65 protein-coding genes, 5 pseudogenes and 1 riboswitch (1 of these 71 only partly in view) are annotated in these 55,098 nt (G+C 44.1%); of the genes and pseudogenes, 18 read left to right on the top strand and 52 right to left on the bottom strand.

The annotated features are described in order from the left end of the window. Positions 1-379 precede the first annotated feature (379 nt). The 6 genes from ACKA06_RS17565 to gpmA all read right to left on the bottom strand — a co-directional run bounded on the left by ACKA06_RS17565 (position 380) and on the right by gpmA (position 5,218). Positions 380-1,657, bottom strand: coding sequence for a histidine--tRNA ligase (locus ACKA06_RS17565; RefSeq protein WP_411160296.1), 1,278 nt, complete (start codon positions 1,655-1,657; stop codon positions 380-382). A gap of 272 nt (positions 1,658-1,929) precedes the next feature. Further along, positions 1,930-2,457 carry an AAA family ATPase gene (locus ACKA06_RS17570; protein ID WP_411160297.1) on the bottom strand — a complete coding sequence of 176 codons (528 nt, stop codon included), beginning with the start codon at positions 2,455-2,457 and terminating at the stop codon, positions 1,930-1,932. 142 nt (positions 2,458-2,599) lie between these two features. Further along, positions 2,600-2,968, bottom strand: a complete 369-nt coding sequence (crcB, locus tag ACKA06_RS17575; RefSeq protein ID WP_411160298.1) for a fluoride efflux transporter CrcB — start codon at positions 2,966-2,968, stop codon at positions 2,600-2,602. After that, on the bottom strand, positions 2,965-3,342 hold the full coding sequence (gene crcB, locus ACKA06_RS17580; protein WP_411160337.1) for a fluoride efflux transporter CrcB: 378 nt from the start codon (positions 3,340-3,342) through the stop codon (positions 2,965-2,967). The genes crcB (ACKA06_RS17575) and crcB (ACKA06_RS17580) overlap by 4 nt, the downstream gene beginning before the upstream one ends. Positions 3,343-3,418: 76 nt before the next feature. Further along, a riboswitch (Fluoride riboswitch) is annotated at positions 3,419-3,479 on the bottom strand. 134 nt (positions 3,480-3,613) lie between these two features. Further along, positions 3,614-4,318 carry a DUF421 domain-containing protein gene (locus ACKA06_RS17585; RefSeq protein ID WP_411160299.1) on the bottom strand — a complete coding sequence of 235 codons (705 nt, stop codon included), beginning with the start codon at positions 4,316-4,318 and terminating at the stop codon, positions 3,614-3,616. Between the two features lie 129 nt (positions 4,319-4,447). Beyond that, positions 4,448-5,218 carry a 2,3-diphosphoglycerate-dependent phosphoglycerate mutase gene (gpmA, locus tag ACKA06_RS17590; protein WP_411160300.1) on the bottom strand — a complete coding sequence of 257 codons (771 nt, stop codon included), beginning with the start codon at positions 5,216-5,218 and terminating at the stop codon, positions 4,448-4,450. A gap of 108 nt (positions 5,219-5,326) precedes the next feature. On the opposite strand from gpmA, the gene ACKA06_RS17595 reads away from it, so the two are divergent. Then, a complete protein-coding gene (locus tag ACKA06_RS17595; RefSeq protein ID WP_411160301.1) occupies positions 5,327-7,027 on the top strand; it encodes a pyruvate oxidase in 1,701 nt (566 codons plus the stop codon). 48 nt (positions 7,028-7,075) lie between these two features. Here the strand turns inward: ACKA06_RS17595 and ACKA06_RS17600 are convergent, their stop codons facing one another. The 3 genes from ACKA06_RS17600 to ACKA06_RS17610 all read right to left on the bottom strand — a co-directional run bounded on the left by ACKA06_RS17600 (position 7,076) and on the right by ACKA06_RS17610 (position 9,960). Next, positions 7,076-8,110 carry a nitronate monooxygenase gene (locus ACKA06_RS17600; RefSeq protein WP_411160302.1) on the bottom strand — a complete coding sequence of 345 codons (1,035 nt, stop codon included), beginning with the start codon at positions 8,108-8,110 and terminating at the stop codon, positions 7,076-7,078. A gap of 447 nt (positions 8,111-8,557) precedes the next feature. Next, a complete protein-coding gene (locus ACKA06_RS17605; protein WP_032088425.1) occupies positions 8,558-8,932 on the bottom strand; it encodes a VOC family protein in 375 nt (124 codons plus the stop codon). Positions 8,933-9,006: 74 nt separating this feature from the next. Continuing rightward, a complete protein-coding gene (locus ACKA06_RS17610) occupies positions 9,007-9,960 on the bottom strand; it encodes an RNA polymerase sigma factor (protein WP_411160303.1) in 954 nt (317 codons plus the stop codon). A gap of 130 nt (positions 9,961-10,090) precedes the next feature. Between ACKA06_RS17610 and ACKA06_RS17615 the strand changes: the two genes are divergently transcribed. Beyond that, positions 10,091-10,555, top strand: a complete 465-nt coding sequence (locus ACKA06_RS17615) for a DinB family protein (protein ID WP_214871647.1) — start codon at positions 10,091-10,093, stop codon at positions 10,553-10,555. A 199-nt stretch (positions 10,556-10,754) separates the two neighbouring features. Here ACKA06_RS17615 and ACKA06_RS17620 read toward each other — a convergent pair whose 3' ends face one another. Then, positions 10,755-10,844, bottom strand: coding sequence for a putative holin-like toxin (locus tag ACKA06_RS17620; RefSeq protein WP_411160304.1), 90 nt, complete (start codon positions 10,842-10,844; stop codon positions 10,755-10,757). A 414-nt stretch (positions 10,845-11,258) separates the two neighbouring features. Between ACKA06_RS17620 and ACKA06_RS17625 the strand changes: the two genes are divergently transcribed. From ACKA06_RS17625 to ACKA06_RS17640, 4 genes are all read left to right on the top strand, one after another. Continuing rightward, positions 11,259-11,504 (top strand): hypothetical protein, encoded by a 246-nt coding sequence (locus ACKA06_RS17625; RefSeq protein WP_411160305.1) that lies wholly within the window; start codon positions 11,259-11,261, stop codon positions 11,502-11,504. Between the two features lie 155 nt (positions 11,505-11,659). Further along, a complete protein-coding gene (locus ACKA06_RS17630; protein ID WP_411160306.1) occupies positions 11,660-11,977 on the top strand; it encodes a GNAT family N-acetyltransferase in 318 nt (105 codons plus the stop codon). 138 nt (positions 11,978-12,115) lie between these two features. Then, entirely contained in the window at positions 12,116-12,607 is a 492-nt protein-coding gene (locus ACKA06_RS17635; RefSeq protein WP_214871649.1) for an NUDIX hydrolase, read from the top strand. Between the two features lie 73 nt (positions 12,608-12,680). After that, positions 12,681-13,064, top strand: a complete 384-nt coding sequence (locus tag ACKA06_RS17640) for a hypothetical protein (protein ID WP_411160307.1) — start codon at positions 12,681-12,683, stop codon at positions 13,062-13,064. Between the two features lie 39 nt (positions 13,065-13,103). Here ACKA06_RS17640 and ACKA06_RS17645 read toward each other — a convergent pair whose 3' ends face one another. Beyond that, positions 13,104-14,147 (bottom strand): aldo/keto reductase, encoded by a 1,044-nt coding sequence (locus tag ACKA06_RS17645; RefSeq protein ID WP_411160308.1) that lies wholly within the window; start codon positions 14,145-14,147, stop codon positions 13,104-13,106. A gap of 183 nt (positions 14,148-14,330) precedes the next feature. On the opposite strand from ACKA06_RS17645, the gene ACKA06_RS17650 reads away from it, so the two are divergent. Continuing rightward, positions 14,331-14,768: a hypothetical protein gene (locus ACKA06_RS17650; RefSeq protein WP_214871652.1), complete on the top strand. Its 438-nt coding sequence runs from the start codon at positions 14,331-14,333 to the stop codon at positions 14,766-14,768. Between the two features lie 28 nt (positions 14,769-14,796). On the opposite strand, the gene ACKA06_RS17655 is transcribed toward ACKA06_RS17650, so the two are convergent. The 11 genes from ACKA06_RS17655 to ACKA06_RS17705 all read right to left on the bottom strand — a co-directional run bounded on the left by ACKA06_RS17655 (position 14,797) and on the right by ACKA06_RS17705 (position 23,962). After that, positions 14,797-15,192: a DUF3888 domain-containing protein gene (locus tag ACKA06_RS17655; protein ID WP_411160309.1), complete on the bottom strand. Its 396-nt coding sequence runs from the start codon at positions 15,190-15,192 to the stop codon at positions 14,797-14,799. A gap of 355 nt (positions 15,193-15,547) precedes the next feature. Then, positions 15,548-16,102, bottom strand: a complete 555-nt coding sequence (locus ACKA06_RS17660; RefSeq protein WP_064563188.1) for a nitroreductase family protein — start codon at positions 16,100-16,102, stop codon at positions 15,548-15,550. A gap of 136 nt (positions 16,103-16,238) precedes the next feature. Further along, positions 16,239-17,165: a GNAT family N-acetyltransferase gene (locus ACKA06_RS17665; RefSeq protein WP_411160310.1), complete on the bottom strand. Its 927-nt coding sequence runs from the start codon at positions 17,163-17,165 to the stop codon at positions 16,239-16,241. 148 nt (positions 17,166-17,313) lie between these two features. After that, positions 17,314-18,660 carry a 3-phosphoshikimate 1-carboxyvinyltransferase gene (gene aroA, locus ACKA06_RS17670; RefSeq protein ID WP_064563186.1) on the bottom strand — a complete coding sequence of 449 codons (1,347 nt, stop codon included), beginning with the start codon at positions 18,658-18,660 and terminating at the stop codon, positions 17,314-17,316. 50 nt (positions 18,661-18,710) lie between these two features. Next, complete coding sequence (locus tag ACKA06_RS17675) at positions 18,711-19,484, bottom strand: Cof-type HAD-IIB family hydrolase (RefSeq protein ID WP_058297380.1); 774 nt, start codon at positions 19,482-19,484, stop codon at positions 18,711-18,713. A gap of 42 nt (positions 19,485-19,526) precedes the next feature. After that, complete coding sequence (locus tag ACKA06_RS17680; protein WP_064563184.1) at positions 19,527-19,760, bottom strand: hypothetical protein; 234 nt, start codon at positions 19,758-19,760, stop codon at positions 19,527-19,529. A gap of 86 nt (positions 19,761-19,846) precedes the next feature. Next, entirely contained in the window at positions 19,847-20,776 is a 930-nt protein-coding gene (locus ACKA06_RS17685; protein WP_411160311.1) for a phosphotransferase family protein, read from the bottom strand. A 53-nt stretch (positions 20,777-20,829) separates the two neighbouring features. Next, complete coding sequence (locus ACKA06_RS17690) at positions 20,830-21,588, bottom strand: serine hydrolase (protein WP_411160312.1); 759 nt, start codon at positions 21,586-21,588, stop codon at positions 20,830-20,832. Positions 21,589-21,608: 20 nt separating this feature from the next. Further along, positions 21,609-22,289: an alpha/beta fold hydrolase gene (locus tag ACKA06_RS17695; protein WP_411160313.1), complete on the bottom strand. Its 681-nt coding sequence runs from the start codon at positions 22,287-22,289 to the stop codon at positions 21,609-21,611. Positions 22,290-22,711: 422 nt separating this feature from the next. Further along, complete coding sequence (locus ACKA06_RS17700; protein WP_032088215.1) at positions 22,712-23,170, bottom strand: hypothetical protein; 459 nt, start codon at positions 23,168-23,170, stop codon at positions 22,712-22,714. 3 nt (positions 23,171-23,173) lie between these two features. Further along, positions 23,174-23,962 carry a hypothetical protein gene (locus ACKA06_RS17705; RefSeq protein WP_411160314.1) on the bottom strand — a complete coding sequence of 263 codons (789 nt, stop codon included), beginning with the start codon at positions 23,960-23,962 and terminating at the stop codon, positions 23,174-23,176. Between the two features lie 536 nt (positions 23,963-24,498). Between ACKA06_RS17705 and ACKA06_RS17710 the strand changes: the two genes are divergently transcribed. Then, on the top strand, positions 24,499-24,624 hold the full coding sequence (locus ACKA06_RS17710; protein WP_411160315.1) for a hypothetical protein: 126 nt from the start codon (positions 24,499-24,501) through the stop codon (positions 24,622-24,624). A 219-nt stretch (positions 24,625-24,843) separates the two neighbouring features. Here the strand turns inward: ACKA06_RS17710 and dnaN are convergent, their stop codons facing one another. After that, a complete protein-coding gene (dnaN, locus tag ACKA06_RS17715; protein WP_411160316.1) occupies positions 24,844-25,974 on the bottom strand; it encodes a DNA polymerase III subunit beta in 1,131 nt (376 codons plus the stop codon). Between the two features lie 196 nt (positions 25,975-26,170). Here dnaN and ACKA06_RS17720 point away from each other — a divergent pair, with 196 nt between their 5' ends. Further along, entirely contained in the window at positions 26,171-27,319 is a 1,149-nt protein-coding gene (locus tag ACKA06_RS17720; protein ID WP_411160317.1) for a hypothetical protein, read from the top strand. A gap of 61 nt (positions 27,320-27,380) precedes the next feature. On the opposite strand, the gene catA is transcribed toward ACKA06_RS17720, so the two are convergent. From catA to ACKA06_RS17760, 8 genes are all read right to left on the bottom strand, one after another. Continuing rightward, positions 27,381-28,028, bottom strand: a complete 648-nt coding sequence (gene catA, locus ACKA06_RS17725) for a type A chloramphenicol O-acetyltransferase (protein ID WP_411160318.1) — start codon at positions 28,026-28,028, stop codon at positions 27,381-27,383. Positions 28,029-28,096: 68 nt separating this feature from the next. Beyond that, complete coding sequence (locus ACKA06_RS17730; RefSeq protein ID WP_064563173.1) at positions 28,097-28,348, bottom strand: hypothetical protein; 252 nt, start codon at positions 28,346-28,348, stop codon at positions 28,097-28,099. A gap of 30 nt (positions 28,349-28,378) precedes the next feature. Beyond that, positions 28,379-28,729, bottom strand: coding sequence for a cupin domain-containing protein (locus ACKA06_RS17735; protein ID WP_411160319.1), 351 nt, complete (start codon positions 28,727-28,729; stop codon positions 28,379-28,381). Beyond that, on the bottom strand, positions 28,729-29,136 hold the full coding sequence (locus ACKA06_RS17740) for a GNAT family N-acetyltransferase (protein ID WP_411160338.1): 408 nt from the start codon (positions 29,134-29,136) through the stop codon (positions 28,729-28,731). The genes ACKA06_RS17735 and ACKA06_RS17740 overlap by 1 nt, the downstream gene beginning before the upstream one ends. A 9-nt stretch (positions 29,137-29,145) precedes the next feature. Then, positions 29,146-29,310, bottom strand: a complete 165-nt coding sequence (locus ACKA06_RS17745) for a hypothetical protein (protein WP_411160320.1) — start codon at positions 29,308-29,310, stop codon at positions 29,146-29,148. 23 nt (positions 29,311-29,333) lie between these two features. Next, a complete protein-coding gene (locus ACKA06_RS17750; protein ID WP_411160321.1) occupies positions 29,334-29,918 on the bottom strand; it encodes a histidine phosphatase family protein in 585 nt (194 codons plus the stop codon). Between the two features lie 55 nt (positions 29,919-29,973). Then, positions 29,974-30,516, bottom strand: a complete 543-nt coding sequence (locus ACKA06_RS17755; protein WP_082921306.1) for a GNAT family N-acetyltransferase — start codon at positions 30,514-30,516, stop codon at positions 29,974-29,976. Between the two features lie 51 nt (positions 30,517-30,567). Then, positions 30,568-30,897 carry an HIT domain-containing protein gene (locus ACKA06_RS17760; protein ID WP_064563166.1) on the bottom strand — a complete coding sequence of 110 codons (330 nt, stop codon included), beginning with the start codon at positions 30,895-30,897 and terminating at the stop codon, positions 30,568-30,570. Positions 30,898-31,572: 675 nt separating this feature from the next. Between ACKA06_RS17760 and ACKA06_RS17765 the strand changes: the two genes are divergently transcribed. Genes ACKA06_RS17765 through ACKA06_RS17775 form a run of 3 tightly spaced genes read left to right on the top strand, consistent with a single transcriptional unit; the run spans position 31,573 to position 35,368 of the window. After that, complete coding sequence (locus ACKA06_RS17765) at positions 31,573-33,684, top strand: BglG family transcription antiterminator (protein WP_064563162.1); 2,112 nt, start codon at positions 31,573-31,575, stop codon at positions 33,682-33,684. A 19-nt stretch (positions 33,685-33,703) separates the two neighbouring features. Continuing rightward, the gene (locus tag ACKA06_RS17770; protein ID WP_032088202.1) at positions 33,704-33,970 is read left to right on the top strand and encodes a PTS sugar transporter subunit IIB; all 267 of its coding nucleotides are present in this window, start codon (positions 33,704-33,706) and stop codon (positions 33,968-33,970) included. 30 nt (positions 33,971-34,000) lie between these two features. Further along, positions 34,001-35,368: a PTS ascorbate transporter subunit IIC gene (locus ACKA06_RS17775; RefSeq protein WP_064563160.1), complete on the top strand. Its 1,368-nt coding sequence runs from the start codon at positions 34,001-34,003 to the stop codon at positions 35,366-35,368. 487 nt (positions 35,369-35,855) lie between these two features. On the opposite strand, the gene ACKA06_RS17780 is transcribed toward ACKA06_RS17775, so the two are convergent. The 18 genes and pseudogenes from ACKA06_RS17780 to ACKA06_RS17865 form a co-directional block, all read right to left on the bottom strand. Further along, complete coding sequence (locus ACKA06_RS17780) at positions 35,856-36,149, bottom strand: hypothetical protein (RefSeq protein ID WP_411160322.1); 294 nt, start codon at positions 36,147-36,149, stop codon at positions 35,856-35,858. Positions 36,150-36,219: 70 nt separating this feature from the next. Continuing rightward, on the bottom strand, positions 36,220-36,726 hold the full coding sequence (locus ACKA06_RS17785; RefSeq protein ID WP_064564743.1) for a GNAT family N-acetyltransferase: 507 nt from the start codon (positions 36,724-36,726) through the stop codon (positions 36,220-36,222). Positions 36,727-36,803: 77 nt separating this feature from the next. After that, positions 36,804-37,769, bottom strand: coding sequence for a quinone oxidoreductase family protein (locus ACKA06_RS17790; RefSeq protein ID WP_064564745.1), 966 nt, complete (start codon positions 37,767-37,769; stop codon positions 36,804-36,806). A 160-nt stretch (positions 37,770-37,929) separates the two neighbouring features. Further along, positions 37,930-38,754, bottom strand: a complete 825-nt coding sequence (locus tag ACKA06_RS17795; protein WP_411160323.1) for an MBL fold metallo-hydrolase — start codon at positions 38,752-38,754, stop codon at positions 37,930-37,932. 213 nt (positions 38,755-38,967) lie between these two features. Next, complete coding sequence (locus ACKA06_RS17800; protein WP_411160324.1) at positions 38,968-39,255, bottom strand: hypothetical protein; 288 nt, start codon at positions 39,253-39,255, stop codon at positions 38,968-38,970. 59 nt (positions 39,256-39,314) lie between these two features. After that, a complete protein-coding gene (locus tag ACKA06_RS17805; RefSeq protein ID WP_411160325.1) occupies positions 39,315-40,205 on the bottom strand; it encodes a GNAT family N-acetyltransferase in 891 nt (296 codons plus the stop codon). A gap of 76 nt (positions 40,206-40,281) precedes the next feature. Then, positions 40,282-40,485 (bottom strand): hypothetical protein, encoded by a 204-nt coding sequence (locus tag ACKA06_RS17810; RefSeq protein WP_411160326.1) that lies wholly within the window; start codon positions 40,483-40,485, stop codon positions 40,282-40,284. 25 nt (positions 40,486-40,510) lie between these two features. After that, complete coding sequence (locus tag ACKA06_RS17815; RefSeq protein WP_411160327.1) at positions 40,511-41,440, bottom strand: zinc-dependent alcohol dehydrogenase; 930 nt, start codon at positions 41,438-41,440, stop codon at positions 40,511-40,513. Positions 41,441-41,451: 11 nt separating this feature from the next. Continuing rightward, complete coding sequence (locus ACKA06_RS17820; protein WP_198257407.1) at positions 41,452-41,796, bottom strand: ASCH domain-containing protein; 345 nt, start codon at positions 41,794-41,796, stop codon at positions 41,452-41,454. 29 nt (positions 41,797-41,825) lie between these two features. Next, complete coding sequence (locus ACKA06_RS17825; protein ID WP_411160328.1) at positions 41,826-42,407, bottom strand: histidine phosphatase family protein; 582 nt, start codon at positions 42,405-42,407, stop codon at positions 41,826-41,828. A gap of 22 nt (positions 42,408-42,429) precedes the next feature. Continuing rightward, on the bottom strand, positions 42,430-43,029 hold the full coding sequence (locus ACKA06_RS17830; RefSeq protein ID WP_411160329.1) for a GNAT family N-acetyltransferase: 600 nt from the start codon (positions 43,027-43,029) through the stop codon (positions 42,430-42,432). Positions 43,030-43,037: 8 nt separating this feature from the next. Then, a complete protein-coding gene (locus tag ACKA06_RS17835; protein ID WP_411160339.1) occupies positions 43,038-43,766 on the bottom strand; it encodes an alpha/beta fold hydrolase in 729 nt (242 codons plus the stop codon). 80 nt (positions 43,767-43,846) lie between these two features. Then, the gene (locus ACKA06_RS17840; RefSeq protein ID WP_214871679.1) at positions 43,847-44,248 is read right to left on the bottom strand and encodes an NUDIX hydrolase; all 402 of its coding nucleotides are present in this window, start codon (positions 44,246-44,248) and stop codon (positions 43,847-43,849) included. A gap of 55 nt (positions 44,249-44,303) precedes the next feature. Next, complete coding sequence (locus ACKA06_RS17845; protein WP_411160330.1) at positions 44,304-44,813, bottom strand: GNAT family N-acetyltransferase; 510 nt, start codon at positions 44,811-44,813, stop codon at positions 44,304-44,306. 142 nt (positions 44,814-44,955) lie between these two features. Then, positions 44,956-45,204 (bottom strand): annotated as a pseudogene (locus ACKA06_RS17850) (CD3324 family protein); the annotation flags it as partial. Between the two features lie 165 nt (positions 45,205-45,369). Further along, positions 45,370-46,005 carry a DUF3108 domain-containing protein gene (locus tag ACKA06_RS17855; protein WP_411160331.1) on the bottom strand — a complete coding sequence of 212 codons (636 nt, stop codon included), beginning with the start codon at positions 46,003-46,005 and terminating at the stop codon, positions 45,370-45,372. Between the two features lie 195 nt (positions 46,006-46,200). Beyond that, positions 46,201-46,623, bottom strand: coding sequence for an NUDIX hydrolase (locus ACKA06_RS17860; protein WP_411160332.1), 423 nt, complete (start codon positions 46,621-46,623; stop codon positions 46,201-46,203). 28 nt (positions 46,624-46,651) lie between these two features. Further along, positions 46,652-46,873 (bottom strand): annotated as a pseudogene (locus ACKA06_RS17865) (Nif3-like dinuclear metal center hexameric protein); the annotation flags it as partial. Positions 46,874-46,976: 103 nt separating this feature from the next. On the opposite strand from ACKA06_RS17865, the pseudogene ACKA06_RS17870 reads away from it, so the two are divergent. From ACKA06_RS17870 to ACKA06_RS17885, 4 genes and pseudogenes are all read left to right on the top strand, one after another. Beyond that, positions 46,977-47,390 (top strand): annotated as a pseudogene (locus ACKA06_RS17870) (S8 family serine peptidase); the annotation flags it as partial. 746 nt (positions 47,391-48,136) lie between these two features. Continuing rightward, entirely contained in the window at positions 48,137-48,733 is a 597-nt protein-coding gene (locus ACKA06_RS17875; protein ID WP_198257395.1) for a TetR/AcrR family transcriptional regulator, read from the top strand. Positions 48,734-48,773: 40 nt separating this feature from the next. After that, positions 48,774-50,130 (top strand): annotated as a pseudogene (locus ACKA06_RS17880) (cytochrome P450); the annotation flags it as partial. 113 nt (positions 50,131-50,243) lie between these two features. Continuing rightward, positions 50,244-51,959 (top strand): annotated as a pseudogene (locus ACKA06_RS17885) (diflavin oxidoreductase); the annotation flags it as partial. Positions 51,960-52,490: 531 nt separating this feature from the next. Here the strand turns inward: ACKA06_RS17885 and ACKA06_RS17890 are convergent. Then, the gene (locus tag ACKA06_RS17890; RefSeq protein ID WP_052011566.1) at positions 52,491-52,820 is read right to left on the bottom strand and encodes a DUF4181 domain-containing protein; all 330 of its coding nucleotides are present in this window, start codon (positions 52,818-52,820) and stop codon (positions 52,491-52,493) included. Between the two features lie 139 nt (positions 52,821-52,959). Between ACKA06_RS17890 and ACKA06_RS17895 the strand changes: the two genes are divergently transcribed. Further along, positions 52,960-53,511, top strand: a complete 552-nt coding sequence (locus ACKA06_RS17895; RefSeq protein WP_411160333.1) for a 2'-5' RNA ligase family protein — start codon at positions 52,960-52,962, stop codon at positions 53,509-53,511. 44 nt (positions 53,512-53,555) lie between these two features. On the opposite strand, the gene ACKA06_RS17900 is transcribed toward ACKA06_RS17895, so the two are convergent. Beyond that, positions 53,556-53,780: a hypothetical protein gene (locus tag ACKA06_RS17900; RefSeq protein ID WP_032088180.1), complete on the bottom strand. Its 225-nt coding sequence runs from the start codon at positions 53,778-53,780 to the stop codon at positions 53,556-53,558. A gap of 208 nt (positions 53,781-53,988) precedes the next feature. Beyond that, positions 53,989-54,675: a hypothetical protein gene (locus ACKA06_RS17905; RefSeq protein ID WP_411160334.1), complete on the bottom strand. Its 687-nt coding sequence runs from the start codon at positions 54,673-54,675 to the stop codon at positions 53,989-53,991. 116 nt (positions 54,676-54,791) lie between these two features. On the opposite strand from ACKA06_RS17905, the gene ACKA06_RS17910 reads away from it, so the two are divergent. Beyond that, positions 54,792-55,098, top strand: partial view of an ABC transporter permease subunit gene (locus ACKA06_RS17910; RefSeq protein WP_052011565.1) — the 5' portion only. Its footprint extends 578 nt past the window's final position; 307 of the gene's 885 nt are visible here — the first part of the coding sequence; its start codon is at positions 54,792-54,794; the stop codon falls past the right edge of the window.

Below are 55,098 nucleotides of genomic sequence, written 5' to 3' on the forward strand. Positions count from 1 at the left end.
CCAAATTAGGAAGGTTTTCTTTTTTTATTTGTATTTTACATTATTTAGGAGTCGTTTTTCAGTGGTCCCGGACAGGTCCCTTGACCCATTTTAGGTAGGGTTTTCGTGAACGTGTCTGGCTAGGGGCATCATCGAGGTGCAAAGAAAATTCGACAAGTGGCGCAATTACCATGAAAGCGGCGCAATAAAAATAAATATATTAATAATCTTGCTATTAAAACCTTAGTCGTCCGCTCTTTTGGAAGTTTGCCTTATTGCGGTTTAAAAATCTCTTAGATTTACAATAAAAACTCATATTTAGTAAAAAATATCCAATGTGACAGGTAACGCAGCTCTATATTAAAGCCTTGCCATAATTTCTCCTTGCCCCCACCACCGCTCACCTAAACCGATAAGAATAAACCTTCTCCTCCCCCGTCACCATATCCTTCACCTTATACCGGCCCTCCTTCACCTCGTTCTCTCCTATAATAATGACTTTCCTGACTCCGTCTTTGTTTGCTTTATCGAGGAGTTTCCCGAGTTTTTTGCCGCTCATGTCGCATTCGACTTTGTAACCATCTGCCCTCAGTTCATTCGCCAGTCGCAGTGCTTCCTTCCCCGTTCCCAACGGGATTACAAAATAGTCCAGCCCGGATTCAGATGCTGACTCTTTCCCATCAATCGCCGCATAAATGACGTCCAGTCCGAACGAGATGCCGACCGTCGAGAAGGTTTCATCGGTCCCGAGCATTCCCCCGATGGCATTGTCATATCTTCCTCCGCTGCCGATGCTTGATTTAATGGATCCGTCGGTTAAAAATAGCTCGTAAATGGTCCCCGTATAGATATCCAGACCTCTTGCAAGGAACGGATTGAAAATGCACTGCCCATCAATCCCCAAATAATCGATGACAGACATCAGCTCCAGCAATTCCTCCAGCCCCTTTTTCACCAGTTTATTCCTGCGGGAATATGGTACAAAATAATCGAGGGACCGATTGTCTTTGTCCGTCAGGAATCGCTCAATTAATCGCTGTGCCGCCTCCGAAACCTGCAGTTCACTCAATTCAGAGATAACCGCCCCGATCCCGACTTTTTCAAGCTTATCGAGGATCAATACCGCTTTATTGATCTTGTCAGCCGGGACGCCGAACACTTCCAGGATTCCCGTCAGAAGCTTCCGATTGTTGTACTGGATCACAACATTCAACCCCAGCCTGCGGAACGCCTCCAATCCCATCGCCATCAGTTCCGCTTCGGCCAGCTGCGAATCCACTCCGACAATATCGACATCACACTGAGTGAATTCACGGAACCGACCTGCCTTGATCGGACCGTCCCTGAACACCTTGCCGATTTCATAGCGTTTGAAAGGCATCTTGAGGCCAGGATTCATTGCCGCTACTTTTGCAAACGGAATCGTCAGGTCGTAACGAAGTGCCAGATCCCTTCCGCCCCTGTCAGATAAGGTGTACATCTCCTCAAGGATTTCAGCCCCTCCGGCGTACTTCGAAGCGAGCAGCTCCGTATAATTCAGGATCGGCGTCTCAAGCGGCTTGCAGCCATATTGGATGAAAACATCCTCGAGCGTCCGCCTGACCTTCCGCCTCACCGTTTCCGCCTCCGGTAAATAATCCTGCGTCCCTTTTACATTCTGATAATCTATCTTCTTCATGTTTTTCTCTCCTTTTTTGTAAAATAAAAAACCGCACCTGATGTAAGTGAAAACTTAATCAAATGCGGTTCATGAGAAATAACCTTCCTATTTGCGATTTATTGAAAATCGGATAGCAAGGTTACTCGATATGATGATGCCGTTGTAAAAATGATTTCGATATAGCGTTAACCATGTTTACTCACCTCTGAATTTAGATAAAGGTAACATATGGGGAAATGAGAAATCAATAGAATTCTCTAATTCTGGCAACAACAACGGTTCCAGCCACCCTAATTCTCCACCACCAGTTCCCCTTCTCCTTCAGGAATTTCAAAACCTTCAAGATATGAAGATAATAATTCTTCCGAAATGGGAAACGAGTTGGCATCAAACCGTTGATTACGCAATTGGAGCCGTTCGCGCAAATCATCGGGGTGAACCTTTAAATAAACGAGTTTCCACTTGCCGCCGGAATCTTCAATGAGTTCTTTATATCGGTCCCTCCTGGCACGGTCCCAGAAGCTGAAATCAATCACCACTTTCTGCTTCTGGCGGATCAGCCCGATCAACCGGCTGCGCAAGGTCTCTTCGGCTTCTTTTTTATATTCCTCGATTTTTTCAATGGGAAAGTCAACCCCGTACCGTCCCTTGGTCGCCCAAATTTCTTCATCAATGGAAAGACGCACAAAGCCTTCATTCTCCAACCCTTTAGAAAACGTAGTCTTCCCTGAACCGGCAACACCGCACATCATAACCACCAAAGCCCTTTCTTTGCTGCGATCACTTAAAATCCGGTTAAAATCAACGTTTTTAAACATCCCGCAACCCCCATACTACTAGTCTTCATGGATTCATTTGTTCAGCTGTATTTAGTGTAAACATTCTACGCTTGCAGTGAAAGAATATACCGAAAAACCACTTCTAAAAAATGAGCCGCGGTACCTGTCCCCCTAATTCATACTAAGCAAACAACCGTCCAATCTCATACCCGACGAACGCAAGCAGGATCCCGCCGCCGTAACAAATCACGTTATACAGGATAAAGTCCTTTCTTCTCTTGTCGACATGAAGCTGGATCCCTTCAAGCTTGAATGTGGAGAAGGTTGTGAATGACCCGAGGAATCCGGTGCCCAGCAGGAGGCTCCACATTTCGCTGGTCCCTTTTCCGATCAGCAGCCCCAACAGGAAAGAACCAAGAATGTTCACGAAAAGCGTGGCAGAAGGCAGACGGAAAGTATGGTTTTCATTGAAGTATTGACTGGCTGAATAGCGGGCGACCGCCCCCAAAAAACCGCCGACCCCCACTAGTAAAAACGTGAAAAAGCTCATCTCGCCGCCTCCCCTTTCTGCACGCGGAATCCAATCCGGCTCATAGCCAATCCTCCTAGAATACTGACATTAACATAAACTGCACCCAATAAGATGTGCCCATTCTCAAAAAGGGTCACCGTCTCTACGCTCAAAGTCGAAAACGTCGTAAACGAGCCGACGAATCCGGTCCCGATTGCCGTTTTCACATGTCCCGGCAGCGAGAACTTCTTGACAAGCCCTGTTGTAAAAAAGGCAAGAACAAAGCTTCCGGTCAAATTGACCGTAAGCGTCGCATACGGGAACAGGCCGCTGTCATCAAAGAACGCATAGCCGACCCAATAGCGGAGCATCGCCCCAAGTGAGCCTGCAAGTCCGACCAATAGATATGGTATCATCCCAATTCCTCCAAACACGAACAAATAAATACATATTTTACCATTAATAAAAAAGACTCCTGCCAGCAGTAGAACACTGACAGGAGTCATTAGCCTTCCGGCGGTTAAAGGTGAACTCCATCACCTGTAGGGTTTCCATAATTATCATACTATATTAATATCCCAGACGGCAAATCTGCCTGGTGAGTCCGATTCACTTTATGCTGACTTTTCAAGATTAATACTGAATTCTGACTAAAGCATTCGTTTAATACCGAAAGTCCACTCACTACTCAACATCCGCAGGCTTCTTCAGATCATCATCATACAAGTCAAAAAACAACTTCCCCTTGCTGTTGACCACTGCATAATAAATATCCTCAAGTTGGACATTACTTATCTGGCATTGATTCCTGACCCACTCTTGACTGTACTCTCCAGTCAAATTTTTAGAGACGAGCTCCCCTTCCATAATTACTTCAACAGGGAGGGACATCTGGCTTGAAGGCAACGAAAGATCACTCCTCGTCGTGGGCTGGAATGCTTCTTTTTTCAACACGGACAATTCACCGCTCACCTCGAGGAGTGCATATTCTACCTGAGTGATATCAAACACATCTTTCTCTCTTAAAAGCTGGTTCAAATCATCGATAGTATACTTAAGCTTTTTCATATTATGGTCCAGAACCTTGCCTTTCTCGATTAAAACAGTTGGCCCGCCCGAAATCCATTTCCTCATCTTCCGGTTTCCGTTGGATAGTACCATGGCAATGTAAAATAAAGCGATCAATGTAATGTAGGAAATGAACATATAAGAAAACTTGACTTTGAGGTTGAAAGCCATATTCGCTATCAAGGAACCAATCGTTACTGATAAAGCAAAACTGTAGTGATTCTTGTGCGAATTGATATGCTTTCCGACAGTGAAGGTGACCAGCAATAACACGATAAAACTGATAAAAGTCCTTGCTGCAGTGATTAAAATTTCGTTCATACTTTTAGAACTCCTGTATTCGGCATTTGTATTCGTTCATACACTTTTTAGCTCCGTAATCGCATGCCATAGACTATTTCCTGACCAAAAAGGGCCGCGGTACCTGTCCCCCTCACCCGGATTCAGCCTCTATCCCATCCAATGAAAATCAAATTCAGGGTCGTCGAGGTCTATATGTTTCGGCACCTCTCCCTCGGGCATTTCCCCGTCCTCGTTGAGGTAGTAGTGCCTGATGGGCTTAAGTTCGTCATCCAATTCGTAGACGAGCGGAATGCCGTTCGGGATATTGAGTGTGACGATGCCGTCATTCGGGATATGATCAAGATGCTTGACCAGTGCCCGTAGCGTGTTGCCATGGGCGGATACAAGTACACGCTGGTTACGTTTGATGCTCGGCGCAATGGTTTCGTTCCAGTATACAATCGCCCTCCGCTCTGTATCGAGCAGTGTTTCCGAAAGAGGGACATTCCCCTCTCCAATCGATGCGTATTTTGGGTCTTCGAGATCCTTTTGATGTGCTTCGGCCGAGCTGTCCGGAGGCCTGACATCGGCGGACCTCCTCCATTCATAAACCTGTTCCTCGCCAAACTGCTCCCGCACCTCTTCTTTGTCGAGTCCCTGCAGCCCGCCGTAATGCCGTTCATTCAACCTCCATGATTTATAGACCGGGATCCATACAAGATCCATTTCATGAAGCATGATCCACAGCGTCCTAATCGCCCGCTTCAGGACGGATGTGTGCGCCACATCAAAGAGATAGCCGTGTTTTTTCAAGATTGCCCCTGCAACCCTTGCCTCTTTATATCCGTCATCTGTCAGATCGACGTCCGTCCATCCCGTGAAACGGTGCTCAAGATTAAAACGGCTCTCGCCATGCCGGATAAACACAATTTTCTTCATACTCATCACCCTGCGTCGTTTTTTTCAGTATGTGCATCGGGGGAAAGAATTATTTTTACCGTAATGTACCACACTAGGGTTATCTATATATGAAGAGGTGAACGAGTGATGTTCAAACAAACAGCAGGTGAAAAATTAATCGAGCAGCTGATCGAATGGGGCGTTGACCATATTTACGGGATGCCGGGCGACTCGATCAATTCCATAATCGAGCCTTTACGAAAAGCGAAGGATAAGATCAAATTCATTCAAGTCCGCCATGAGGAGGCTGGGGCGCTGGCCGCTGCAGCCTATGCAAAATTGACAGGAAAACTTGGCGTGTGCACTGCGATTGCCGGCCCTGGTGCCATCCATCTATTGAACGGATTATATGATGCGAAACTCGACAAGGCCCCAGTCCTCGCGATCACCGGCCAGGTCGAAACGGATTTAATGGGAACCGACTACTTTCAAGAAGTGAATCTCGACAGACTGTTCGATGACGTCGCTGTCTACAATCAGCGCATCATGTCGGCCGAGCAGCTGCCGGCCGTTGTCAACCAGGCGATCCGTACCGCCTATGCGAAAAAAGGAGTGGCTGTCCTGACCATTCCGGATGACATCCCGCGCTTTGAAGTCGGAAAAGAAGCGCGGATCACGACCAATTTTACCGTCAAACAGGAGCTTGCGCCGCAAAAGGATGATCTGAATAAGGCGAAGGTACTTATTGAACAGGCTGAACGGCCGGTCATCCTCGCAGGGAATGGTGTGCACGGTGAAAGGGAAACCCTGCTGGCATTTGCAGAAAAAATAGGCGCTCCTGTCGTTCTCACCCTGCCTGGAAAAGGGGTCATACCCGATAAGCATCCGTACTGTCTTGGCGGTCTTGGCCTGATCGGAACGAAACCGTCATATGAAGCGATGCAGGAAGCCGATTTTCTTCTGATGATCGGGACCTCCTTCCCGTTCACGGGATTCCTGCCTGAACATGCAAAGACGATCCAAATCGACATAGACCCTACCCAGATCGGAAAGCGCGTCCCGGTGGATGTCGGACTTGCCGGTGATGCAGGTGCAACTCTCAGATGGCTCACCGAACAGATTTCAAGGAAGGAAGACCGGGAGTTTTTAGAAAAGAATCAAGAACGAATGAACAAGTGGTGGGAAAAACTCGAGAAGCAGGAAGCGGACGAATCCGAACCGATCAAGCCGCAGCACCTCGTCCGTGCCCTGCAGCAAGTAGCGCCGGATGATGCGGTCATGTCGGTGGATGTTGGGAACGTCACGGTATGGATGGCAAGGCATTTCCACATGACAAATCAGTCATTCGTCATCTCCAGCTGGCTCGCCACGCTCGGCTGCGGCCTCCCGGGTGCGATTGCAGGGAAAATCGCCTTCCCGGACAGACAGGTATTCGCGGTCTGCGGAGACGGCGGCTTCGGGATGATGATGGCAGACTTTGTGACGGCCGTCAAATACGACCTGCCGATGGTAGTCGTCGTCATGAACAACCACAAAATCGCCATGATCAAATTCGAACAGGAAGTCATGGGGAATGCTGAGTTCGGAACTGACCTCCACAATCCGGACTTCTCCAAATATGCAGATGCCTGCGGCGGAGTAGGATATCGTGTCGAGCGCTCAGAGGACCTCCTCCCTTCCCTGCAAAAAGCCGTCCTGCAAAACAAACCGTGCATCGTCGATGTTGTCATTGATGTCGAAGAAGCCCCAATGCCTGGGAAAATCCAGTTCTCACAGGCCGTCGGATATACGAAGCATATGGTGAAAGAGCTGTTTCAAGAAGGGAAGCTGGATTTGCCTCCGTTATAAAAAAAGCCCGTCCCAGCGAGAGTTTGCATACGCCGGGACGGGCTTTCATTATGTTTGCTTGCTATTCCACAATTTCTCCATCAATTCTTTAACATTCATTTCCTTACTCAGTCTTCCAGCACCCTGCCCCGCCCATAACGACATATGGGACGGATCATTACGCGTCGCAGCTTCCTGCCGCATCGGTTTTGTCAATGTATTGAGGTACGGATAAGGCAGCACGTCCTGTTCACGATGCTTATTTTCTTCCATCCATGCATTCACGATTCCCCGTGCTTCTTTACCTGAGAATACCTTCGTCAGTCTTGTATCAGAAGCTGAAGCGGTGAAGATTTTCTGTTTGTGCACATGATGGGCCGCACTTTCTTTACAGACGAGAAATGCGGTTCCGACTTGAACGCATTGCGCTCCGAGAGCAAGGGCTTTTCTTACGTCCTTTTCATCCGTGATCCCGCCTGCCGCGATAACCGGGATACCAATACGGTCAGCCGTTTCCGTGATCAGGGAGATCAATTCAACCGGTTTTGATGCTGGCAAAAATGCTCCCTGGTGACCACCGGCTTCTTTCCCCTGCAAGACAACCGCATCCATGCCCCGCTCTTCCATCAGCAAAGCTTCTTCCGGCGAACAGGCCGTTCCAAGCAAGATACACCCCGCATCTTTCAGCTTCTTCACCGCATTTTCAGGAGGGAGGTCAAAGGTGAACGAACATATTTTCACACGATGTTCCACGAGCAAATCTACTTTCTGATAAAAATCCTGCCATTCCTCCTGGATGGAGGTAAACGACCGGGCATGATTGGCATGGGGAATGAGTGCCTTCCAACGTTGAACCTGTTCGCCAGAAGGTGCCTCTTCCTCTTTTGGCACAAAAAGATTCACCTGAAACGGACGGTCAGTTTGCTGCTTCATCTCAAGGAGCTGAGTTTCCACTGCATCGGGATGCAAATAGCCGGAAGCGAGACTGCCGAGTCCGCCGGCGCTTGAAACGGCAGAGGCGAGTGATGGCGTCACCGCTCCACCTGCCATCGGTGCCTGGATGATGGGTTTTTTTATCGAAAGAAGCTTTATCAAGTCGTTCATGTTTATACCTCCTATGAAAAGGGATTGTTTTGGGCTGTATACTGGCTTGTCTCCAGCGGAAATGGTTCTTTTCAGCCTTTATACCGGCTTATCTCCAGTGAAAATGGTTCTTTTTAGCCTTTATACCGCCCTGTCTCCAGTGAAAATGGTTCTTTTTAGTCTGCTTACCGGCCTGTCTTCAGTGAATCTTTTAATTTCACCCGAAAATCTTCGAAAAACCACTATTAATCTTTGAATTCAGACCATTAATCTTCGAATATTGTTAGAAAATCTTTCGAAATCGGCCAATAATCTTTCAAGTTTGACCAATGACCTCCTGAGTCTGACCAATGACTGCTCGTTTACCACTCGGTCTGACAATGACCTCCCGTTTTCCACCAATCAGCTTCCGGGTCTGAACCATGACCTTCCCTTCATTACCAACCGGCACCAAAGTTTGACCATTAATCACCCTGTGCAGATCATCACCACATTCCCGTCCGGATCCCTAACCGTAAAAAACGAAAAGTCATCAAACCGTACGATGCCTTCAGCAACCTCAATCCCCAACTCATTCACAAACGTGAAAGCCTCATCAATGTCGTCCGTGTGGAAATTAAACAGCGGTTCATCCAATGGATTCAGCTGTTTCCTCTTCCCCGCCGGCCCCGCATCCAGGGTCAGTCCCGTAAAGTGATTCATTTCCAAGTTATAAACGGGATCAGCCACTTCGTCCATATCGTACTCCTGTCCCAATAATTCCGAATACCACCGTACGGATTCTCTCAAGTTGCTGACATGGACAAACACCGTATTGATCTGGTTACCAACTGGACTTTTCAACAAAAACCACTCCCCTGAATTTTTTCGCCATCACCATTAGAACGTATGGAACACGAAAAACCTTACAGAGGAAATTAATAAATATGATAAAAATAGGCGGCATTGAGCCCGACGCCGAGTTCATCGGCTGCGAGCTTCATGAGATCCCACGAAAAACAGTAAAACTTCCAGTAGGTGATTTCATCCTCATATGCCTCAACATAATGGATGTTGCTCAAATACAGTTTGCCGTCCGCCTTCTTTTCAAATTCGGCCACAACCGGCAAGCCCCACAATTCTCTATATTCAGCCACGATTTCATGCTGCTCGTCCACGATCTGCTTCCAGTCTTTCAGTGAATTCTTCTTCGATTCATCCAGTCCCATTTCCACTCCAGCATGGGTGATGTCAACGATCACATCTTTACTCAGGATCGAGGCAATGCACTCGGGGTCCTTCGACCTGAATCCCTCGAGCAAAACCGCCAGCGGCCCGTCCGGAGAAAGATCTGCAGTACGAACCTCTCCTGATGCTGGAATCTCCGCAATTTTCTTAAGGACAGCCCTCGCCCTGCTGAGATTGGCATATACTGCGTTCTCCGATGTCCCGATAATGCCGGCAGCTTCTTTTGCCTTGAACTGAAAAGCTTCTGTTAAAATTAATGTTACATATTGAACCGGCGTCAAATGGTCGATCAAATAATCCAGATTGTCGATCAATTGAAAATCGAAGGCTGCGCCGTTGTCGTGGTGAAGTTCCTCGCTCAGCGGCTGCTCCTGATTACGGTCCCTTCTTTTTTTATCTATCCAAAGATTCGTGGCGATCCTGAATATGTACGCTTTCGTATGAACCGGCTGGTGCATTTTTGCAAGCATTCCGAGGGATTTCAGCAGTGTATCCTGAACCAGGTCCTCTGCATCCCATGGGGACCTCGTCAATTTGTAACAGTACCCCCAAAGTTCGGACCGGAAAGGCTCGATCTCCTGTTTGAACCTGTGCTCGATTTCCCTGATTTCATTCCCAAGTGAGTGTAAATTATCCGTTGTCATATCGCTCACCTTCCCCTCATTCTTATCCCAATTATTTCAAACCGGGATCATTAACTCAATAAAAAAGAAAAGGGATTCTCCCATCAATCTTGAATTAGTTTAAGAGAATTTAATCAAGGAGGAGATAAGTTTGAAGCAACGTGACTTACTTTTATATGTACTGGATTCCGCCTACGATAAAGAGAGTTGGTACGCACCGTTCAAAGATGCAGTCGCAGGGCTGACAGCAGAGCAGGCTATGTGGAAACCGTCAGGGGAAGCAGCGAAAAGCATTTGGGAGAATGTAAATCATCTCATGTATTACAAGGAAAGAATGGCTGCAACTCTTGAAGGACGCGAATGGAACCTTCATCTGGACGGCGAAGAAACGTTTGTTCTCACGGATCAAAAGGAGTCAGATGAGGAATGGGCAAAGGTCGTGGAACGTGCCGGAAATGCACAGCAACAATTAAGGCAGGCCATAAGTACGCTGTCTGAAAGCGACATTGAATCCCTTGAAAGAAAATTACTTGACATCTTTATGCACGAAGCCTATCATACCGGGCAAATCATCCAGCTGAGAAAAATGCAGGGATCATGGCCGTCCCAGCGCTAAATTCAACCTTTATCTCCATTCTTTACTCACTCCACAGATTATGTATATAATAATATTAACAAAGTAAACGTAAATAGGAGCCCTGACTGCCATCAGGACTCCTCCACAACATACACTGCACCCGGCGTGCAGCGGCTCACAATGAGTCAACAGAATCGAAGTAATCATCAATTTACCTCATGAGCATGGGGGACGATGGTTACTTCTTTTTTTGCGTAACCGCGATAATTGCTACGATCATTGTTCCGAACCCTATCATGATTTGCAGCACCTCTCCGACAGCAATCATTCAGCGAATCACCTCCCTTCTTCTGGGAGAGTGAGCCGCTGCCCCGCAGCTCTTTATGTTGTGTACTTTCATTATAGCACATACGTTCGGTTTTAATATCCGGTCAAAGGAACCATTATGAAATTTATAAAGGGTGTCAAACCAAAACATTGGAATCTTATGGTAAAATAAAGTTATGAAAGGAGATGATCTTCTGACTGTTTTGTTAGAGAACATATTCCAACTTTCCGCTGCCATACTTCTCCTCTGCTCGCTCTTTTACTTCCGTCATTTCAAAAAAACGAAAAAACAACGAAAACTGACTCCATTTGAACTCTCCGTTTATATCATCACTCAAGTGGCAATCTTTCTGTGTGCAGGAAGTTATCTGCTTCTGCTGCTAGATAAATAATTTGGAAGGAAGGGTGTATCGGCGTGAATTTCTTGCTTTTAATGATATTGGGTTTCTTTTTCATCGGTGTGGCAGGTCTTGTTTATATTAAAAAAAGACTAGAAACCGTTCACTCCATCCTGTGGTGGATTGCGGCCTCCACTGCCTGGGGGATTGTAAACATTTTTCTTGTTGTCTGGTCGTTTCATACAGTTTATGAGTTTTGTAATTTCTTACAAGGTGGGAACAAGATGATATATGTGAAGGGCATGTATGCCGTGATGGCATAGATGATCATTGTGAATTTGATCAGTGAATATATTTGGAAAAGCAACTATTCAGCTATTGCAAGCTGGATCACAGTGGCGTTGTTTTTCTTAGGCACCTTGTTTTTTATTAATGCGAGATACGTATTTTCAAAGCAAAAGAACGAGAGGTGAATTTCTTGGAGATCGATTATTCGGTGATTCAATCAATGCCGGATGGAGATACGCTCCATGGCATCTTGCAGCTGCATAAGGGAATTTTCGGCAGTGGCGATGATCTAATTAATAAAATGAAGGAAAAACCCCGACTGTTGGTCATGATAGCTAAGCTGAATGAGAATGTAATCGGATATAAAGTCGGGTATGAACTTGACTCCCGCACGTTTTACAGCTGGCTTGGCGGCGTGAGCGCGGATTACCGAAAACACGGGATCGCTTCCCGGTTATTTGCAGCATCAGTTTTTAAAAGAAAATGGATATCATATTGTCCAAACTAAGACCATGAACAAGTGGCGGGATATGCTGATACTAAATATCAAACATGGATTTGATGTCATGGAGACATATACCGATAAAAAGGGCCGGCAAAAAATCGTTCTTGAAAAAAAATTAATCGATTTAAAGGAGACAACTTTATGACGAGTACATACGTCAAATGGGGAGAAGCCAGGGTGAAATTGACCTGGAACCCCGTCGCGCAGCTTCCATCAAGAGAGTGTATCACGAGCGTTCACGGATTTTGTTTCAAGGAAGACAGGTTGATGCTGGTCAATTTAAATCATCGGGGATGGGATTTTCCCGGAGGTCACATCGAGGAAGGGGAAACCCCTGAGGTATGCATGAAGCGTGAAGCTTATGAAGAAGGATATGTGTCGGGTAGCCTCACCCTTCTGGGGTATATCACTGTTGATCACAATGAAAACCCCGTGTGGGTTGAAAATGGGCTGTATCCAAAAGTAGGGTATCAGGTTTTTTTTCGAATGGATATTGACCAGTTCCATGAATTTAAAGGACAGTATGAGTCGGGTGAGAGAAAGTTGATCAGACCAAGTGAAGTTACTGATTATTATCAGGACTGGAATGGGATTTATCAACAAATTCTGGAGGCAGCTGTAAAGCAGAGGTGATCCTTCTTTTAAGGATAATGCTGACATAGTGTACAGTAAGCCTTTATTTTATGAAGAATGGAGTGGGATGCGTTTGAGGATAAAAATGTTGACGGTGTTTCTGTTGGCAGCTTTATTGTTGTTAACGGCTTGCGGTACCAAGGATTTCAGTTTTTCCGGAAAATCCGATCACTGGCAGGCTGAGCTGAAGGTGAATCAGTCGAGTGATTTTGAGAAGCAGGATTTCGTTTTGAAATATACTGGGGATGATGCTGATTCAGTAGGAAATGTCGAGTATGCCGTAGAAAGTATCGATGGGTTTGGCAGAACAGGCGCTACGTTAGATAAAAACGGTATAATCAAGGATGGAAACGAAACGGATCCCTCCGGTCGGAATATTAGTGAGGATACAGAAGTCACGGTGACTGTAATGTGGGATGGGCAGTCCGAAACGTTTGATTTGAAGCTTCAAGAATAAGCAAAAAGCTCAGTGTTGAAGCTGAGCTTTTTTTAATGTTTACCGCTTATTGACTGCGGTGTGATTCTGGAAGATGGCTAAGTTTTCTTTGATATGAGGAACCTTCTTCATTCCGACCATGGTTGAGAAAACGCCATTCGTTCGAGTGACAGCCTTTAATACGTTTTGAGGGTCGTTACCTCCGTCAAAAATCTTTCCCAGATTGAACGGGGCACTGGTAGTCGAATAGATCCCAAGCTCTTGTGCGGCTTCGATGATCGTCAGCCACTTACCGTTTACACGCTGGTTCTGATTTTTGACTGCATGATTCATCTGTTTATTCAGGGGGAATTGGATGAATTTAAAGTGATGCCCCTCCCCTGCGACTCTTTTTGCGGTGTTCACGGTTTCTTCGATTGAAATATAGCCGTCTTCTTTCGGGGAGTTTAAGAGCCCGCTCCAAGTAGCAAATCCATAGTAGTTGAGATTGACGCTTTGAACCTGCTCTTCAAAAAACGTGAAAAGCTTTTCCACTTGTTGATAAAATAAATCAGGGCCGAGTATCATCATGGAGATTTCTGGGTTGTGGATGTAATAAAGATCAATCGTTTCAAGATGGAGATGCTTCTTGCTTTTTTCAATGGCAAACCGGTAATATTCAGGGGCCAGTACGTGTCGGTGTGTGTCGACGATGTTCAGCTCCGATTCTTTGATGATGCCGCCATCCAGGAGGATTTTTTGCAGATAATCCGCCGGGACCAGGTTTGCCTCTATATCCCCGGGTATGATGCCCGCTTTTGTGGAGACGATCACCTCTTCCCTCTTGATTGCGCCACTCTTTATCAAAGAATTTAACACATGGCCGACATCCCGTTCCGATCGCATCCCGCGGTAATTAATCGCCGTATCGATGAAGTTCAGTCCATTCAGCAGCCCATACTTCATCCCTTCACGGTAAAGTGCCGAATCCATCTCATTCATCTCTCCCAGGTGGGTCCCCATGGCTATAGGCGGAGCACAGAACACAGGCGACTTACGATAAGGCATCCCGGATTTGCTTAGGTATTCACTTGTTCCATTCACTGTCGCGTAACCAGAAATCATCCTTACACCCTCCTTTTTAGTTCTTTTTCAATATAATGGATAAAAAATCCAATTAATAGACTGAACATTTTTTATGGTGTTTGGTATAATTGGGGTATAGGGAAGAACCAAGTCGAATTGACTTGGTTCTTTTTTGTGTTTAAGGAGATATTAAAATGGACTAAATGATTAGGAGTGAAGATATTGCAATCGAAGTTAGTGGTTATTATCCTTCTATGCTCCGTCCTTGTTTCGATAAATGCCGCTCAGGTTATATGTGCCTCTCCCGACTATTTTTATCCTGATAACTGTGACAAAGAGCTGAACGCCTCAAGTGCTTCTGATTACTACTCTTCTCACCCGGCTTTAGAATATAAGGAACTTGATCATGCAGATATTACGATTCGTGAAAAAACCCTCTACCGAGACACATTTACTATTGTTGATCAAGAACTTAAAGGGCATAAACATCTTTTGTGGGAATATAAAAAAAACAAACTTGAAAATGTAAGTCCAAAACGTCAGGTCTATTTTTACTACAGTGTAACGATTAACAAAAAGAATAAGTACCATACACGGAAGGCAATAGTCGATATAGAAACTGGTAATGTAATAGTAGTCGGGGAATCGATTGATTACTGAGCCCCGCTTATAACAGCAGTCATTCTTTTTAAAAATCGACCTTTGGATAAGTCTTTATATGTTTATACCCCACCAACTTCCCGTCTGACCTCACAATGATTATATCCTCCCCGTACGTGATATGACCACGATAATAAGGCTTGACCAGCAGCGTTATGTCGTAGTCCCCTCCAGCTCCGAATATCTGCTTTATCTTCAAAATTTCTGTTTGATAAGCTGCCCAGGTGAGCCCATCCGGTGCACGCTTATCATCTTTATAAATGATTTCAACAGCCTGATCAATGGGCTCTCTAAGGCTGCTGATCAGAGCATATTTCAGAGTATCGCATAATTCAGTATCAGCTTCAGTTAATGTGGTGGCATCTGCTCGCTGATAATAGCTAAAGAATATTGTCAGACTGAACAGGATTTTAATTTTTTTCAAAGTGGTTCACCTCTTGTTCAGTATTTGTAACTTAAGAAGGGCTATTCCACAATTTATGTGCATAAATACTTGGATTTATAAGAGTTCATTGTAAAAATCCGGCTTTTCTAGCCCCCAATCTGGTGGGGTGGGGCATATACGATCCTATTTCAAGATTTACGATCCTAATCTGAGAAATACGATCCTAATTCAAAATTTACGATCCTAATCTGAGAAATACGATCCTAATCCAGGATTTATGATCTTACGAGAATGATTCTAAATAAAAAAGCAACCACCCCTCCAAGGCACTACTTACCGGTTAATCAAAGATAGGCACATAACCAAACCAAAAAAGCACTTTTCAAACCAAACCTCACTTCTTATAAACCGTAAACTTCTCCTCAGCTGAAGTCCGCCCGCGTCCCGGCGGCACTTTATCAAAATAGCCCATGTGCAGGAAGCCGGCAATCTTTTCGCCAGGCTCCACACCGAGCAGGTCGCGCACCTTAGGATCATAGATGTGCGGGTTCGTCTTCCAAACTACGCCTAGCTTACGTTCCCAGGCGAGCAGCTGAAAATTTTGAATCAGCGCGCCAACCGCACCGAAATTTTCTTCCCACTGCTTTTGTCTTGGATCTTCTTTCATGACCACGATAAGGAATGCAGCAGGCTGACTGAAATAGTTCCGTCTGTTTTCCTGCATATCAGGAGAAAATGTTTTTACTAAATCTTCAACAAAGCCTTCCTTTTCTTTTGCAGAAACGAAAATAAATCGCCAAGGTTCGCGAAGCCCATGGTTCGGAGCCCAAACGGCGTCATCTAAAATCTCAAGTACGGTTTCTTCTGTCACTTCTTTATCAAGATAGCCGCTTTTAATCGAGCGGCGCTCACGTATCGTTTTAGCCAAGCTTGAATTTGTTTTATCCATCATTCATTCCTCCGTCGTATAGGATTCTCTCTTTATCTTAGATGATAACAATTATCATTATCACTTTCAAAATGTTTCTGCCTTCCCTCATGAAAAAAGTCGGCCCAACTTGGAGCCGACCATACCTTCATCATGTCTATAAATCCAACCCAAACTCCAAAACCGTATCCATCATCCTATAACCCATCGCCAGATATAAGGAGACAGCTCCTCCGTTATCACCGAAGACACCTAGTGTCGCTTCCTTTTTACCACTGTCCTTCAGGTGCTTCAAGGCCTGGGTTACAACTGCTTTTGCTACTCCTTTCCTCCTCCATTCAGGAAGGACAAAAATATTCTCAGTTGCGCCGCGTTCTTCCCCAAGGCTCCAGGTCATGACACTGCCGGCCACTTCATTTTCGTAAAACGCGGTAAACGCAGCCCAATCCCCGCCGCCTTTGTTCCATTTCAAATGGTTGAGACTCCACGGAGCCCCGTTCAAATCTCCCTTCGCTTCCGCTTCAAGATACTGTTCTTCTTCCTGCTGCGAATCCATCTTCCAGTTTTTGATCACCATACCCTCCGGAAAAGGATGATGGGGTATCTGTTCAGTCAAATCCCGCTTCATCACTAAATGCGTCCTTTTCGTATCAAAACCTTTCGACAGATAAAAATCCATTTCCTCAAGATCGTCGGTGGAGATAGTATGGCTGACCCTGACCCTTTTTTCAGGATAACGGCCCCTGTACTCAATGGCCCGATTTAAAATACATGCCCATAATTCGTCCTGCACATGTTCTGGTGGATTCAGGTCTTCATTTAAAGTTATATCTACATTTAATTTGTACAAGAAATCTGTCGGCCTGCTGCCATCTTCAATCAAAAACCAGGTGGAGTCAGGTACAATATGAGCGAATCCAAGGATTCCCCCTTCCGCATTTACCGCACAGAAAATATTTTCTGAAATATAATCATCGTTATATCGATAGGCAAGCATCGCCATAAAATCAACGCCTGCAATTTGGTCTGCATCTTTATCCTGATAATTCCTAATTGTATATGAGTGCACACGGAATTCTTTCATAGTGACTTCCTCTCTGATTTGTTTGATAGTTTTATATTCTAGGTGCCACTCCTTTTTTCCTTTTTCAGGTAAAAAAAGCCTGTCCCGGTATGTATTACATACGCCGGGATGGCCTTCCTATAACAAGTCAGGATTCTCCCCCAAACAATCACTTCAAATACTCAACTCCGACACCCAACCCCGATAATATCCCAAAATAACCTGGGCAGGTCTTCGACACACAGCCAGGGTCCTGGATGACCACGCCGGGAACCTTTGTCCCGATCAACGCCAGCGACATAGCAACGCGGTGATCGTCGTAGGATTCAAGTGGGGCAGCTTGCGGAATGCCCGGATATACGGTCAATCCATCGGAAAACTCTTCGACCCTGATTCCAAGCTTCTCTAACTCCGTACAGATTGCACTGATACGGTCAGATTCGTGGTGGCGGATATGTTCCACATCCCTGATGGAAATCGGGCCTGATGCAAATGGCGCGATCGCAGCAAGGGTCAGGGCCTGATCGGACATTTCTTTCATGCTGATGTTAAATCCGCCTACTAATGACGGGGTCCCTGTCAGTTCGATATAATCTTCGCCCTTGACAACGGTGCAGCCCATCCGCTCATACACATCCACCATTCCGATGTCAGGCTGTTTCGTTTTGAAAGAAAGATTATTGATTTTGATCCGTCCATTGGTAATGGCTGCGAGCGCCATGAAGTAGCTTGCCGTAGAGGCGTCGGCTTCGAGCTCAAGTTCCCTGCCGACATAGTGAGACACCGGGACCTTCATTTCAGTGAGGTCCTCGTTACATGTTGCTTTCACACCGAATTGCTCCATCAAGTTCAACGTGATTCTTACATACTCCTTCTGCACGATGGAATCAGGAATCGTCACGGTTACTTCTTTTTTAGCATATGGAGATGCCATGAGGACCCCACTTGTGAATTGGCTGGAGACTTTGCCGGAGATGCTCACCCGGCCTCCCTTGATGCCGCATGCTTTTATGCGGATTGGCAGGAACCCTTTTTTATCCAGGTATTCAATCTCGGCACCGAGATGCTCGAGGGCATTCAGCAACGGTTCAATCGGCCGTTCACTCATCCGGCTGCTAGCCTCGATGGTCCAATCGCCTTCTGTACCGGCTGCGAGCGCACCAGGCAGGAAGCGGGCAATCGTTCCAGCAGCCCCGATGTAGACTCCTCCTGCTTTTACCGGCCACTTCCCGCCGCATCCATGGACCGTCACATTTTCCTGTTCGACTTCGACGTGAACGCCCAGCTTCCGGAGAGCTTCGATGCACCAATAGGAATCATCGCTTTTCAGAATCCCCGTCAAGGTGGTAGTTCCTTCAGCTAAAGCAGCCATAATCAATGCCCGGTTTGTAAAACTTTTGCTCCCGGGTATCGTGATGTCATGGTCAACCCTATTATCTTGTGGTGACAGTTTAACAGCCTGAACATCATTTAATTTGGACCAAGGTGATCTCGCTTTTAAATCTGGACCATTCATGGTAGAACCCCTCTCTATTTATAAAATTGGTCGCTTCCACCGGTTAAAAGTTAAATAACACCAAACTTCCTCAACGCAAACTCTATCCCGTCTTCCCCCGACGGTTTCGTTACGAAATCGGCAGCAGCCTTCAATTTTTCACTCCCGTTGCCCATCGCGATGCCAAGACCGGCCAATTCGAGCATATCAATATCATTTTCGCCGTCGCCAAAGGCAATCGCCTCCGATTGATGGAATCCGAAGTACTCCAGCGTTTTCAAGATCGCCCGTGATTTTGAGACATCCTCCTGCAGAACATTCAAAACATAGGGATGCCATCTCCTGAAAGTGAGATGCGGGAATCTTTTTATGTATTTTTCAACTTTTTCATCATCTGCAAACAGGCACAATAAAAACACATCTTCTTCATGGATGGCGGAATTTGTCTCGGGGTACTCATAAAGAGACAGGGTTTCCTGAAGAGCCGTTGAGATTTTCTCTTCCGCTACCCCATTCATAGTAAACCCTTCGGTATAAAACGACAAACCGTTCTTTTCCAGTTTGGCAAACTCCATTACTTCTTTCACGATTTCCTTCGCCATTGGCACGCTGTGAATTACTTCATGTTGATGCTTGGCGTAGCCCCCATTTGCCGTGATAAAGGTATCGATTCCCAATTCCTCCAGTTCACTGCACATGGATAACGGCCTTCCAGTCGCAGCCACCACTTTCAACCCTTTGTTTTTCAACTCTTTTACTGCCTCGATTGTGGACTCCGGAATGGTCCCGTCTTCGTGGTGAGTAATCGTTCCGTCTACGTCGAGGAATACGATTTTATAGGTCATGAATAGCCTCCTTGGAATTCTGTCAATTAACTTAGTAATGATTTACTTGCCTTTAGTTAACTCTTTATCTAATTCCTTTTCTATTTCTTTATCAGATAATCGTCCTCCTGAGCTTTCCCCTTTGCTATTAGTTAACAATATCATGCCGATAAGGGCAGCCAAACCTATACAAATCAAGGAAAAACCGAATCCTTCTTCAGATAAGATAACCGATATCAAAGCTGAAGTTAGAAGAACCATTGACATAATTAATGCTCCGAATAACCTTTCCATCAATTGCATCGCCCCCTTATAATCTTGTAATTGTCAAAAGTTTATCTTGTTCTAATAAATGAAGATTGGATGCCCCATTTCACTCAATATTATGTGGACCATTTGATTTCTTCATTGGTCACTCTTATAATCTCGTCTATTTTAAACTCTACTATTTCTTGAATCTGACCTTCTGAAGTGTAGCCAAGGAAAAATTTCTCGATTTCCCATGCGAGCATCATGGTGGTGTGGTCTATATAAAAGTAATTGAAATCCTGCAGATAATCTTCGAAAGGAATGGCAAGATTTTTTAACTTTTTGTAGTAAGATGTGCTGATGAATTGAATTAAGTTTGAATCATAGATATCCTGGCACAAAATCGTGATATCCCTTAAAGGAGAAGACTTCGCAGCCCACTCCCAATCGATGAACCAAACTTGGCTGTCTTGATAAAAGATATTTTCTAAATGGGGATCTCCGTGAGTGATGACTTGGGGACATTTCTGCTTGTAATTAGCCACGTTCAATTTTGTATATGTTTGCTCGACCGTCTTACTCCAGCTTGATTCAGCCCAGCTACACTCGTTACATAAACGTTTCAGTTGATTTCTAGCCCATTCCAGCCATTCTGAATTCATTGTGTGAACTTTTAACCCTTCTCTTGCGTTTACATTTGAATTATGCAGTGCGGCAAACCTCTTCATAACTTTTTCTAAAAGAGATATTTTATGTTGGGCGGATAAGAGACTGAACTCATTTTTCAAAGGTGAACCCAAGTCCTCCATCAAAATAGCCTGGGGGTGTGATGCCCACAGTGTTATTACTTTACTGAAGGGTTCAATAAAGGAAGAAAGCATTGAAAAGATTTCAACTTCATTGTTTCGATCTGATGCGAATTCTTTATATATCAAACTCGTGTTTTCACCATTTTCCGTCAGAACTTCGAGTCTATATATTTCCCCAGCGTGAGCTCCTTGTATAACTTCCATTTTCAGTAACTTCATGTTTTTCTCTGTCAGTCTTTGTTCTATATGGGTCAACGTCTATTTCTCCTTTGTGCAAACGCAGGATATAAGTATTCATACTTCTAAACTCACTGATCCAGGTATTCCTCATATGCGAGATTCATAGCCTGCACTATTTTATTGTCAGCCTCCCCGTGTTCATTTCTATCCGGTACATCCACCACCCCTACAGCAAAGATATAAGGATTATTATTGAAATCACCCATTATACCAAGGTCTACAGCAGCATGTTTCAGACCCCCTGTCATGTGGTTGAGGTGATGTCCTGGAATCGAGACTATGTCTCCCCTTTGTCTTACCAATCCGTTTATGATCGGAGTCCATAGCATGGGGTGCTCATTGTATCCTTGATAAATCCTCTTCATTAACTCAGACAAATCAGAAAGCATTCCTTTGTTATCAGGATGTCTCGGATCTTCTGTCACCAGGATAGAAGGAAAGTCTGCTTGAATTTCCTCATTTACCTTTTCCCATCCACCGAATGCACCCACCATACTCTTTGCCGCAAAGCTGTCGTGGCAGGCAATCATGACTTCCACCACTTCCCTTAGAAGCAGCGATCTCCTATTTTGCAAATGAGGATAAAGCTCATTACTGTCTTCGTTGGGGTTAAAAGAAATACCCTCTACCATGTCGTCCCAATTCAGACTTCCTTCTTCTGCCCATTTAGCCATGCAATAACCTATGGCCACTTTTGCCGCAGAGGCCATAGGGACTGTGAGTCCGGCATTCCAGGATGCTATCATCTTTTGTTCTTTGATGGAGTAAATCATCATTCCGGCTTGGCCGGTTTCTATTTCATTCAATTTATCTATGATTCTATTCAATTGTTTTCACCTGCTTATTTTTACGTCAGTAGATGGGCTGATTCCTGACTTTCTTCTAAAAACCTTCTTACGATTCCATTGTAAACTCCCGGCTCCTCTATATTCGCTGTATGCCCGGTAAAAGGAACTAAGCCCGCATTAATTTTATGGTTTGCTTGCTTCAAGAAGGTGACCGCTTCCACTTCATGCCATTCGCTGCTTCCATTCAGTACTAGCACCGGCACCTTAATCTGTTCAATATCTGCTTGAGTTACTGCAGGATAATGGAAAGTCATAATATGTAGAACCTTTTTGAGCGTAGCTTTCCACTTTTCTCCGTGCAGGGACATGAAGTGAGCTGCTATATCTCTATCATTCTCCTCAATGTTTAGAAAGTACTCGTATTGCTTCTCCATAACTCCCTTTAACTCTTCTGGGATAAACGGTGCGTATCCGGTCAGGACAACCCCTTTGACTAGATCCGGCTCCCTGAGGGCGATATGCATAGCTAAAGAAGCACCCAATGACAAGCCGATGATGAAGCCTTCTCCCTTATTCTTGATTTGAGTGACCACATATTTTAAAGCATCTTCGAAATAATCGTGCGATGCATCAACTGCTGCATTACCGTGCCCCGGTAAATCAATGAGGATGCAATCGTAACCATAAACCCGTGTAAAAAATAGACTATTTCTATTGTCATCTCCCCCTCTTATGTACACAATTTATATTAACATATTATTCCATTGTATGGTTAGAACCAGGGGGACAGGTCATGTGACCCATTTTTAAGAGAGTACATAGTAAAGGACAGGTCCGATTAACGGTTCCTGCCCTTTTCAGATATATTTATCTCTGTTACTGAGAAAAATTTGTCTGATTTAGTTCATTTCTTATCTTAAGCCCTATTTTTCATCGGAGCTGCCAATCTTTTATGGACTGAAAATGATGAGCGGAACCATTTATGATCCATTCGACAAAAAATACGCGCCTGTTTCAGGATTTATGATCCGTTTCAGAAAAATATGAGCCTTTTTCTAATTATATAACCCTTTGATAATCATTCTAATCTGCTATGGCACAGCGCCACAATAACTTAAGTGGGATCTATCCCACCGCCCCGCCGCAAAAGGGGCTGGCCGATTTAAATGACTTTCGCCACTCCCAAGGCATAGTGTTTGAAAAGTATGTTTTCTACCAGTTCGCCTTCAGATTCTTCGCAGTCTATGATCATGATGATTTCGGATTGGAAGCCTTTCAGGACTCTTCTTCTCTTTTTCATTATTTTTTCAGTGAATAATCGAATGGCAAAGCCGAGGATGAAACCTGCTGCCGCCCCGATCAACCCCCAATAGATAGGACCCCATTTCAATTCAAAACCAATACTGGCTCCGATTACTGCAAATGCGGTAGCTAGTGCGGCTCCAATATCAATTAAGGAAGTCCCATCAGAACGGTGCATCGTATCGAATACTTTCCGCTCCTCTGTCATGTTATCAAGGGGGACGATGAAGATATTCTCTTTAGCGATCCCTTTTTTCTCCAATGTCGCCACCGCCAATTCTATATGGATGGTATGTTCAAATGTCGAAAAGAGCTGCATTGACTATTTCACCTTCCGCCCCTTTAATATCTTAAAGGATGGAGATTGATAATGCTCCAAAAAAAATTTACGCTGTTCTTTATCATACAGTTTATTGTTTTCAACGGTATTGATATATGAGTCATATATAGAAAACCCATACAAAGAAGGGAAAAACAGCAGCCACTCAGGTTCCACAATGTCGGTTGCTTTTTCGATTTCACCTAAAAATAACAATGAGATTGCTTCTAGTCCGTGTGAGTAGTAAAAAAAGACAACCAACCAAACGATGACAAAAAATGCCGTTACGATCCGATGAATGTACAGCTGGCCCAACCCCGGTATGAATAATGACCATAATACTGACATAACAGGATTTCGTTTATCCAAGTAATTGATTTCAAGCGCACCTATACTGAATGAATTGATTTTATGTTCTTCACGGTCTGCAAGCACATACACATTATTTAAGTCAACCGTGGTGCGGTAACTGTCCCAAATGGCAAATATATATACCGGGATATATATCAGCAGCCATCGTGTATCGAGTACTTCTTTTGCCAAATCAATTTCCCCTTGAAATGAATACACCATTGCTAAGTTTAGGTTTGACTGTATATTAACTACGACTTCCCAGATGAACAAAACGAACCCCCTGAGATATTTTGATAACAAAAGGTGCCCAAATCCGGGAAATGCAGCACTCCACCATGCAATAATATAAGGATTCTTAAGGTGTATTTGTGTGGTGCCAAGGAGACTTACATAGGCTCTATATCTTCTGGCTGTGTTGTCATTTGTATAATTATCCATTTTCAGTCCTCTTGGTCTTTTTTTAACAGTACTTACCAAATGAAAGTTTTTTATACTAAAGGTTATGAGTTGGCAGGTGAGACATGGATGTCAGGTCCCGTGACCGAATTTGAAAGAGTGCATAGTTAAGGACAGGTCCCATTGCGGGAACCTGCCCTTTTCAGAATTATTCATCTCGATTATTGGCAAAAATTTTTCCGTTTTCGTTCATTGCTTATCCTAAGTCCAATTTTTCAATGGAGATGACTGGTTTTATTGATTGAAGTGATGGCCGAAACCATTTATGATCCATTTCAGGGATTTATGATCCATTCGACAAAAAATACGCGCCGTTTTCAGGATTTATGATCCATTCCAGAAAAATATGATCCATTTTCGAATTATATGATCCTTTTATAATCATTCTAATCTCGGTGCACTTCAGAAGCACAAGCCGCTACCTCTTCTCATTGTGCAACGCCAGATAATCGGGTCAAGGTACCTTTCCCCTCGACCCGGTTAGGAAGCTTAATATAAATGATGAGCAGAGTCCTGAAATGGATAAGATAAGTGCGTTCAGGGCCAGGGAAGTTAAGCTGATTCCTGTCCACCCTCCTACAGCGAGGCTGATCATCCATGTCAGAACCGATAGAATCGCAAGAATCAAAAAGAATGTAACATGAAAGAACGAGTTTGATTTTGTATATTTCTGTAAAACCTGAAATCCGGTCGCTATCACGATTCCAGCAAGAATAAGATAAAAGTAACTCATAGCGCATCTCCCCTTTATCGTCTTTTTTGCATAAGTATGACGGCTGCGGAGTGGTTTTGGTTGTAAATGGCTAAAAAAAATGAAAACGATTGATTAATTTCCAGCTTAGACCGCTGTCCGGCCTACAAAGCTAATACGACCGCACCGGAGAAATCAGATGCAGGCAGGAAGGGTTTCCGACTGGTTCGATCAGGATAGGCTTCATGGAGCCGCCAAAACTTATATTTATTTCTTCTTCCTTTATTGCTTTCAGGGAGTCGATCATAAAATTCGCATCCAGTGAGATGCTTAATTCGCTTCCCCCTTCAATGTTTTTAAAAGGTTGGGTTTCTTCTATTCTGCCTATTTCAGATGAAGTGGAGGAAATCTTCAGCCGTGTCCCGTTTATTATTTCCAGATGTACATTATTGTTCTTCCATTCACTTGCGAAAAGACAGGCACGGTCGATCCCTTTTAAAAATTGTTTTGTGTCGAGGGTTATGACTGTCTTGGAATCTTTGGGTATCAGTGCTGAAACGTTTGGATAGTTACCTTCAATCAATCTTGAAAATAGGGATGAATCAGCTGTTTTAAATACGATGTAACTGTCACTCAGAAAGATATGTATGATTTCAGTTTCGCCTGGAATCAACTTTACGAGCTCATTTAGGCTTGTGCTTGGGATAATGAATGATCCTCTGATATTTGAATCGATCTTGATCTCCCTTAATGCTAGGCGGTGGGAATTCGTCGCAGCGCATGTTAGATGATTTTCTTTTAAAAACAGGTTAACCCCCGTCAGGACCGGTCGGCTTTCATTCTTTGCAACAGCGAAGGCAGTCTGTTTGATCATTTCGAGTAATTCAGTACCAGGGATTCTGATAGGACTGCTTTCGTCAATCACGGGCATGTTTGGATATTCTTCTGAAGGAAATCCTTTCAGACTGGTGATGATTTCACCGGATTGCAGAGTGATGAGCTGCTTCCCGTCTGCTTTTACATGGATCTCTCCGGGCAATTTCTTCACGATTTCACTTATATATTTCGCCGTTACGACGACACTGCCGGTTTGCTTAACCTCCAATACCCTCGTGCCGTCGATTGTCAACGGTATCTTTTTTTCAATAATAAGATCTGAGTTGCTTCCGATCAGGACCAGGGCATCTTCTTCTGCAGTTATCTTAATGCCCGTCAATATCGGGAAAGGTGTCTTCAGGGATACGGCTTTACTGACTTCGGATATAGCTTTATGAAAACACTCACTATTTATGCTGAGTTCCATTATGGGTTCACTCCAATTTTTATATGCTAGTAGAAACATTCGACAAACTTCTCCAATATCCCTTTTATGGTAAATCACTGCACGCTGACGCTGGTTAGTATAATTCTCAGAAACTTCCAATCAAGAAAATTATCAAATTGTTTTACATAGGTTTCATATTCCTCCATAATCTTCTTTGTAGAAAGGGTGTATGGATATGAAGAAACTATTAATTATGCTTGCAGCTGGATCACTAATGCTCGGAGCATGTTCGAGTAGTCCAGCAATAAAAGAGAATGCGAAGGAAACCCAAGATGCGGACAAGAAACAAGAAAAAGACAGTGCAGCTGAGAAAAAGAAAAAAGAAGAACCGAAAGAACCAGAACAACCCTTTAAAGCGCTGGAACCTTCTGAAGATGCTGTGTCTCTGAAGGAACGCCTGTCTAAAGAGGAGAAGAAGGAAATCCCTGAGGAAGAAAACGAAGAAAATCTTGATGAAGAACAGCCTGATCCAAATGAAGGAACACAGGAAAAGGATACTGAACGTAAAGTGCCGGTCGGTGAAACGCTCGCAAACGGAAAGGAAGATCTCTCCGATGGGCCATTGAAGGATCACAGGCTGGTTACCTACTACGGGACACCCCAGTCTAAAAATATGGGGATCCTGGGTACGATGGAACCTGAAGCGTTTATGAAAAAATTGAAGGAACAAACTCAGGCTTACTCTGACCTCGATCCCGAACGTCCGGCAGTGCCGACGATTGAGCTGATTACAACGATGGCCCAAAATGAAGCGGGTCCAGACGGGGATTATGTGCGGATGACCGCAGAAAAGAATATTGAAACCTATGTGAAACTTGCTGAAAAGCATGATGCGCTTGTAATCCTTGATATTCAGCTCGGAACGGACACCGTCATGAATCAGGTGAAGATGGTCGAGAAATGGCTGAAGCACCCTCAGGTCCACCTTGCGATCGATACCGAATTTCACGTCGCAGAAGGGGAGAAGCCCGGCGAGGATCTCGGTCAGGTTGATGGAAGGAAGATACAGGAGGCAGTCGAGTATATTTCCGAGCTGACAGAAAAGAACAATCTGCCCGATAAACTTGTAATGGTCCACCAGTTCACAGGGCCCGTTTTGACCCATAAAGATAAGATCCAGGGAACGGAAAACGTCCAGGTCGCCATCAACTTTGACGGTTGGGGACCGGCTGCGGACAAACAGGCCCTATACGGAAAGTACATACGTGAAGAACCGAATCAATATGGAGGATTCAAGATTTTTTATGATAAGGATGTACCGGTCCTGACACCTGAAGAAGTGTTGAAGATGGATCCGAGTCCGGCGGTTGTTAATTATCAGTAATGGAAAAAACACAGGGACGAGTCGCCCGAGCCGTCCCTGTGTTTTATTACTTCTAAATTCCTTATAACCAATCTCCGCTGTTATCCGCAAGATCCTGCAGTCCATTCATGAACACACCTGCATGATACCCGTCACAAACGGCATGATGAATCTGCATTGAAACAGGGAGCAGAACTTCACCATCTGCGTATGAATACTTGCCAGCAGTAATGATCGGCAGTAAATAATCACGTCCGGTTCCTATGTTCAAATTAAATGCCGTGAAGGAACTCCACGGAACCATTGAAATCGGAATATGATTTACGGGCATAGGTTTTTTGGGAAATAAACGTCCCGTCCCATTATAGATTTCAACATCCTTCAAATAGTGGGCATGAAACATTGCAAAATCATCTGTAACCGGCGTCCAGATGCATGAAAAGGTGTGGGACCGCCCGTCAAAGATCGTGTAAGCCGGGCAAATCTCCGGCCAATACCCTAGCTCCCCTTCTTCATTGAAACCCGTCCTGAATTCTCTGTGCTCATTAACAACCCTCGTCACCATATAAATAAACGCAGGGTAGAGCTTATATTTCTTTTCCTTAAGATTCTCCAAAAGTCTAGTGATCGAAATATTATTAGTCATACTGAACGTTGTCTGCTGCTGCAGATAGTACTCAAAGTATTCTTTCCTCTGCCAATTTTCCTGATCAATACGATTAAATGTCATATTACACGCCTCCTAAAGTATGGAATTTTCACCCTTAAGAGGCCGAATCCACTGCTTTCACCATCTTGTCACTCCTTTTTAGATTCGGAAATTTCATCCTTTAGATAACGGACATATAAAAAGGCCACAACGACCCCTATGATTGAAATGATCACGGAATATCTGAATATCTTAAAGAAAAACTCCGGAAATGGTGTTACTTCAAACGAGCTCATACCTTCCACATCGGTTGTCGACTTTTCTCTTTTAAGTAAGGCGACAAATAAAAAAAAAGGAACAATAAATGAATAAATCCCTGTTTTCACTAAAATCTTCTCCACTCCTACCCCTCCCATGCGTAGCTGCTTTTTCTATATACTCTTTAAAAATGAAGTATCTAACTCTTCGCCCTCTATAACAATCGCAGTGAGACCTGTTTCCGATTTCGTTTCATGCCATTCGCCGCCCTCCCAGTACACCGCATCCCCGGGGTGGACCTTGATGAATTCGTTTGATTCCCCTCTGGCCAAGCCTTCACCTTCTACGATCAGCAGAAGCTGAGGCACCACGGCTTCGTGATAACCAATCACCCCGTTTTCTTCAAGATACATGCAGCCTATATGAGCAGGTTTCTGGGTAAGTGTAATCCGGGACATCATAAAGTCCGAATCAAATTGCGTAATTTTCTTTCCTGCCTCTTTGCTGAATTGATAGATTTTCATTAGAGCCTCCCGAAAAATTCGACTTTTTGATCAACCAACTTCTGAATCCTTCCCATCACGATGGTATGATAATAGTTTCCGTCAGATAACCGCTTGTCATCTTTTAGTACACCTTCCACTTCAAAACCAAGTTTCTTATACAGTTTTATCGCATTTTCATTGGTTTCAAGGACACTCAGCGTGATTTTCCTTAATTGATTCGAGTCTGCCCAAAGGATGGATTCCTGTAAAAGATTCTTTCCAATTCCATGTCCCCAGAACTCCTTCAATACCCCGACTCCGAACTCCACCCTGTGAGAAGTCCTTTTTAAATTATTCCCTTCACATCTGGAGAAACCCGCAATCCGGCCGTTTGTTTCTGCTACAAGAAATAGATTGGCTTGGCTGTCCGAGTCCTCTTTTATGATTTCCTCAAATCATTCCGCGTCTATGTAGGCTTCTCCTTTTTCCCTGTCCATGTTCTCAGTCTCTCCATCGATTTGCAGCCTGACATCGGACAGCATCTTTGCATCCTCAGGTTTAGCTGACCTAATTACGTAACGCAAACCTGGTACAGTGTATTCTCTTCCTTCAACAATCATGATGATCTCCTCCTCATTATGCTTTATAAGCAAACCTCAGCTTTATTCCCCAGCCTGTGAACGGCAACTAATTCCTCTCCATCAAACGCCATTTTATAAATATCCGGCTTGGTGGTGCTGTATAAGAAACTCAAGTCAAACTTATCATCGTAAAAATTCATCATCAGTGTCATAACGATTCCGTGTGTACCAAGTGCTATTTTTTGTCCTGAATAGGTTGTTAATAAATCTTTAAGAGCACCTATAGCCCGTTGCTGGCATGCAGCATTGGATTCCGTACCCTCCAAGGCAAAGTGCGGTTCAGAGAACGATTTAATCAGTAACGGCATCAGCTCTTTGTCTGATACCCGAATGTCTTCTGCTGAGGAAATTTTCTCTTTTAGGTTTTCAATCACTACTACTTTCTTCCCCAACTCTCTGGCGAGTGGTTCAACCGTTAGTACCGAACGGATATAAGGACTTGAAACGACCGCGTCTATCCCCTCTTTTTTTAATATCCGTGTAATTCGTTGAGCGTCTTGTCTTCCTTTTTCCGTTAAAACCCGTTTTCTTTCATTTCCTTCTTTGGGTGAGTCACCGTGTCTGATCATGTAGATGAAGGTTTGCATGATCATCCCCATCCTTTCATTTTCCAGTTAACCTGTTACGCCGGGTGTCTTCAATCTAAAAAACCTTTACCAGCTCTATATCAGCATATTTACAGGCACCGTATTCTCTATCGCCATAAATCCCCTGAATGGTATCAAGCCCCTGCTCCGTCCAAAACCTGAGTGCGGGCCAATTTTTGATTGCTACATTTGCCCGCACTTCTCGATATCCAGCTTGCTCCACAATAGATAAGAGTTCACTGACCACTTCCTGACCAAGACCTTTTCTATGGAATTCCTTTTCAATATACAGGTAGTTAATATAAAAGGATTCAGTTGCCGGGTAGCCGTGATACGTGGTCAGCAATCCAGCAAGGTGTTCATTACCCTTCAGCCGGATCACTTGAATTTTAAATTGAGCATTAGTTCCACCAGGCGGAATGTCACCCTCGATAAAACAGCGGTAAGCATACTCTTTATCAAAGCTGCTGCCGTCCCATTGATGGATGTAGCTTCCTTGTTCGTACAGTTCCTGGACGGGTTGAATTTCTTCTTCAGTCATGTCCTTTATGAAGAGTCTGTTTGTTTTCCAGTGGTTCGGTATCATTTTTATTTTCATTGTTCCGATAACTCCATTCCCCTTGTCATTACCTTCTCTTAATTAATTTCATCACCCCGCCGGCTTCCCCGAAACAATATGCCAATGCAGATGCTTAGAATCCTGATAGTTCCCCAAATTGGTAATCACACGGCATGCACCGTACTCCTCTGTTATCATGGCAGCAACCTTCCTGATCACACCCATCAGTTCGAGCAGCAATTCATTATCACTGTCCTCCAACGTAATTAAAGACGAAATATGGCTCTTCGGAATGGCCACAATATGTACAGGATAAAATGGACGGGTATGATGATAAGCCAGCACATGATCGGTTTCCAGCACTTTCTTCACTTCGGTATTCCCGCTTAATACTTCATCACAATAAAAGTCGTTGGTCATTTCATTTCCTCCTTTGATTCGGTTAAAGAAAGGGAACTCCGATAATTTGGAATTCCCTTGTTAAATTAAATATCGGTATTTACATGAGTGTTAAGAAAGAGAACAGAAATATCAATACTACATACTTATAGGCTGTATTTGGTGATTTGTATTTAGAGAACCCCTTCTTAAGATCGGCTGTTAAAAAGGAAAGAAATACAATAATTAAAATAAATGTAAGGCTGCCTTGTATGGAAGCCAAGCCAGTAAATAGTGTCAACACTAAAACCGTGCCTATGATGACGATCAGCGAGAAAGTTATATACTCTGATTTGAAGCGTGTGGAGTTTTGCATGAATTGTTATCCTCTGTTTCAAGTGATTTGGAAAAATATGATAATACCAGTTTATCACAGGCAGAATCAGCTGAGAACTGATTTTCCCGGAGTCTTTCTGTTTTCCAAGGGTAGAAGTCTACTCATTTAGATTCCAGGCCATCCTTTTAATGGAAGTGAATATCCCTAAATCCTCTTAACTGTACAATTTTGCAAATTTACACTAACAAACTCTGAACACTGAAACCCCTTTCATTCCTTTAAAATAGCCCTTATACTAGACTCATAAGATGATCATCAAATAATTCAAGAATATAAAAATGCAAAATTCACGCCAGATTATAGCTGTAAGGAGGATCCTCATGGTATTGGATAAGAGACGTGCACACCTATTATCCATCATTCAGCAATCTGACGAGCCTGTCCCGACGAAGGTTTTGGTCGAAAGGATGAATTTGTCCCAGCGGACCATTTATTATGACCTCGACCAGATCAATAGCTGGCTGCGGACTCAGAAGTTAGAACCGATTGATAGTAAACATGGTCAGGGTTTGTTCCTACCCCCTCAATCGAAATCGAAGCTGATGCTGAAGCAAGGTGAGAGTTTTGAAGATTGGCAGTATCAATTATCGAAGCAGGAACGCGGAGTGCTGATTAAGGCAAAAATCTTACTTGAAGAACAGGACGCGACCATGAAAGTCTTCATGGACTTGACGAGCATGAGCCGCGGGACGATTGCGAAGGAGATTAAAGAGATCAAGCAGGATTTCAAGGATGCCGGTTTGGAGCTTTATTACAAGAAAGGTTCCGGGTACCGCCTGCGTGGGTCCGAGGAAGCGAAGAGAACGATGCTCTCCACCATTCTCGCAGCCATCTTCTCACATGAAGATTGGCAGAATGTCCGGAATGAGGTCTATAAGATGATTCACCCCGAAGCTTCCACCTGGTCAAGTGAAACCGATCAGAGACGAGTAGTGAGGGAAATTCTTTTCGAAGCGGAAAGTGACATGGGGTTGACGCTGACGGATGAAATGGTCGAGATTTTATCGCTGCAGATCTTAATAGTCATAAAGCGGATCGATCTCGATGAATTCATCCAGGTGCCCAGGGCTGAAAAAGAGGTACTCAAGCAAACGGATGCCTTCAAGGCCGCCACGCTCATCACACAAAAACTTGAAGCTTACAAGGGGGTCACCTTCCCTGAAGATGAAACCTGCTTTATCACCATGAACCTGCTTGGTTCGAAGGTCCAGCATGACAATTTTGATCATTACACCGAGCAGGAATTATCAGGACTCAGGGAAGTTGTCCGCAATATGATTGATGATTTTCAATTGTATTCCTGTGTGGTATTCGACGACCGGCGAGGACTGGAAGAAAACCTGATCTCCCATATTAAGCCGACCTATTACCGGCTTAAGTACGGGCTCCATATCGTCAATGATTTGGCCGGAAGCATCCAGGATACCTACCCGGACATTTTTCACCTGACCAAACGGGTTATCAGACATTTGGAACTGTATGTCGGCAAACGGGTCCCGGAAGAAGAAGCTGCCTATATCACCCTTCATTTTGGCGGCTGGCTGTCTAAAGAGAAAAAGTCAGTGGAAACGAAGTTCAGGTCCATTATCGTCTGTGAAAACGGAATCGGCACTTCCAATATGCTAAGGACCCAGCTGGAGAATCTGATTGCAGGACTGAATGTGACCGCCACGATCTCCATGAGGGAATACCAGACGAAACACCATGTGGCAGACGTCATTTTTTCAACCAATTATATAAAAGCAAAGGACATTCCAGTCATCCATGTTCCCGCTATCCTGACGAACGTGGAAAAGGAACGGGTCATGCATCGGATGAATGAGCTGTTCGATCCGAATGCACCCGGGAAAGCGATGACCGATCACCTCATCGATCTCATCAAACGCCATGCTGACGTCCATCAAGAAGATGAGTTAAAGCATGAACTGGTCCGCTTCCTGGAACAAAAAACTCCACAGCTAAAGGAGCTAAGAAAGCCTATGCTCAATGAATTACTGACAGAAGAAACGATCGTACTGAAAGACAGCGTGGACACTTGGGAAGAAGCCATCGAAACAGCTTCCCGTCCGCTCATCGACCAGCACTCTATCACCCCGTCATATGTGAAAGCTATGATTGAAAATGTAAAGGAATTAGGCCCTTATATCGTGATTGCCCCGGGGATCGCCATCCCCCATGCACGTCCGGAAACAGGGGTCGAGGAGCTGGGGATGAGTTTTCTGAGGCTGAAAGAACCTGTTTATTTTTCCGAAAAAGAAAAGCATCGTGCCCAGCTGATCATCGTATTGGCCGCGATCGATAATCAAACCCATCTAAAAGCATTGGCCCAGCTCACTGCACTGCTGTCCAATGAAGAAAATGTGGAGAAGCTGATTTCAGCAGAAAATTCAAACATCGTAATCGACTTAATAAACCAAACAATCGAAGTATAAATTAGAGGAGGAAAACAACATGAAAAAAGTATTAGTAGTATGTGGAAATGGATTAGGAAGCAGCATGATCGTGGAGATGAATATTAAAGCGGCTCTTAAGGACATGGGGAAAGAAGCAGAGGTTTCCCATACGGATCTGACAACTGCGAAAACGGAACAGGCGGATCTGTTCATCGGTTCCGAAGATATAGTGGGCAGCCTTGAAGACGGCCGCAAAAATGTCGTTAAACTGAAGAACCTGATGGATAAAAACGAATTGAAGTCTGCGTTGGAACAAAATATCTAGTCCCATTTTTCAAACAAAGGAGCGATATAAATGGTTGATATCATTATGAAAGACATCCTTGGTACACCTGCAATCCTTGTCGGACTCTTTGCTCTTGTCGGCCTTCTTGTCCAGAAGAAAAATTCCGGGGATGTCGTTTCCGGCACACTGAAGACCGTGATGGGCTTCGTCATACTCGGAGCGGGTGCGAATGTGCTTGTCCAGTCACTCGGTCAATTCAGCAGCATGTTCAACGAAGCTTTCGCGGTCGACGGGGTCATCCCCAACAATGAAGCGATCGTAGCACTGGCCCAGGAAAGCTTTGGTACAGAAACAGCGATGATCATGCTGTTCGGTATGGTCGTGAACATTCTGATTGCACGTTTCAGTCCTTTTAAATATATCTTCTTAACCGGTCACCATACGATGTTCATGGCCTGCTTGATTGCGGTCATCCTAACGACTGGAGGTCTTTCCGGTGTGCCATTGATCATCCTTGGTTCGATCATCCTTGGTTCACTGATGGTCCTTTCACCGGCGATGCTTCAACCGTTCACTCGCAAGGTCACAGGTTCTGATGACTTTGCCATCGGTCACTTCGGTTCGGTCGGATATTTGGCTTCCGCCGCAGTAGGGAAAGTCGTAGGAAAAGGCTCCAAATCAACAGAGGAAATAAAAGTTCCGAAATCACTCGGATTCCTCAGGGATACCTCCGTTTCCGTATCCTTGACGATGGTCATCTTGTTCTTCATCGTCGCTGGCGCGGCTGGGCCTGCTTTCGTTGAAAGTCAGCTGAGCGACGGACAGAACTTCCTTGTGTTCGCGTTCATGCAGGGAATCACATTCGCTGCGGGTGTCTACATCATCCTTGCGGGTGTGCGCATGCTCCTTGGAGAAATCGTCCCTGCCTTCAAAGGCATCGCGGACAAAATCGTCCCGAATGCTAAACCTGCCCTTGATTGCCCGGCCATCTTCCCGTTCGCGGGTAACGCCGTCATCATCGGCTTCCTGTTCAGTTTCATCGCAGGACTTGTCAGCATGCTGTTCCTGCCATTGCTCGGCTTAAAGGTCATCGTCCCAGGACTCGTCCCCCACTTCTTCACAGGTGCAGCGGCAGGAGTCTTCGGAAACTCAACCGGCGGCCGCCGCGGCGCAATCATCGGTTCAATGGCAAACGGTGTCATGATCAGCTTCCTCCCTGCTCTATTGCTGCCGGTCCTTGGATCGTTAGGATTCCAGGGAACCACATTCGGTGATGCCGACTTCGGTGTTGTCGGAATCGTGCTTGGCAACCTTGTAAAACTGTTTGATTCTGCCGGTGTCCTGTTTGCAGCGATCATCGTGGTTTTGGCTGTGTTGTTCTTTATCGGGTTTAGATCTAAAGCTGGTGAGGATAAAAATGGAACGGAAGCCGCTTAATAAGTGATATGTTGAAGTCCCGTGATTCCCTTTTTTTGGGGGCGGGGCTTCTTTGTTTTGTTGTGGGTGCGGGAAAGGGTTAGGGCACGGTTCTTTTCCTTACACCTCTTGGAATAGGTAGGTGCCACTGTTTTAAAGATTTTTCGACAAGTGGCTTGAAAAATTGGCAAAGTGGATCGTATTTTTGTAAAAGGGGAGCGTAAATTAAGAAAGTGGAACGCATTTTTAAAAAGTGGCTTGAAAATGACGTAAAGTGGCTTGAAAACAAGTGACCAGCAGCCACATAACCCACTACTGCTTCGTTTCCGCTCTACAATAACCTGAGTGACGCCCGTATTATGGTGAATCTTCGCCAATAATGATGATTTTTTTCAGATTTATGGTGATAAAAATGTATTTGTGCTGAATTTTTTTATATATGCTGACTTATTTTGTTTTTTGCTGAAATTACTTAGATAAGCAATACGGATCAGCGGTCCCGCCCTTTCTAGCTTTCTTTTTTCTTCCACATATAATAGTTATAGAAAAATTGGATCGCAAACGCCACAAGGATGAAAAGAACAAAACTAATTTTTATTGCTTTGCTTAAGTCTATGTACATCAAGAAAATCATGATCAACACGATGAGCGGAAAGGATATTAATGTCCGAATCATTTTTCTCCTATAAGATAATCCAAAATAATTCATCTTAAATCCTTTATTGGTTTTGTTTTTGAATATGAGTGAGAAAATGATAACAGTTGCTATGGAAGCAATGGTGGAGATCAGGAAAATGTCCACGGTCAGTCCTCCTTCCTAATCATTATTATTTATTTACTATAGTATCAGAAAGACTTTTTTCTCTACTAAATTACACACTTCTGCAATATCTCCACGAAAGATAACCTTCCTCCTCCGCATTCCCGAAACTCTCTTGTTCCCTTACAAACTCGAATTGTCGCGCTTCATAAAAAGGGATCCCCTTTTCATTTCCTTTTGCAACCGACACCCACTGCTTTTTCGCTCCGTTTTCCCTCTGCACGTCAGTAAATACTTGTAACAATTTGGTTCCTATTCCTTCCCCCCTGCGATTAGGGTCTAAATAAAGTACAAAGATTTCCCCCTCATCTTTACTGATCAAGCCTCCGCCGATTGCGCCGACAACTTCATTTCCTTCTATCGCTACATACCATCCATTCCAATCGCGGCTTGTATGGGTGATTTCCTTACGAATTCGATCATGATGATAAAATTCAGCTATGACTCTTTCTATATATGTATCTGCATGTGTTTCCTTATATGTATCTCTATATCCCTCTGAACAAACATTGATTATTCCTTTGATATGTTCAGTACCAGCCTTTTTCACTTCTATCATAAAAGGTTCCCCCTTTGTCTTTTTTCACATCGTATTTGTGCAGCCACACTAGAAATTAACATTCACTCAAATCATTATTACACCCTCAACAAAACCTTCCCCTCATACTGCCGGCTCTCCACCAGTTGATGAGCAAGCGCAGCATCCCTCAAGTCAAACACCTTCGCAATCGGAAGTTTCACTTTTTCCGTAGAAAAGAGTTCCAGCACTTTCTCCGCAACGGGCCATAGACGTTCCGGCCTGTACTTTCTCGTCGTTCCTAAGCTGAACCCCTTCACATTCCTGCAGCTGCTATGGACGTCGCTGGTTTTAAAGACGCCGGCTTTACCGCTGCTGTTGCCGAATTGCACAAGCGTGCCGTAGAGGGCAAGGCAATCCATACTTTTGCCGGTCACTTCACCTGCAACAGAATCGAAAATCACATCGGCGCCCCGCCCATCGGTTTTCTCTGTGGTGATATCGGTAAAAGTGTCATATGTACAAACTGCATCCGCGCCTAATTCTTTCACGTACTCTTCTTTACCAAGGTCGCCAACCGTGGCGATCACGCTTTCCGCGCCTGCCAGTTTCGACATTTGCACCAGCATGGAACCAACGCCGCCGGCAGCACTGTGAACGACAACAGTGTCTCCTTCTTTCACTTCCCCAATTTCATGAATCAAGAGATAAGATAAAATCGAAACTGTTGGCATGGCTGCAGCCTTTTCGAACGACAACTTATCAGGAATCTTGAAGACCAATGATTCTTTCGCTTTTACATATTCTGCATATGAACCTGCACTAGGAAACGCCATGACGCGGTCTCCAACCGAAAATGGTGAATCACGTCCGGCCACCTCAATTGTCCCGGCTGCGTCGAGCCCAAGAATCATAGGGAATTCCCCCTTCCCTTTTGCACCATTACGTTTTTTGATATCAGCATAGTTGACGCTCGTATATGCGGTCCGGATCAACACCTCCCCTTCTTGTATGTGCGGCCTGTCCACTTCTGCAAACCGCAGGACATCCGCATTTCCAAATTCATTTTGTATGACCGCTTTCATGTTGATTCCCCCATTTGAACAAATTATAAGTTATGCCTGCCTTCTTCAATTCCATAATAATTCAATACCAGTCATTTGGGATAATACAAAAAATGAATAAGAAGTGCTTCTATTTACTTATGAATCTTTATTTTCCGGTCCAAAAAGGGCCGGCTGTTATTCACGTCTCAAACCAATCCCCATTAACCGCTTTAATATAGCGCTCCGCAGATCTCTGAACCGCTTCATCGGCATTTTCTTTTACCACTTTATGAAAAGCATTGTATAACCTTTCAAAAGGCAGATCCCGCACTTTTGCCGCCATCTCTTCCACTTTTTTGGCAGGCAGGGGGATCAAGTTCGGGTAGCTGTACATAAAGCTCACCCATTTCGTATCCGCAACCACTTGAATGATATCCCCAGAAAGAAGCTTGCCTTTCCCGTCAACCCCATTTTCCCAATGTAGCACTGCTCCGCCTTTAAAATGCCCTCCGAGACGATGCAAAATCACCCATTCACTCAACGCTTTCTCTTCACCTTTCCAAAGTTGGATATATCCACTCGGTTCCATAATCCATTCGCGGTCATCATGATGGATATAAATCGGCGCGTCGAACACTTCGGCCCAATCTGCCTGCCTTGAATAGTAGTGGGGGTGAGAAAGGGCAATCGCATCGATACCACCCAATGAACGAATGAATGCAATTGTGTCGTCATCGAGGTACGTGATACAGTCCCATAGAACATTGAAACCATCACCAATGACCAGATAAGCTGTTTGCCCGATCCCTAGTTTCGGAGTTGTCGTGATACTGTAAAGACCTTCTTCCTCTTTTGTAATGGTATTTTTATAGTTTCCGCTCTCCGCCAATTCAACATGGGTCGTCCATGACTGGCCTTCAGGATTTACATATTGCCTTTCTTCTTCACAAATCGGACAGTGATCCGGCTCACAAGTACTTGCAGGATATTGGACTCCGCACGTCGTACAGATGTATTTTTTCATTATTCATTCCTCCAAAGATTTATGTATCTTTAGATTACAGAAAATTCCTGGTGGATTCTTCCTTCATTTAGATGATGGCCGGGTGCTACTTTAGTCGTAGGGTATTGTTTTGGAGTGCGAATTGCATTTGAAAATTAATGTTTTCGGAGAAAGATTAAAAAATGGAACTTCGGCTATAGGTCAATCCAGGCACGATGTTCTATTAAAACAGTTTTATCCCCCAAAAGAATAACCAAATAAAATAATCAGTGAAATCCCGGCAAAGATTAAGCCTATCAGTAAAGTAATAACCGAAATCATCCTTCCTGCACCCTTTTCCTTTTTCACGCCGAGGGCGCCGAATAACAGACCCATCACTGCCGTAGAAGGGGCAAATTGAATAAAATTCACCATAGCCCCAAACCCATTACTTGAAAACACAGCAACGATAAAGGCAATAAGTTGAATAACAAAAACCACCAGTATAATTGCTGCAATTTTACCTGGAAGAGTATTGATCATTTCAGCCGGTTCCCCTTTCTGTATGTTTTTACAGTGACAGGAATTCAGGCAAAATTAATTTACCTGACTTGAACCTGATAAAGCATCATTTCATACTGCACATCAAACCCCGCAGCTGTATATAAATTTACGGCCTTTTTGTTTTCCTCATTTACACAAAGTACTATCTCATTTATTGAGGAATGCTCAAACAACCTATTGAGAGCCGCTTTGACAAGCAATGCGCCGACTCCCTTTTTTCGATGTTTCTTAGAGACAGCTATGTATTCAATCCTCCCTTCACCATGTTTTGGCGAGGCTTCAATATATACATAGCCGGCAAGGTCATCATTGCCAGCTACTGCAGTCAGCAGCTGATTTTCATCACTCAATTTATCCCAAATGTAATCTCCGTGGTAATACGTATTGGGAAATGATTGTTTGTGTAACTTCAAGAAACCAGACTTTTGCTCAGGTTTGACTGAGGATACTTTCTGATGTTCATTGCTGAGTTGATGATTTTTCCTGGAAGCCTTTAAGATTAAATGTTTCCCCCTGCAAACTCCCTTCAGCAAGGATACAAATTGTATGGCAACTGTATTGAACTGGTTCAAGAAAAAAGAAACACTTTTAATATCATTCATTCTTAATAATATAGAGGCTTGCTGCCATATGGAAACGGCAAGGTCATCCCACCTCTCTCCGTCTTCTAAAAATGGCCCCCAAACTTCAGCAGTCTTTTCATCAATGTCAATATCAAGCCCAACGGCTCCAACGATTCGATCATCTCTGTACGCAACAATGAATGAATCTTCGAGTTCCTTATCGGAAAAGTCATTCATGAGAGCATCTAAGATTTCGTTTTTCTCCTCACCGCAATAGCCGACATGGGTTGATTGTTTCGTATTCATTTTTTCTATAAACCGTGCCAGTTGTTCTGCACTTGCTGGTGGTTGTATTAAGATGTTCATCTAATTCCCCCTAACTGTATTTCCCTTTAAATATAGCGGGCTTTAAAGCCCATTAGGTCATAACGAGGGTGAAAAATCATCTTCCAAAAAAAGAGGGAATTGGTATACCGATATCAAACAAAACACTCATGATCAGAAAGAAAAACATGATCAGGACACTTATCCCTACCACCAGTGTCCAGGTTCTGTTTTCCTCACTTCCGGTCCGGCGTCTGTATTTCTTTTTTCTGTATATGGATTGAACCTTACGCAGCTTTTGATTATGTTTCGGATCCATCATGTACCTCCTCCTGTTCAGTTGAAGGTTAATACTTCACCAATACTTTCAAAGGATTCACGCGTCCTTCTCCCAAATCTTCAAAACATCGGATCAACTCTTCCTTCCCGATGGTGAGTTCAAACAATTGACTGAGAACCGAGCCTCTGCTTTTCACATTTTCAAAATACCACAGGGAATGCTTACTGTAATTCCAGCCGTCACTCGAGCCTAAGATTCTTAATTCCTTCTCATAAAATTCAGGCTGGAGTTCAAAGACGTTCCTATTTCCGTCAGACAGGATGCATAATCCAGCTTCAGGCAGAAGGGATATTTGCAGGCAATGAAATGCGGCATTGTTCCCTGAGCACTCCAGGCCGTAGTCATAAAAATCCTTTGGGCATTCCGAGGTGTCTGCAAATACATCACTTGCCCCTATTTTTTCCGCTAAGTGCCCCCTGGTAGCGTTCGGTTCTACAACATCAATGTGCTTCACATTCATATATTCCCTGAGAAAATAAACCGTCAGAATTCCCATAGTCCCCATTCCGGTCACCAATACTTTGTCTTCTTTGCCTGGATTTAGTTTCATTACACCTTTTGCTGCGTCACATGACAATATGGTAAGCAGTGCATCGTTGTAATGGATATCTCTTGGCACTGGTAAGGCTTTATATTCCGGAATGACCCCAAAATCTTTATGCCCGAAGGAAGCAATGACTCTATCTCCTTTTTTGAGCTTGGCAACCCCTTTACCGACCTCTATGATTTCACCATAGTTTTCATACCCGGTTTCTTTAGGATAGACCGGCTGCCTCTCTGTGATGTCTGTTTCAAGATACTGCGGCAGTTCCGCTCCGATGCTGATCGCCCCTGCTATTGTTTTCACCAGGACTTCATCGTGTGCGAGCGGCGGTAATTCATTTTGTATCCATTTCAATTCTTTTTCACCAAGCAGCATAAGTGAGTTTTGTTTCATTTTAATCATTCCTATTCGGGCAGCCTGACCCAAATGACCGCACCCATCGGATGCTTATAAGGAACAGGCTGTTTATAGATCTTCGGATTATCAAGCACCCAGGCGTACGTTCTTTGGTATGGCAGTACAGAAGCAGCTTCACTTTCCACACCGTGGAATCTTCTGCTTTCCTGGTACTCTGTTAAATTCAATTCTTTACTATTAATGAGATCGACTTCGCCATAGACCATGCCCGAACCGCTTTTGATCAGCGCAATCTTCCCGCGTTTTTTTGTGTTCGATCCCCTTATTTCCCACGTTTTCTTTCCTTCAAAGATCCTATCGATCCAGGGTGATTTAATGATGAGTGCATTCATGGGAGCTCTCCTTTTTTAGATGATTAACTTCATCGATTATATTGAACTTTGAGTAACCAGGTTTCCTTAGGGAAATCTTTTCTGCTAAGCTCTCTGCCGGTGATAAACTGGCGGTAGGAAGTAATCGTCCCGTCATGGGAAACTATATATATTCGATGATTCCCGAACGATTTACACCATTCCAGAAAATCTTTCGCCAGTATCTGAAACTCTGTATCCGGCAATGTGTTTATCCCTTTTTCCCACCATTCCCCTGCACGTTCTTCCTCCACATGAAAGTCTGGAAAATCTTCTCTTATTTTGTCTTTAGTGAGTATTTGATCACAGGGCAGGGTCACCCATTCTGGATTCTGGGGAAACATTCTTGGAGATACGAGGGGACTAACTATTTTCTTGCATGCAGTGTCTTCACTCCAGATTTGAGCGGTTTGCAGTGTTCTTCTAATCGGGCTGATGATCAGGACATCGGAGTGGGTTAAAGGAAAATTCCTTTTCAGCTCCTTTGCTTGGTTGATTCCCTCAACGGTTAAGGAAGGATCTGAAGTATGTAAGCTGTCGGGTACATCCATGGTGTGTTCACCTTGTCCATGTCTAATAAATAGTAATTCCATTTAATCCTCCAAATAAAAAACGTTAGATTGATAGGTTTAAAATATATCTGTTTCCATTATTTTCACTGAAATAATCTTCTTGCAGAACCCCGTAAACCGCACAATCCTTATATTGATTCTTCGAATTCCGGATCATATCCCGGATTGTTCCTTCCTGCATCATCCCGGCTTTGTTCATGACTCTCCCGGATGCAGGATTATCTGTGTTATGAGCAGCAGAAATCTTATGCAGTTTCATTTTAGTGAAACCGAATTCCACAACTGCCCTCAATGCTTCTGTGCCATAGCCTTTGTTCCACCACCGGTATCCGAGCGAATAACTGACCTCACAATTTCCCGTAGCTTCTTCCATATCATATAAATCAATCTCGCCTATCAGTTCTCCGCTTTCATTAAGCTTTATTGCCCAATAGCAGAACTCTTCACTTTCATAGTCTGAAAGAATCCGATTCATCCGCTCCTTTGTTTCTGAAACGGATTGATGCGCGGCACTCACCCGGTTGTCTGACACCCGTTCGTCAGAGAGCCAGTTGTCAAATGCGGCCTGAGTATCAGTAAGCGTGAACTTTTGCAGCAATAATCGTTCTGTTTCTATCGAAGGAGTTCCATAGTAAATAATCATTTAACACCTCAAATTAAACTTTTAATAGCTTCAACTACAACCATGGGCTCGTCATACTGAATATAGTGAGCACTGTTTTCAGCGAGAATAAACCGGCTGTTTGTCGATATGGTAAGCAGCTCCTTTTGCATATTGTTCCAAAGCTGTTGTGAGGAGGCAGAATAATGAGCTTTCTTCCCGGCTGCAATGACGGCCAAAGGGATATTGAGCTGCTTCCTTGATTTCTTAACCAATTTTAAACTCTCCATAAATTCTTTATAATTGCTTTCATAAACGAACTGATCCTTATATGCTTTTTGAAACTCAGCCGGCATAGTAGGAAGGAAATCTTCTCTATAATCCTCCGGTGTGGAGTCGACTAAAATCAACCCGCTGACTTTTTCAGGGTACTTGGTTGCAAACAATCTCATATTCACCCCGCCAAATGAATGGCCAACGAGTAAATATGGCGGATGTACGTTCATTTCCGTGAGCATTTCTTTTAACTCATCAACCATATTGTCACTTGTTCGCGGGGTTGAACTCTTTTCACTGTTACCAAGCCCCGCCCGGTCATACAGAATAACTCCTGTTTCTTCAGCAATAACAGGGGCGATGTTTTCCCACGTTTTAGAATAGTCTCCGTATCCTGCGTCCATCACTACCGTTGGTTTCCATTTCTGTTCTCCGAATACTTTCACAGAAATATTGAAGTGTTTTACTTTTACATATTTTTCTTCAAAATGGCAGTCCGACATTTTCATAGAATTCCTTTCTTCAACCTGTACTTTGCAAATTCTCTTTGTAAGGTTGTGAACATTAAGTAAGCCAAACCCTGTCAACCTATAATTAAATCGCTGCAACCTAAAATCGTCTGCACATCTTCCGGATACATGTGGTCCAAGTCATGTAGATTAGATAATGACTTCCAGGCTGCTTCACTAATTGTTTCATCCGGATCATTGATACCTGCACTATCACTTAGCTTTTCTACTTTAAAATAATGGGTTCTCACTTTGATTCCTTTTAATACGGTCTCTTTGATAGTCAGTTTCTCGAGGATCCTGACCTCATACCCTGTCTCTTCTTTCACTTCCCTTATGCAGCAATCTTCAGGCGTCTCTCCTATTTCAATACCGCCTGACGGAATGGCCCATCTATCACTATCATTGCCCCGAACCATAAGGACTTCATTACGCTCGTTGATGCAGATTGCTGCAGATCCAAACCATTGTTTCATTATGTCACCTCGATATATCTAATAAGTTAAATTTTACCACAACCATTCTGGGTTTTCAGATGATTCTTTGTTTACCGTCACCATCCCTTTCGATTTTCCAGTCCTTTTCCATAATGATGAAATTGTAATCTTCACCTCTGATTGTGTTCTCAAAGTCTCCTTTTCTTTTAAAACCTGCTTGTTCATAAACATGGATGGCGCGTTTATTGAATTCCGCGACCGCCAGCTCCAAATGGTTATACCCTATTAATTTTCTTCCCTGCTCGATGATGGATTGGATAAATGCGAGGCCATTTCCTTTTCCTGTTAGGTCAGGCCTCATTTGAACACCAACAGCCATTATTTCTTCCAGTGGTTCTCCCACATCAAAGAATTCGCAGTTGCCGATTAATTCTCCTTGACCATCCACAACTGAATACATTGGGTCGGTATTGACACTTTGGAGGAAACCTTTTATTTTTTCCTCCTGAATGTTATTATCGTAAAAGGAATGCACTCCTTCATAAGTCCACGTAATGAATTCAGCCACATCTTCCTGAGTTCTCTTCCTGATTGTATAACCCATCTACCAATCTCACCCTTTCATTTCATTTCTTCCATTTTATAGCATCCGGTTATATCTCGCTCCCTAAAGTCCTGTTATGTAGTGATAATGAGCAAAAAAAAAATGCCTTATGCTTTATCTCTGCATAAGACACTCCTTGTAATCACTTATTCTTTTCTTTGTAGATAATCCTCTCGATGCTCTTGAGAGATAGGTGGTACACTTCAGCCAGTTTCGCTTTTGAAGCACCATTAATGTAACGCCTATAAATCATTTGATCTCTCTCTTTAAAAGCTTGCCTTGTCCCATTTTTCTCTCCCCAGGAAAGCTGACTTCCTCTTTTCCTCGGGATGTAAACATAATCCCCGTCAATATATTCCTGGATGATCTGCACCATTTCTTTCGGCAGTACATCTCTTGCCTTTTAATATCCCATAAACGTCCCTGCTTTCTCATAAAATGTATAAGAAACAGCAAAGACCGCTCTCTACTCACTTTCCAGCAGCCTCTGCCACTAGCGAGTGAATATCTTTAGGTTTGGATACTTTCCCATTTTGTCTAACCTCCTCCCATTTGTTTACCTTCTAAATTCTAAAGTCAATCCCTCTCCCACCAGGGATGACTGCTTGAGCAATTCTTTACTCACTGTGTCGATCCAGTAATATTGCAAGGTTTCCCCGAAGTATGTCTTCACTTTCCAAGCATCGACGAATTCGCCTGGACTTTTTTTACTACGTTCCTCTTCTGCTACGCTAATCCTGACAGTAACCTCAGATTCTGATACGGCATTGAATCCATTAAAATCCAATGTATACCTGCTTCTTAACGGCAAGGCCCTTAAGATCATCTCCACGGAAAAAGTATCATAACAGCCTGGAAGCGTTTTGTTATATTGCTTTCCCTCTTTTTCAATACTCACCGTGTTATCCCCATAACTTGCTTTTACACTTTGGACATCATCTATGTAATCAGTAAAAGAAACGGGTTTGAAAGAAGCCTTTTCAACAATCGTGATACTTTTTCGATTCCCTAATATGTCGGAAGTTAAAGCCTGCTCTCTTTCAATGACCTCCTTTCCATCCCTTAAACCAAATTTTATTGTTTCTGTAGTAAAACCTGCCCTTGTTTCATTGCCGTTTTCAATTAGAAATACCTCTTTTTTATCTGTTTCTTCTTTTAACGCTTTGCCGTCTATACCAATAAGATCAGGCATTTACCCGCTCCTCTTCATGCTATGGATAGAAATCCGTCATTAATTTATCAAAAGAATGAATTTCAGGATTAAATCTGATAGCTCAAACTGAATTGATAAATCTCATTAATAAAGGCTTTGAAATCAAATCAACGCTTATAAAGCAATCCTATTCGATTTAGACGATCCCCCTCCTGGATTTTCACACTAAATGTCTTAAGTTGCTGCTGAAAACAGTCTTCCTTTAACTAAATTCACCTGCTCAATCATATGCCCAATATTCCCTTCTCCGGCATACAAGGACATATCATAGAAGTTCTGATCCAAACCAGACCAATAGAGTATATTTTCATCCCCTGAAACCGATACATTCCGGTTCAGTCTGCCGACATACACTTCTACAAAACATTTTAGATGGTAGTACGTAAAATCCATTAAATGATGAAGAGTAACATCCTCGGCGGTTATAGAAGTTTCTTCTAATAATTCTCTATAAGCAGCCTCCAGCCCTGTTTCTCCATCTTCAATTTTCCCGCCGACTAAATTACGCAGTCCCTTGTACGGTTCTTTCAGCCTCTCACACATTAACAGCTTGGTCATTTCTTTGTCGTAAATCATTAAGACGTTGTAGCCTTGCATTTGATCACTTCCTAATTAATAATGTTGTTTACAGCCACCAATCCTTTTGCGGAATCAAATTAATAGTTTCCAGATCAAAATTCTCCTCAAACCAAGGAGCCATCAATGTTTTCTTCACTAAATATTCAGAAGCAGCATGGGAAACTCCAATCAAGGACATGTTTGTTTGACTGGCGTACTCAATAACTTCTTCAAACCTTTTCCTCCCATAATCGTTATCGATATGGCAGTGGATTATGATACCTATATAACCGTATTTTTCGTCATGGATGAACCTGTCTGTAATATCCATATTTAATGCTTCCGCAATCGCGTGGCTTGTCCCCAACGATTCGTGATAGTCCAACGGAGCCAATACGATCGGTTATCCTGGTGCAGTGGAAAATGCGGTTGCTGTCGCAGCGCTTGAAGATGTTCAGCAAAATGGGACTTACCGCGTAGCTGATTTCTCTTCCCGCGGAAATCCCAATACGGATGGCGACTACGTGATCGGTGTGCGTGATGTGGAAGTATCCGCACCGGGACGTGCGATTGAATCAACCTGGTACGATGGCACGTATAACACCATCAGTGGTACTTCCATGGCAACACCTCACGTCTCGGGACTTGCAGCGCAAATCTGGGCGGAAAACCCTAACTTCTCTGCAGCACAGCTCCGCTCAGAAATCCAGGACCGCGCGAAGAATAACGATATCCTCGGCGGCTCCGGAGCAGCAGCAGGCGATGACTATGCTTCCGGATTCGGGTTCCCGACTGTGAATCCTTAAGGAACGGAACAGGAAGAAGATGAAAGGACATGACTGAATCGGTCATGTCCTTTTTTGGTGGCTATTGGTCGGACAGATTAACGTGAAAAGTTGCTCGGTATTCCGGGCAGCGTTCCCTTTCCACAGCCCGGGCCAGTCCTTTCCTCTAGGTTCGATCTCCTCCCGTCCCACGGTTCATTTTCCCCGGTCATGGTCCAGAGATCTTTCGACAAGTTGGTCGATAAACGGGAAAAGTGGAACGAAAATTTGGATAGAGGAATGTATTTTTGAAAAGTAGAACGAAAATGCTGGGAAACGGCCTTGAAGTTTGTAGGTGGCAGCTCTTAGGACCACTTCCAGTGCCATGATGACCCTTTCTGATCCTTGGAACGTCTTGTTTTATGCTGAATTCTGAAGAGATATGCTGAAAAATGAGTTTATGCTCAATTTCCCGGGTATATGCTGACTTATTCTTTTTATACTGAACAAACCAAAAAACCACATCCCAAACACTCACCAGTCAAGAATACCGGCCACGGTAACTGACCATGAAAATCAGGCCATTGTACCTGTCCAAACCCCCAATCCCCCGTCTAAAAAATGGGTCAACGTACCTGTCCCCCTGACCCGCTCCGGTTATTGTTTGACTTTCCATTACAGATATCCGATACTATACGCATATTAATTAATCAGTTGATTAATTAAAGAAAGGAACTTCGATTATGACTCAATCACATGAACATAAGAGAGCGCCGGGGAGACCCAGATTGAATAAGGAAATAGCCAGGCAGGAATTATTGATTTCTGCCACGCATCTGTTTTCCACAAAAGGGTTCGAGGAGACGAGCCTGCGTGAGATTGCGGCGGATGCCAATGTGAATATGGCGCTGATCAAGTACCACTTCGGTTCGAAAATGGACCTGTGGAAAGCCGTCATCCTGAAGCTGTCCGGGGAAGTACTCGAAATTAATGACTTCGATCTCGGTGCAGTAAAGGATTCCGCTGATATGAGGCACCTCCTCGGCGAGCTTTTTGACAAATTGGTCGAAATGACGTTTGAGCATCGCGAGTTCAGTTTATTTGTCATGAATGAAAGCATTCAAAAAGGCGAAAGGTTCGATCATTTATTTGAACTCCTGATCAAACCTTTCCATGAACAGAGTTATCCATTTATCGTAAAGGGTATCGAAATGGGAGTGCTTGCCGATCAGGACCCGGAAGAGCTCATCGTGATGCTTTTGTCATCCGTTTCCTATCAACAGGCAGCCCCCCATATCCTGAGTCCCTTCTCATCTGTCACAAAGGACGTAGCACAATGGAAGGAAATGATCAAACACAGCCTCCGGGCAAACTTCATCAAATGATTATTTGTTCCATCTATTATGATCTGAAAGGATGTTTTTAATGGAAAAATATGAAGAAATCCCACAACCAAAAACATATGGTCCGCTCGGACATCTCCCCCTTATTGACAAGGATAATCCGACGCTCTCGTTCATGAAGCTCGCAGAGGAACAGGGACCTATCTTCCGTCTCCAGACCCCCTCTTCTTCTACAATCCTCGTGTCGGGTCATGAACTTGTAAAAGAGGTATGTGACCAGTCAAGATTTGATAAAAGCATCGAAGGCGCCCTAGAAAAGGTGCGTGCGTTCGGCGGGGACGGGCTTTTTACAAGCCGTACCGATGAGGCTAATTGGAGCAAGGCCCATAACATCCTCATGCCGACCTTCAGCCAGCGGGCGATGAAGGATTATCACGATATGATGATCGACATCGGCGTCCAGCTGGTCCAGAAATGGGCGAGGCTGAATCCGAATGAAGAAATCGATGTGCCTGAAGATATGACTCGGCTCACACTCGATACAATCGGACTTTGCGGATTCAACTACCGGTTCAACAGTTTCTATCGTGAGAGCCCGCATCCATTCATTATCAGCATGGTGCGTGCAATGGATGAAGCGATGCACCAGCTTCAGAGACTGGACATCCAGGATAAACTGATGGTGCGTACGAAGCGCCAGTTCAAGCATGATATTCAGACAATGTTCTCGATGGTCGATAACATCATTGCTGAACGGAAGGCGAATGGGTCGCAGGAAGAGAATGACCTTCTGTCCCGCATGCTGAATGTGAAGGATCCGGAAACCGGGGAGAAGCTAGATGATGAGAATATCCGTTATCAGATCATCACCTTCCTGATCGCAGGGCATGAAACGACGAGCGGGCTCCTGTCTTTCGCCCTCTACTTCCTGATGAAAAATCCGGAAAAATTAAGGAAAGCTTATGACGAAGTGGACCATGTATTTAACGGGCAGGCCCCGACCTACAAAGAAGTGATCAACATGAAGTATATCCGCAATATCCTGAATGAATCACTCCGTTTATGGCCGACGGCTCCCGCTTTCAGCCTGTATGCGAAAGAAGATACCCTCCTTGCGGGCAAGTACCCGGTCAAAAAAGAGGAAGAACGAATCACCGTTCTGATCCCTGAGCTTCACCGAGATCGGGATGCCTGGGGTGATGACGCAGATGAATTTCGTCCTGAACGCTTCGAAAATCCGGAGAAGGTGCCTCATCATGCATACAAGCCGTTCGGTAACGGGCAGCGCGCCTGCATAGGGATGCAGTTCGCCCTTCATGAAGCAACCATCGTCCTCGGCATGCTCCTGAAGCATTTCGAGTTCATTGATGACAAGGATTACCAGCTCAATGTCAAACAGACTTTAACGCTGAAACCGGGTGATTTTAAAATAAAAGTCAAACAGCGCGCACAGATGCCTGCACTTTTTGCGTCAGGTCCAAGTGATAAAGCACAGGAGAAAAAAGATAGCGGGTCCCAGGAAACACCTGTCGTCTCAGGACTAAATGACCGTCCTCTTCTCGTCCTTTACGGCTCTGACGCCGGTACCGCAGAAGGTGTCGCCAAGGAGCTGGCGGATACAGCAAGCTTCCACGGTGTACGCACGGAGGTCTCCCCTCTTAACGACCGCGTTGGCACTCTTCCTGCAGAGGGGGCCGTCTTGATCGTCACTTCCTCCTACAACGGAAAGCCGCCAAGCAACGCCGGACAATTCGTTCAATGGCTTGAAGAAGTGAAGCCCGGCGAACTCGAAGGGGTCCATTACGCCGTATTCGGCTGCGGGGATCACAATTGGGCAAGCACTTATCAGAATGTCCCAAGGCTGATCGATGAGAAGCTTGCAGAAAAAGGCGCGGTACGATTCTCCGCCCGCGGTGAAGGAGATGCGAGCGGCGACTTCGAAGAACAGCTGGAACAGTGGAAAGACACCATGTGGGCGGACGCCGTCGAGACGTTCGGCCTCAAGGTGGAGAACAAAGGCGGCAAGGAACGCAACAGTCTCAGCATGGAATTTGTCAGCGGCATCGGCGGTTCCCCGCTTGCCAAGACATATGAGGCGGCGAATACGAGCATCCTTGAGAACCGTGAGCTCCAGTCACCAGAAAGCGGCAGGAGCACCCGTCATATCGAGGTCTCCCTTCCATCCGGGCTCTCTTACAAAGAAGGGGATCACCTCGGCGTGCTTCCGAAAAACAGTGCGCAAAATGTGAACCGCATTTTGAAAAGGTTTGGTCTGAAAGGGAACGACCAGGTCATACTGTCGGCAAGCGGACGAAGCGCTGCCCATCTGCCGCTCGACCGCCCGGTTTCCCTAGCTGACGTTCTCACACACTGTGTGGAATTACAGGAAGCGGCCACTCGCGCACAGATCCGCGAACTCGCGGCCTATACCGTGTGCCCGCCTCACAAGAAGGAACTGGAAGCCCTGCTAGAAGAAGGCGTCTATCAGGAGCAGGTGTTGAAAAAACGCGTCTCAATGCTGGATTTCATGGAAAAATACGAAGCATGCGAGCTCCCGTTTGAACGGTTCATGGAACTCCTCCCCGCTCTTAAGCCGAGATATTATTCCATCTCTTCTTCTCCTTCTTTCGATGCCAGTAAACTGAGCATCACGGTCGGTGTCGTAAGAGACCCTGCTTGGAGTGGATTGGGAGAATATGAAGGTGTGGCTTCCAATTACCTGGCGAGGTTGGAAAAAGAAGAAGACATCGCATGCTTCATTCGCACACCGCAGTCGAATTTCGAACTTCCTGCTGACCCTGAAACACCGATCATCATGGTCGGTCCGGGTACCGGCGTGGCTCCGTTCAGAGGCTTTCTGCAAGCGCGCCGCATTCTTAAGGAACAAGGAATGCCGGTTGGCGAGGCGCATCTCTATTTCGGATGCCGTCATTGTGACCATGATTTCATCTACCGCGATGAACTCGAACGGGATGAACAGAATGGCATCGTCACACTCCATACTGCGTTCTCCCGAATGGAAGGACAGCCGAAAACGTATGTACAGCATCTGATGAATGAGGACGCCAACCACCTGATAGAACTCTTGGACCGCGGCGCACATCTCTATATATGCGGTGACGGCAGCAGGATGGCTCCTGAAGTCGAAGACACCCTGCGGGAAGCCTACAAAAAAGTTCACGGTGCTTCTGAGGAAGAATCTAAGAATTGGCTCTATCAGCTTGAACAAGATGGCCGGCTCGGCAAGGATGTTTGGGCAGGGATTTAATTTACTCCCATGAGAAAAACCGGTACGCATTTGGCGTGCCGGTTTTTTTACTTATATTAAAACATTGATGAGCCGGGGGACAGGTACCGTGGTTATTGGTAGCATTAGAGTGCGGATGTGGTCCTGAACTGCGTAATAAACTGGAACTCAGAGATTTTTAGACAAGTGGCGCAATTATCAGGATTTCGGCGCAATTAATTCGATTCCGGAGCAATTATCTTGAAATTGGCACAATAAATATTCGTATATTAATATTTCGGGTTTTACGGCCCCTTCTAAGCTCAGTTTACAGAATTTTCCCAGCTCTGGAACCCTGTCCTGATGTGGTTCTTTTCTCTCTTTCACTTAAAAATTAAATTTTTCTTGCGTAACCATCTATACGATGAATGATTTTATGTTCAGGCTTGCCAAGAAATCACTGGGCAGGAAATAAACTACGGTATCTGTCCCCCTACCTGCATCACAACTCAAGAAATATGGTTCTGTAAAAGGTCATGACTGCTGAGACCATGATCACCATTTCGGTCACTGTTAATATGGCCTGTTTTGGGCATTCACTGTGCTTCCATTCATAAAAGCCCTGACAAGATAATCAAGGACGAAGAGGATTAACATTCCGATTATGTATAACAAAAGGTACTCTTTATCCTCAATCAATAGCCAGCTTAAAGCGATGAGAGTAATCACGGTAATCAGTCTTATCCACTTGTCTATTTTTCGGTGCTGTTCATTTATATAATTATAGGAAAATATCTTTCTTTTCACTTTTTGAATGTGAAAGATTTTTCTTAATATGAATTTTGCGATTAAGTTCACGATAAGTACGATGACGGCAATCAGACTTAATGTTAGCCAGAACATGATACCTCGCCTCCTTTGCTATAGTTTCATATATGTTAGACGGAACGGACAACTTTTTTGTTTTAAAAACTTTATCAAGATGTCATGAATGTTTATTTCTGGTAAACTATTCAAAACAGACTTACAGGGGTGAAGCAGAATGAGAGTGGATTATTTTATAGGGATTGTTCCACCAGAAGAATATATAGATAGAATTGAGCGGTTTCAGCGTAAATGGATCAGCCAATCAGGGGTGGAACCACATATTACTCTGAAAGCACAAGGAGGGTTGACTCCTGATAAAAAATGGATAGACAAAGTGAAAAAAATTTGCGAAAATGTGAGCCCATTTCATTTGTCCTTAGGTAAACCGAGGTATTTTGGAGATAACATTCTTTATTTAAGTGTGTACTCTATAGATTTACACACTCTCCATCAAAAAATAGTAAACGTGATTTCACCATCAGATGAATTGATAAAGAGATATTTCGAGCTCGATGACTTTATTCCTCACTTGACTTTAGGAAAAGAACAATTCGGCGGGAATATTTCCACCGGTCTCTCGAAAGATGGATTAAAAGAAATGAAGTGTGCAGCAGGAGAGGAATTGACGCCCTATCCAGATTTCAAAGTGGATTATATAAGGGTGTATGAGCTGAATATTGAAAAGAGAAAATATGAAACGTTCTTAGATATCCCTTTAGGCGGCTGATCACATGATAATGAAATCCTTTCCAAGGAGTGAGCCGGTCTGGTTCAAATAAGGAACCAAGCTGCTGAACCAACAGCAACAATTATCAGCCCGGCCGCTCGCTTTTTAAAGTTCAGCATATACCCCAGAATAATCAGACCAATGGCAGCCCACTTGAAATGATAGAAGTCTCTTAAGCTTTCAGCAATATACCCTATCCATGTAGAAAAAATCAGGAATAGCAGTAAAACCGGAATCAGCAAATTGACAGCTCCCCAAAGATAGTTCATCGTTTTGACCTCCATCTAATTTGAAAATGCAATAAACAAAAATGTGATGATCAATGATTGAGCACAGGTGATGGTAAGGTCATCTCTCCAAAAAGTCTTTCCGAAAGGACTCAAAAGCCGGGCAATGATAAAGCTGCATAACCAAATCACTAAAAAGGTGATGATGAATCCCATTTTGACGCTCCAATTTTTATAAGCTTCCGCCGTGTTATTCGACTTTCTCTACCTCTACCAGTTCAAGTGTCACACCGTCCCCGTCCTGTTCATCAAATTGCATGATATTCACCTGTTTGACGTAAGCTTGCACGACATCGTCCAGAAATTCGTTTCTGGTCGGAAGGTCGATCCGAACCATCCCTTTCAGATCTTCTATACCCTCTCCTTCTTTCACCAGCCTTTTCTGCATGGATTCTTCCGCCCTTACCGGTGAATAGAGGACATCCAGGCGGTATCGTTGCGGGAAATCCGGACGCTCCAGCTCGGTTGACTGGAACGAACCGTCAGCCTTCACCGACATATAATCCTCCGAGATAACTTTCATATAAGGTTTGGCTCGATAGGCTTTTATATCTTTTAACGAGGCATCCTTTGGATATGCCAGGAGCCTGGTGTACATGATTGCTTCAGGTGGAAGATCCGTTTTCCCCTTTAAGAGGATATGAGTGGAATCAAGTGTGACGGACCCCTCGATTGTATAGGTAGGTTTCTCTTTTTTTTCAGAAGAAGACTCAGCAGCCTCTTCTTTTTTTTCCTCAAGAACAGTTATTCCGTCTGTTGATTTGACCATCTCTCTGACACTGCTTTTATCTTTCGTAAAATCCAGGCGGCAGGCAGTCAGGAGTGTCAGCAATAATATACAAAAGACCATTGGAAGAAGCCTTTTTTTCGGAACCATTATTAACACCCGCTTTAATACTCATTATTCTAAATATATTTACAACTCCGTTTTGTTATTGTAGCATTATACATGAAAAAATTGTATTATTTTGTAATATTTTTGGAGGAGATTGTATGAAAAGGATTGTGGATACATCCTTTCATTTTTTTATTGTCATTTTAGGATTGTTTCTTCTAAGCGGAGTCGGTTCGCTGCTTGCATATGATACTCAGCTTGTACTCACTGTGGGCTACTATTTCAATCAGCTGTATCAGTCATTGACCGAAATCATGGATCCTGCTTCCATCTCGATTTATTTAGGGGATAACGAACGCTATTATTCGCTGCCTGAAGTTTTTTTTAGTACATATGGTTATTCTTTCACGATTTTGATCAGTTCTTTTTTCCTGGCAATCATCTTTTCTGTCTTGAGCAGTTATT

Source organism: Rossellomorea oryzaecorticis, assembly GCF_045897515.1.
Taxonomy (GTDB): Bacteria; Bacillota; Bacilli; order Bacillales; family Bacillaceae_B; genus Rossellomorea; species Rossellomorea enclensis.

What these genes read in the sequence shown, in the direction of transcription:
- ACKA06_RS17565 (WP_411160296.1), bottom strand. Translation starts at nt 1,657, where the DNA reads ATGAAGAAGATAGATTATCAGAATGTAAAAGGGACGCAGGATTATTTA.
- ACKA06_RS17570 (WP_411160297.1), bottom strand. Translation starts at nt 2,457, where the DNA reads ATGTTTAAAAACGTTGATTTTAACCGGATTTTAAGTGATCGCAGCAAA.
- crcB (WP_411160298.1), bottom strand. Translation starts at nt 2,968, where the DNA reads ATGAGCTTTTTCACGTTTTTACTAGTGGGGGTCGGCGGTTTTTTGGGG.
- ACKA06_RS17585 (WP_411160299.1), bottom strand. Translation starts at nt 4,318, where the DNA reads ATGAACGAAATTTTAATCACTGCAGCAAGGACTTTTATCAGTTTTATC.
- gpmA (WP_411160300.1), bottom strand. Translation starts at nt 5,218, where the DNA reads ATGAAGAAAATTGTGTTTATCCGGCATGGCGAGAGCCGTTTTAATCTT.
- ACKA06_RS17595 (WP_411160301.1), top strand. Translation starts at nt 5,327, where the DNA reads ATGTTCAAACAAACAGCAGGTGAAAAATTAATCGAGCAGCTGATCGAA.
- ACKA06_RS17600 (WP_411160302.1), bottom strand. Translation starts at nt 8,110, where the DNA reads ATGAACGACTTGATAAAGCTTCTTTCGATAAAAAAACCCATCATCCAG.
- ACKA06_RS17610 (WP_411160303.1), bottom strand. Translation starts at nt 9,960, where the DNA reads ATGACAACGGATAATTTACACTCACTTGGGAATGAAATCAGGGAAATC.
- ACKA06_RS17620 (WP_411160304.1), bottom strand. Translation starts at nt 10,844, where the DNA reads ATGATTGCTGTCGGAGAGGTGCTGCAAATCATGATAGGGTTCGGAACA.
- ACKA06_RS17635 (WP_214871649.1), top strand. Translation starts at nt 12,116, where the DNA reads ATGACGAGTACATACGTCAAATGGGGAGAAGCCAGGGTGAAATTGACC.
- ACKA06_RS17645 (WP_411160308.1), bottom strand. Translation starts at nt 14,147, where the DNA reads ATGATTTCTGGTTACGCGACAGTGAATGGAACAAGTGAATACCTAAGC.
- ACKA06_RS17660 (WP_064563188.1), bottom strand. Translation starts at nt 16,102, where the DNA reads ATGGATAAAACAAATTCAAGCTTGGCTAAAACGATACGTGAGCGCCGC.
- ACKA06_RS17665 (WP_411160310.1), bottom strand. Translation starts at nt 17,165, where the DNA reads ATGAAAGAATTCCGTGTGCACTCATATACAATTAGGAATTATCAGGAT.
- aroA (WP_064563186.1), bottom strand. Translation starts at nt 18,660, where the DNA reads ATGAATGGTCCAGATTTAAAAGCGAGATCACCTTGGTCCAAATTAAAT.
- ACKA06_RS17675 (WP_058297380.1), bottom strand. Translation starts at nt 19,484, where the DNA reads ATGACCTATAAAATCGTATTCCTCGACGTAGACGGAACGATTACTCAC.
- ACKA06_RS17700 (WP_032088215.1), bottom strand. Translation starts at nt 23,170, where the DNA reads ATGCAGCTCTTTTCGACATTTGAACATACCATCCATATAGAATTGGCG.
- ACKA06_RS17705 (WP_411160314.1), bottom strand. Translation starts at nt 23,962, where the DNA reads ATGGATAATTATACAAATGACAACACAGCCAGAAGATATAGAGCCTAT.
- ACKA06_RS17710 (WP_411160315.1), top strand. Translation starts at nt 24,499, where the DNA reads ATGGATAAGATAAGTGCGTTCAGGGCCAGGGAAGTTAAGCTGATTCCT.
- dnaN (WP_411160316.1), bottom strand. Translation starts at nt 25,974, where the DNA reads ATGGAACTCAGCATAAATAGTGAGTGTTTTCATAAAGCTATATCCGAA.
- ACKA06_RS17720 (WP_411160317.1), top strand. Translation starts at nt 26,171, where the DNA reads ATGAAGAAACTATTAATTATGCTTGCAGCTGGATCACTAATGCTCGGA.
- catA (WP_411160318.1), bottom strand. Translation starts at nt 28,028, where the DNA reads ATGACATTTAATCGTATTGATCAGGAAAATTGGCAGAGGAAAGAATAC.
- ACKA06_RS17735 (WP_411160319.1), bottom strand. Translation starts at nt 28,729, where the DNA reads ATGAAAATCTATCAATTCAGCAAAGAGGCAGGAAAGAAAATTACGCAA.
- ACKA06_RS17745 (WP_411160320.1), bottom strand. Translation starts at nt 29,310, where the DNA reads ATGATTGTTGAAGGAAGAGAATACACTGTACCAGGTTTGCGTTACGTA.
- ACKA06_RS17750 (WP_411160321.1), bottom strand. Translation starts at nt 29,918, where the DNA reads ATGCAAACCTTCATCTACATGATCAGACACGGTGACTCACCCAAAGAA.
- ACKA06_RS17755 (WP_082921306.1), bottom strand. Translation starts at nt 30,516, where the DNA reads ATGAAAATAAAAATGATACCGAACCACTGGAAAACAAACAGACTCTTC.
- ACKA06_RS17760 (WP_064563166.1), bottom strand. Translation starts at nt 30,897, where the DNA reads ATGACCAACGACTTTTATTGTGATGAAGTATTAAGCGGGAATACCGAA.
- ACKA06_RS17765 (WP_064563162.1), top strand. Translation starts at nt 31,573, where the DNA reads ATGGTATTGGATAAGAGACGTGCACACCTATTATCCATCATTCAGCAA.
- ACKA06_RS17770 (WP_032088202.1), top strand. Translation starts at nt 33,704, where the DNA reads ATGAAAAAAGTATTAGTAGTATGTGGAAATGGATTAGGAAGCAGCATG.
- ACKA06_RS17775 (WP_064563160.1), top strand. Translation starts at nt 34,001, where the DNA reads ATGGTTGATATCATTATGAAAGACATCCTTGGTACACCTGCAATCCTT.
- ACKA06_RS17785 (WP_064564743.1), bottom strand. Translation starts at nt 36,726, where the DNA reads ATGATAGAAGTGAAAAAGGCTGGTACTGAACATATCAAAGGAATAATC.
- ACKA06_RS17790 (WP_064564745.1), bottom strand. Translation starts at nt 37,769, where the DNA reads ATGAAAGCGGTCATACAAAATGAATTTGGAAATGCGGATGTCCTGCGG.
- ACKA06_RS17795 (WP_411160323.1), bottom strand. Translation starts at nt 38,754, where the DNA reads ATGAAAAAATACATCTGTACGACGTGCGGAGTCCAATATCCTGCAAGT.
- ACKA06_RS17800 (WP_411160324.1), bottom strand. Translation starts at nt 39,255, where the DNA reads ATGATCAATACTCTTCCAGGTAAAATTGCAGCAATTATACTGGTGGTT.
- ACKA06_RS17805 (WP_411160325.1), bottom strand. Translation starts at nt 40,205, where the DNA reads ATGAACATCTTAATACAACCACCAGCAAGTGCAGAACAACTGGCACGG.
- ACKA06_RS17810 (WP_411160326.1), bottom strand. Translation starts at nt 40,485, where the DNA reads ATGATGGATCCGAAACATAATCAAAAGCTGCGTAAGGTTCAATCCATA.
- ACKA06_RS17815 (WP_411160327.1), bottom strand. Translation starts at nt 41,440, where the DNA reads ATGAAACAAAACTCACTTATGCTGCTTGGTGAAAAAGAATTGAAATGG.
- ACKA06_RS17820 (WP_198257407.1), bottom strand. Translation starts at nt 41,796, where the DNA reads ATGAATGCACTCATCATTAAATCACCCTGGATCGATAGGATCTTTGAA.
- ACKA06_RS17825 (WP_411160328.1), bottom strand. Translation starts at nt 42,407, where the DNA reads ATGGAATTACTATTTATTAGACATGGACAAGGTGAACACACCATGGAT.
- ACKA06_RS17830 (WP_411160329.1), bottom strand. Translation starts at nt 43,029, where the DNA reads ATGATTATTTACTATGGAACTCCTTCGATAGAAACAGAACGATTATTG.
- ACKA06_RS17835 (WP_411160339.1), bottom strand. Translation starts at nt 43,766, where the DNA reads ATGTCGGACTGCCATTTTGAAGAAAAATATGTAAAAGTAAAACACTTC.
- ACKA06_RS17840 (WP_214871679.1), bottom strand. Translation starts at nt 44,248, where the DNA reads ATGAAACAATGGTTTGGATCTGCAGCAATCTGCATCAACGAGCGTAAT.
- ACKA06_RS17845 (WP_411160330.1), bottom strand. Translation starts at nt 44,813, where the DNA reads ATGGGTTATACAATCAGGAAGAGAACTCAGGAAGATGTGGCTGAATTC.
- ACKA06_RS17855 (WP_411160331.1), bottom strand. Translation starts at nt 46,005, where the DNA reads ATGCCTGATCTTATTGGTATAGACGGCAAAGCGTTAAAAGAAGAAACA.
- ACKA06_RS17860 (WP_411160332.1), bottom strand. Translation starts at nt 46,623, where the DNA reads ATGCAAGGCTACAACGTCTTAATGATTTACGACAAAGAAATGACCAAG.
- ACKA06_RS17890 (WP_052011566.1), bottom strand. Translation starts at nt 52,820, where the DNA reads ATGTTCTGGCTAACATTAAGTCTGATTGCCGTCATCGTACTTATCGTG.
- ACKA06_RS17895 (WP_411160333.1), top strand. Translation starts at nt 52,960, where the DNA reads ATGAGAGTGGATTATTTTATAGGGATTGTTCCACCAGAAGAATATATA.
- ACKA06_RS17900 (WP_032088180.1), bottom strand. Translation starts at nt 53,780, where the DNA reads ATGAACTATCTTTGGGGAGCTGTCAATTTGCTGATTCCGGTTTTACTG.
- ACKA06_RS17905 (WP_411160334.1), bottom strand. Translation starts at nt 54,675, where the DNA reads ATGGTTCCGAAAAAAAGGCTTCTTCCAATGGTCTTTTGTATATTATTG.